Annotated in this window: 55 protein-coding genes and 6 pseudogenes (2 of these 61 only partly in view); 28 read left to right on the top strand and 33 right to left on the bottom strand. The window is 67.9% G+C overall.

What is annotated here, in order from left to right; genetic code table 11:
• Positions 1-526 carry the 5' portion of a hypothetical protein gene (locus tag C7T91_RS10175; RefSeq protein WP_108259131.1) on the bottom strand. It extends 8 nt beyond the left edge of the window, so 526 of the gene's 534 nt are visible here — the first part of the coding sequence; its start codon is at positions 524-526; the stop codon falls past the left edge of the window.
• Between the two features lie 223 nt (positions 527-749).
• On the opposite strand from C7T91_RS10175, the gene C7T91_RS31535 reads away from it, so the two are divergent.
• Complete coding sequence (locus tag C7T91_RS31535; RefSeq protein ID WP_145962836.1) at positions 750-1061, top strand: hypothetical protein; 312 nt, start codon at positions 750-752, stop codon at positions 1059-1061.
• A gap of 129 nt (positions 1062-1190) precedes the next feature.
• On the opposite strand, the gene C7T91_RS31530 is transcribed toward C7T91_RS31535, so the two are convergent.
• From C7T91_RS31530 to C7T91_RS10155, 4 genes are all read right to left on the bottom strand, one after another.
• Positions 1191-2039: a hypothetical protein gene (locus C7T91_RS31530; protein WP_161555837.1), complete on the bottom strand. Its 849-nt coding sequence runs from the start codon at positions 2037-2039 to the stop codon at positions 1191-1193.
• Between the two features lie 62 nt (positions 2040-2101).
• Positions 2102-3835, bottom strand: a complete 1734-nt coding sequence (locus C7T91_RS10165) for a phage terminase large subunit family protein (RefSeq protein WP_236638150.1) — start codon at positions 3833-3835, stop codon at positions 2102-2104.
• Positions 3832-4512, bottom strand: coding sequence for a terminase small subunit (locus C7T91_RS10160; RefSeq protein ID WP_108259129.1), 681 nt, complete (start codon positions 4510-4512; stop codon positions 3832-3834). Before C7T91_RS10160 ends, C7T91_RS10165 begins: the two co-directional genes overlap by 4 nt.
• Before the next feature lie 232 nt (positions 4513-4744).
• Positions 4745-7249: an AAA family ATPase gene (locus tag C7T91_RS10155; RefSeq protein ID WP_108259128.1), complete on the bottom strand. Its 2505-nt coding sequence runs from the start codon at positions 7247-7249 to the stop codon at positions 4745-4747.
• Between the two features lie 14 nt (positions 7250-7263).
• Here C7T91_RS10155 and C7T91_RS10150 point away from each other — a divergent pair, with 14 nt between their 5' ends.
• The 3 genes from C7T91_RS10150 to C7T91_RS37835 all read left to right on the top strand — a co-directional run bounded on the left by C7T91_RS10150 (position 7264) and on the right by C7T91_RS37835 (position 9635).
• On the top strand, positions 7264-8214 hold the full coding sequence (locus C7T91_RS10150) for a DUF3604 domain-containing protein (RefSeq protein WP_108259127.1): 951 nt from the start codon (positions 7264-7266) through the stop codon (positions 8212-8214).
• Between the two features lie 115 nt (positions 8215-8329).
• Complete coding sequence (locus C7T91_RS10145; protein ID WP_108259126.1) at positions 8330-8689, top strand: hypothetical protein; 360 nt, start codon at positions 8330-8332, stop codon at positions 8687-8689.
• An 814-nt stretch (positions 8690-9503) separates the two neighbouring features.
• A complete protein-coding gene (locus C7T91_RS37835) occupies positions 9504-9635 on the top strand; it encodes a hypothetical protein (protein ID WP_269100966.1) in 132 nt (43 codons plus the stop codon).
• Between the two features lie 63 nt (positions 9636-9698).
• On the opposite strand, the gene C7T91_RS10140 is transcribed toward C7T91_RS37835, so the two are convergent.
• From C7T91_RS10140 to C7T91_RS10125, 5 genes and pseudogenes are all read right to left on the bottom strand, one after another.
• A complete protein-coding gene (locus C7T91_RS10140) occupies positions 9699-12320 on the bottom strand; it encodes a phage tail protein (protein ID WP_108259125.1) in 2622 nt (873 codons plus the stop codon).
• A 91-nt stretch (positions 12321-12411) separates the two neighbouring features.
• Positions 12412-12507, bottom strand: a pseudogene (locus C7T91_RS39335) (hypothetical protein); the annotation flags it as partial.
• Positions 12507-12938 carry an amidase family protein gene (locus C7T91_RS10135; protein WP_108259124.1) on the bottom strand — a complete coding sequence of 144 codons (432 nt, stop codon included), beginning with the start codon at positions 12936-12938 and terminating at the stop codon, positions 12507-12509. The pseudogene C7T91_RS39335 and the gene C7T91_RS10135, both read right to left, overlap by 1 nt.
• A gap of 55 nt (positions 12939-12993) precedes the next feature.
• The gene (locus tag C7T91_RS10130) at positions 12994-13911 is read right to left on the bottom strand and encodes a branched-chain amino acid ABC transporter permease (protein WP_108259123.1); all 918 of its coding nucleotides are present in this window, start codon (positions 13909-13911) and stop codon (positions 12994-12996) included.
• Between the two features lie 36 nt (positions 13912-13947).
• Complete coding sequence (locus C7T91_RS10125) at positions 13948-15105, bottom strand: ABC transporter substrate-binding protein (protein ID WP_108259122.1); 1158 nt, start codon at positions 15103-15105, stop codon at positions 13948-13950.
• Positions 15106-15315: 210 nt separating this feature from the next.
• Here C7T91_RS10125 and C7T91_RS10120 point away from each other — a divergent pair, with 210 nt between their 5' ends.
• Positions 15316-15630, top strand: a complete 315-nt coding sequence (locus C7T91_RS10120) for a phosphonate C-P lyase system protein PhnH (RefSeq protein WP_108259121.1) — start codon at positions 15316-15318, stop codon at positions 15628-15630.
• Positions 15630-16127: pseudogene (locus C7T91_RS10115) on the top strand (carbon-phosphorus lyase complex subunit PhnI); the annotation flags it as partial. The gene C7T91_RS10120 and the pseudogene C7T91_RS10115, both read left to right, overlap by 1 nt.
• Positions 16128-16167: 40 nt before the next feature.
• On the opposite strand, the gene C7T91_RS10110 reads toward C7T91_RS10115, so the two are convergent.
• Entirely contained in the window at positions 16168-16698 is a 531-nt protein-coding gene (locus tag C7T91_RS10110) for a CYTH domain-containing protein (RefSeq protein ID WP_161555836.1), read from the bottom strand.
• A 373-nt stretch (positions 16699-17071) separates the two neighbouring features.
• Positions 17072-17707: a TetR/AcrR family transcriptional regulator gene (locus tag C7T91_RS10105; RefSeq protein ID WP_108259119.1), complete on the bottom strand. Its 636-nt coding sequence runs from the start codon at positions 17705-17707 to the stop codon at positions 17072-17074.
• A gap of 294 nt (positions 17708-18001) precedes the next feature.
• On the opposite strand from C7T91_RS10105, the pseudogene hpbA reads away from it, so the two are divergent.
• From hpbA to C7T91_RS10090, 3 genes and pseudogenes are all read left to right on the top strand, one after another.
• A pseudogene (gene hpbA / locus C7T91_RS10100) lies at positions 18002-19222 on the top strand (N-methyl-L-proline N-demethylase HpbA); the annotation flags it as partial.
• Complete coding sequence (locus C7T91_RS10095) at positions 19131-19547, top strand: type III PLP-dependent enzyme domain-containing protein (protein ID WP_108259118.1); 417 nt, start codon at positions 19131-19133, stop codon at positions 19545-19547. The pseudogene hpbA and the gene C7T91_RS10095, both read left to right, overlap by 92 nt.
• A 2-nt stretch (positions 19548-19549) precedes the next feature.
• A complete protein-coding gene (locus C7T91_RS10090; RefSeq protein WP_108259117.1) occupies positions 19550-20290 on the top strand; it encodes a GntR family transcriptional regulator in 741 nt (246 codons plus the stop codon).
• Here C7T91_RS10090 and C7T91_RS10085 read toward each other — a convergent pair.
• Genes C7T91_RS10085 through C7T91_RS10075 form a run of 3 tightly spaced genes read right to left on the bottom strand, consistent with a single transcriptional unit; the run spans position 20287 to position 24323 of the window.
• On the bottom strand, positions 20287-21375 hold the full coding sequence (locus tag C7T91_RS10085) for an ornithine cyclodeaminase (RefSeq protein ID WP_330848836.1): 1089 nt from the start codon (positions 21373-21375) through the stop codon (positions 20287-20289). The two genes, C7T91_RS10090 and C7T91_RS10085, sit on opposite strands and share 4 nt — an antisense overlap.
• Positions 21376-21379: 4 nt before the next feature.
• Positions 21380-23734, bottom strand: a complete 2355-nt coding sequence (locus C7T91_RS10080) for a TRAP transporter large permease subunit (protein ID WP_108259116.1) — start codon at positions 23732-23734, stop codon at positions 21380-21382.
• A complete protein-coding gene (locus C7T91_RS10075) occupies positions 23727-24323 on the bottom strand; it encodes a TRAP transporter small permease subunit (RefSeq protein WP_108259115.1) in 597 nt (198 codons plus the stop codon). The genes C7T91_RS10080 and C7T91_RS10075 overlap by 8 nt, the downstream gene beginning before the upstream one ends.
• Before the next feature lie 11 nt (positions 24324-24334).
• On the opposite strand from C7T91_RS10075, the gene C7T91_RS10070 reads away from it, so the two are divergent.
• Both C7T91_RS10070 and C7T91_RS10065 read left to right on the top strand, forming a co-directional pair.
• Positions 24335-24538 carry a hypothetical protein gene (locus C7T91_RS10070; protein ID WP_145962834.1) on the top strand — a complete coding sequence of 68 codons (204 nt, stop codon included), beginning with the start codon at positions 24335-24337 and terminating at the stop codon, positions 24536-24538.
• Between the two features lie 136 nt (positions 24539-24674).
• Positions 24675-25535, top strand: a complete 861-nt coding sequence (locus C7T91_RS10065) for an aldo/keto reductase (RefSeq protein WP_108259113.1) — start codon at positions 24675-24677, stop codon at positions 25533-25535.
• A 748-nt stretch (positions 25536-26283) separates the two neighbouring features.
• On the opposite strand, the gene C7T91_RS10060 is transcribed toward C7T91_RS10065, so the two are convergent.
• The 3 genes from C7T91_RS10060 to C7T91_RS10045 form a co-directional block, all read right to left on the bottom strand.
• The gene (locus C7T91_RS10060; protein ID WP_108259112.1) at positions 26284-26712 is read right to left on the bottom strand and encodes an organic hydroperoxide resistance protein; all 429 of its coding nucleotides are present in this window, start codon (positions 26710-26712) and stop codon (positions 26284-26286) included.
• Positions 26713-27295: 583 nt separating this feature from the next.
• Entirely contained in the window at positions 27296-27436 is a 141-nt protein-coding gene (locus tag C7T91_RS32440) for a hypothetical protein (protein ID WP_161555835.1), read from the bottom strand.
• The gene (locus C7T91_RS10045; RefSeq protein WP_145962833.1) at positions 27433-28446 is read right to left on the bottom strand and encodes a hypothetical protein; all 1014 of its coding nucleotides are present in this window, start codon (positions 28444-28446) and stop codon (positions 27433-27435) included. The genes C7T91_RS32440 and C7T91_RS10045 overlap by 4 nt, the downstream gene beginning before the upstream one ends.
• 212 nt (positions 28447-28658) lie before the next feature.
• Between C7T91_RS10045 and pheS the strand changes: the two genes are divergently transcribed.
• The 4 genes from pheS (at position 28659) to C7T91_RS10025 (ending at position 31893) form a co-directional block, all read left to right on the top strand.
• Positions 28659-29738 carry a phenylalanine--tRNA ligase subunit alpha gene (gene pheS / locus C7T91_RS10040; RefSeq protein ID WP_108259387.1) on the top strand — a complete coding sequence of 360 codons (1080 nt, stop codon included), beginning with the start codon at positions 28659-28661 and terminating at the stop codon, positions 29736-29738.
• The gene (locus C7T91_RS10035) at positions 29735-30016 is read left to right on the top strand and encodes a YrhK family protein (RefSeq protein WP_108259108.1); all 282 of its coding nucleotides are present in this window, start codon (positions 29735-29737) and stop codon (positions 30014-30016) included. Before pheS ends, C7T91_RS10035 begins: the two co-directional genes overlap by 4 nt.
• Positions 30017-30115: 99 nt before the next feature.
• A complete protein-coding gene (locus C7T91_RS10030; protein WP_108259107.1) occupies positions 30116-30436 on the top strand; it encodes a cupin domain-containing protein in 321 nt (106 codons plus the stop codon).
• A gap of 23 nt (positions 30437-30459) precedes the next feature.
• Entirely contained in the window at positions 30460-31893 is a 1434-nt protein-coding gene (locus C7T91_RS10025) for a cobyric acid synthase (RefSeq protein ID WP_108259386.1), read from the top strand.
• Between the two features lie 43 nt (positions 31894-31936).
• Here the strand turns inward: C7T91_RS10025 and hisH are convergent, their stop codons facing one another.
• Together hisH and hisB are read right to left on the bottom strand one after the other, a co-directional pair.
• Positions 31937-32575 (bottom strand): imidazole glycerol phosphate synthase subunit HisH, encoded by a 639-nt coding sequence (hisH, locus tag C7T91_RS10020; protein ID WP_108259106.1) that lies wholly within the window; start codon positions 32573-32575, stop codon positions 31937-31939.
• Complete coding sequence (gene hisB / locus C7T91_RS10015; protein WP_108259105.1) at positions 32575-33162, bottom strand: imidazoleglycerol-phosphate dehydratase HisB; 588 nt, start codon at positions 33160-33162, stop codon at positions 32575-32577. The genes hisH and hisB overlap by 1 nt, the downstream gene beginning before the upstream one ends.
• Positions 33163-33327: 165 nt before the next feature.
• On the opposite strand from hisB, the gene C7T91_RS10010 reads away from it, so the two are divergent.
• Positions 33328-34536 carry a DegT/DnrJ/EryC1/StrS family aminotransferase gene (locus C7T91_RS10010; protein WP_108259104.1) on the top strand — a complete coding sequence of 403 codons (1209 nt, stop codon included), beginning with the start codon at positions 33328-33330 and terminating at the stop codon, positions 34534-34536.
• 61 nt (positions 34537-34597) lie between these two features.
• Here C7T91_RS10010 and C7T91_RS32435 read toward each other — a convergent pair whose 3' ends face one another.
• From C7T91_RS32435 to C7T91_RS10000, 3 genes are all read right to left on the bottom strand, one after another.
• Complete coding sequence (locus tag C7T91_RS32435; protein WP_161555834.1) at positions 34598-34753, bottom strand: hypothetical protein; 156 nt, start codon at positions 34751-34753, stop codon at positions 34598-34600.
• Between the two features lie 202 nt (positions 34754-34955).
• The gene (locus tag C7T91_RS10005) at positions 34956-35660 is read right to left on the bottom strand and encodes a type 1 glutamine amidotransferase (protein ID WP_236638148.1); all 705 of its coding nucleotides are present in this window, start codon (positions 35658-35660) and stop codon (positions 34956-34958) included.
• Between the two features lie 16 nt (positions 35661-35676).
• A complete protein-coding gene (locus tag C7T91_RS10000) occupies positions 35677-36246 on the bottom strand; it encodes a type I glutamate--ammonia ligase (protein WP_269101182.1) in 570 nt (189 codons plus the stop codon).
• Between the two features lie 8 nt (positions 36247-36254).
• Here C7T91_RS10000 and C7T91_RS09995 point away from each other — a divergent pair, with 8 nt between their 5' ends.
• Positions 36255-38636, top strand: coding sequence for an Ig-like domain-containing protein (locus C7T91_RS09995; protein ID WP_108259102.1), 2382 nt, complete (start codon positions 36255-36257; stop codon positions 38634-38636).
• Positions 38633-39193 (top strand): hypothetical protein, encoded by a 561-nt coding sequence (locus tag C7T91_RS09990; RefSeq protein WP_108259101.1) that lies wholly within the window; start codon positions 38633-38635, stop codon positions 39191-39193. Before C7T91_RS09995 ends, C7T91_RS09990 begins: the two co-directional genes overlap by 4 nt.
• 67 nt (positions 39194-39260) lie before the next feature.
• Here the strand turns inward: C7T91_RS09990 and C7T91_RS35330 are convergent.
• Positions 39261-39678 (bottom strand): annotated as a pseudogene (locus C7T91_RS35330) (transposase); the annotation flags it as partial.
• 304 nt (positions 39679-39982) lie between these two features.
• Here C7T91_RS35330 and C7T91_RS39330 point away from each other — a divergent pair.
• A complete protein-coding gene (locus tag C7T91_RS39330) occupies positions 39983-40201 on the top strand; it encodes a hypothetical protein (protein WP_145962832.1) in 219 nt (72 codons plus the stop codon).
• A 610-nt stretch (positions 40202-40811) separates the two neighbouring features.
• Here C7T91_RS39330 and C7T91_RS09985 read toward each other — a convergent pair.
• A complete protein-coding gene (locus tag C7T91_RS09985; RefSeq protein ID WP_108259100.1) occupies positions 40812-41513 on the bottom strand; it encodes a response regulator in 702 nt (233 codons plus the stop codon).
• Entirely contained in the window at positions 41510-41917 is a 408-nt protein-coding gene (locus tag C7T91_RS39325) for a hypothetical protein (RefSeq protein ID WP_407943285.1), read from the bottom strand. The genes C7T91_RS09985 and C7T91_RS39325 overlap by 4 nt, the downstream gene beginning before the upstream one ends.
• Positions 41918-42483: 566 nt before the next feature.
• On the opposite strand from C7T91_RS39325, the gene C7T91_RS31520 reads away from it, so the two are divergent.
• Positions 42484-43410 carry a hypothetical protein gene (locus C7T91_RS31520; protein ID WP_145962831.1) on the top strand — a complete coding sequence of 309 codons (927 nt, stop codon included), beginning with the start codon at positions 42484-42486 and terminating at the stop codon, positions 43408-43410.
• Between the two features lie 23 nt (positions 43411-43433).
• Here the strand turns inward: C7T91_RS31520 and C7T91_RS09975 are convergent, their stop codons facing one another.
• Positions 43434-44063: an HAD family hydrolase gene (locus C7T91_RS09975; protein WP_108259099.1), complete on the bottom strand. Its 630-nt coding sequence runs from the start codon at positions 44061-44063 to the stop codon at positions 43434-43436.
• Positions 44064-44213: 150 nt separating this feature from the next.
• On the opposite strand from C7T91_RS09975, the pseudogene C7T91_RS35320 reads away from it, so the two are divergent.
• Together C7T91_RS35320 and C7T91_RS09965 are read left to right on the top strand one after the other, a co-directional pair.
• A pseudogene (locus C7T91_RS35320) lies at positions 44214-44387 on the top strand (DUF4147 domain-containing protein); the annotation flags it as partial.
• A gap of 191 nt (positions 44388-44578) precedes the next feature.
• Positions 44579-45598, top strand: a complete 1020-nt coding sequence (locus C7T91_RS09965; RefSeq protein WP_108259097.1) for an extracellular catalytic domain type 2 short-chain-length polyhydroxyalkanoate depolymerase — start codon at positions 44579-44581, stop codon at positions 45596-45598.
• A 39-nt stretch (positions 45599-45637) separates the two neighbouring features.
• Here the strand turns inward: C7T91_RS09965 and C7T91_RS09960 are convergent, their stop codons facing one another.
• The 3 genes and pseudogenes from C7T91_RS09960 to C7T91_RS39320 form a co-directional block, all read right to left on the bottom strand.
• The gene (locus tag C7T91_RS09960) at positions 45638-46741 is read right to left on the bottom strand and encodes a TRAP transporter substrate-binding protein (protein WP_108259096.1); all 1104 of its coding nucleotides are present in this window, start codon (positions 46739-46741) and stop codon (positions 45638-45640) included.
• Positions 46742-46907: 166 nt separating this feature from the next.
• On the bottom strand, positions 46908-48125 hold the full coding sequence (locus C7T91_RS09955; protein ID WP_236638147.1) for a hypothetical protein: 1218 nt from the start codon (positions 48123-48125) through the stop codon (positions 46908-46910).
• A gap of 152 nt (positions 48126-48277) precedes the next feature.
• Positions 48278-48373: pseudogene (locus tag C7T91_RS39320) on the bottom strand (hypothetical protein); the annotation flags it as partial.
• A gap of 325 nt (positions 48374-48698) precedes the next feature.
• Here C7T91_RS39320 and C7T91_RS09945 point away from each other — a divergent pair.
• The 6 genes from C7T91_RS09945 (at position 48699) to C7T91_RS33455 (ending at position 53437) form a co-directional block, all read left to right on the top strand.
• Positions 48699-50558, top strand: a complete 1860-nt coding sequence (locus tag C7T91_RS09945) for a sigma-54 interaction domain-containing protein (RefSeq protein WP_108259093.1) — start codon at positions 48699-48701, stop codon at positions 50556-50558.
• Positions 50559-50833: 275 nt separating this feature from the next.
• Positions 50834-52123: a lytic murein transglycosylase gene (locus C7T91_RS09940; protein ID WP_108259092.1), complete on the top strand. Its 1290-nt coding sequence runs from the start codon at positions 50834-50836 to the stop codon at positions 52121-52123.
• Between the two features lie 164 nt (positions 52124-52287).
• Positions 52288-52578 (top strand): 50S ribosomal protein L28, encoded by a 291-nt coding sequence (gene rpmB, locus C7T91_RS09935; protein ID WP_108259091.1) that lies wholly within the window; start codon positions 52288-52290, stop codon positions 52576-52578.
• Between the two features lie 197 nt (positions 52579-52775).
• On the top strand, positions 52776-53027 hold the full coding sequence (locus C7T91_RS33465) for a hypothetical protein (RefSeq protein WP_201742057.1): 252 nt from the start codon (positions 52776-52778) through the stop codon (positions 53025-53027).
• An 8-nt stretch (positions 53028-53035) separates the two neighbouring features.
• On the top strand, positions 53036-53230 hold the full coding sequence (locus C7T91_RS33460; protein WP_236638145.1) for a hypothetical protein: 195 nt from the start codon (positions 53036-53038) through the stop codon (positions 53228-53230).
• 21 nt (positions 53231-53251) lie between these two features.
• Positions 53252-53437: an aspartate/glutamate racemase family protein gene (locus C7T91_RS33455; RefSeq protein WP_201742055.1), complete on the top strand. Its 186-nt coding sequence runs from the start codon at positions 53252-53254 to the stop codon at positions 53435-53437.
• Positions 53438-53483: 46 nt separating this feature from the next.
• On the opposite strand, the gene C7T91_RS32430 is transcribed toward C7T91_RS33455, so the two are convergent.
• The 3 genes in view from C7T91_RS32430 to C7T91_RS09920 are tightly spaced (at most 4 nt apart) and all read right to left on the bottom strand, a layout consistent with a single transcriptional unit that may run on beyond the window.
• On the bottom strand, positions 53484-53648 hold the full coding sequence (locus C7T91_RS32430) for a hypothetical protein (protein WP_161555833.1): 165 nt from the start codon (positions 53646-53648) through the stop codon (positions 53484-53486).
• On the bottom strand, positions 53645-54568 hold the full coding sequence (locus C7T91_RS09925) for an allantoinase PuuE (RefSeq protein ID WP_108259090.1): 924 nt from the start codon (positions 54566-54568) through the stop codon (positions 53645-53647). The genes C7T91_RS32430 and C7T91_RS09925 overlap by 4 nt, the downstream gene beginning before the upstream one ends.
• A 4-nt stretch (positions 54569-54572) precedes the next feature.
• Positions 54573-54678, bottom strand: partial view of a polysaccharide deacetylase family protein gene (locus C7T91_RS09920; protein ID WP_108259089.1) — the final stretch only. The gene runs 395 nt beyond the window's last position; 106 of the gene's 501 nt are visible here — the last part of the coding sequence; the start codon falls outside the window, past its right edge; its stop codon occupies positions 54573-54575.

Here is a 54678-nt window from a genome sequence, read left to right as displayed (position 1 = left end):
CGATGACCGAAAGCACGGATGCGATGATCTCGGAAGCTGGCAGCGTCAGGCGTGCAATTTCGGGAGCGTGCGCCCGGCCTGCCGCTTGGATGGCTGCTTGCAGTTCGGGATCCTTGACCTTCTTCGGCCCCCAGTCAGCTTCGACGCGAAAACGCCAGTCCTGCCCGCAAATGACGGAGATTGCGAATTCCTCTCCCGCTTTCGTGCGCTCCACGGCTTCCCGCGCGTGGCTGACACCCAGCCAGCCGCCGGGGACCTTTGTGCGGCGTTCGCCGGTCTCGGCCAGCCAGTAGGCGAGATGCTGCAGCACGGGGCGCGAGACACCGAATTCATTGGCAATCTGGGCAAGCCGGATCGCGACTGCTGCCGACTGGTCATAGTGGAAGACGCGCCCACGCTGTTCTGTCGGCGGCAGGTTATTGCGCTGGCAAAGGTTGCGAAGGCTCTTCTCGTATTGAACGTGCTGGCCTTCTTCGATGCCGTCGAGCGCGGCGAATTTCCGGGTGATTTCGGTGAGGGTGTTCATGCATCGCTCCATCGCTTGTGGACTCGTCATCTCATAAATGAGTTGAAGAGTCCAGCCCCTCATGCTAGGCATGTCCTCACAGCTCGATAGTCAGAGAATTCGCCGGGCGGGGAATCGGCCGGCGGAAAACACGGGGAGGACACCCCGCCCATGCAAATGGGGAGCCCCGGCCTCGCGTCCTCCTTTCGCGGGCCGGGGTTTTGTTTGAAAAAGGAGCCTCCCCATGAAAGATTCCAAAGCCGATCCCGACCTGAAGTTTGCCGAGCGACACCCGAACCGGGCCTTCTGGGTGCGACGCTGCACGCCAGAAGAGCGCTTGGGCTGCCGGGAAAAAGATGAGCCCGGAAAATACCTGTGTGCTGCCGTGTTCCGCTATGGGCCTTTCTTCGTGCCCTTGCCCTTCTGGGCGAGCACGCCGGACGTGGCGGATCTTGGCGAAGCTCATAGCGAGCATATCCACAGGGCCGTTGCTGCTGCACGGAAGGCCGGTGACAACGTGCACTTTACCCTGCGGGAGGGTGGTCGGGCGCTCTAGTGTGGCAGTCAAGATTATATCATGAACAATAGACCCCGGCGGAGCGTCGTGTTCTTGCGCCGGGTGTGATATCAGTTGAAAGACGCCAGGTTATGGGGGCAAATGCTGGCTACTTTTAACGAATGGAATTTATCCATTAGCCATTAAAATAAGTTCTTCCGTTATTTCAAATGGTCGGTTTTTGTATAGGTCTGAAATCTCCTCAAGTTTTTTTACTGCCGACTGTGGGATTTCTATGTCCACTTCAAAGATCTCATGAAGGAGCTTTTCTGCTGTTTGCGCCCAGTCGAGCACTTCGTTGGCAAGATTTCCACTTTCGGCACGTTTTTCATACTCGGGAAAGGCATGCGAGATTCGTTCCAACTTTTTCTGTTTTATCTGGAATTCTGTTTCGTCAATTTCATTGCTTTTAAGGTGAAGATCGATTTTTCTTTCGGCGGCGGTTTTTCCTTTGGAGACAATTTGATTGATAGTGGTCGCGTAGGGGGCAACCATGTCGCGGATAAATAATCTATCCAGATATTCCCTAAGGTTACCGAAGTCTATGTCCTGCCCCAGATCATCATGCTTTTTTACTAGTGTGTCATAAAGTTCCCAAGTGCCTTTCCAGTCCAATCTGGAAATAAATCGTCCATGCTGGGCTTTGCGTGTAATAATTTCTCGCGTGTAGATGTACACAATGCTTTTCAAGCGTTCCAGAAGTTCTTCAGCCTCTTTCTTGGTCTCTTCCCAAAACTCGGCCTCAATCCCGAATCCTTTCCATTTTTTAAACTTTGAAATGTGATAAAAGAAAAACAAAACAATTGATGAGGTGAATGCTGCAGTGGAGCCTGTAAAACTTTCTCTTAGGATCAAGATGAACGAAAGAATTGTAAATGCCACTCCTGCCATGAAGAGGAAGGCGCGATCCCATTGAATTTTTCCCATACGTTTACCGAGTTTCCTAGTGCAGTCATGTTGTGATTTTTCACGGGGCAATCGCTTTGCGCAACTGAAAATTTTGCTTGCGTTGGATATTCAGCGGGATAGCCATTTGCTTTTCACCACTGTTGACGCCTTCCGGGGTGCCGCCGCTGAAGACAGCTCTGTCGCCCGCATGTCGTCGCGCTGCCCGATAAGTTGCCGCGCTGCCAGAGCGTAGATCGTAGCGTCGAGCGTCTCGGCCCGCTTTCCCTTGATCCTTTCGAATGAGCAACAGGCTTGCCGTGCGAGTAGCGGACAACGCGCTTCTCGGAAGCGAATTGCTCGAAGTAGATCGGCTGCAGGGATTCCGAGAAGCGTATCCCTTGATTCCGAGCAACCCGTGCGAAGAGCTGGGATTTGGCGGCATCGACACCGACAAGCCAAAGGTGCTGCCCTTTTGAGCCCGACTTCTGCAGCAGAGCGCGAGAGAAGCCCGGCACGCCCTTGATCGGCACGACGCGCTGCCCGAAGCGGGGGCGGGTGAAGCCCTGCACATGCTCGACGTGCCCGCCATCCCCGGAGTCCACCGCACAGGCCGAGATCCCGAGCGTGCCGCCATTGGGGTGCTTCCAAGTCTCACGCAGCGCCGAGTCCAGCTCCTGCCAGACGGCTTCCCCGTCGATTGGCCCCCAGAAGACGCGATGATCCAGCACAAGCCAGTCGGAGTCCGTGTGCCCCATCAATACCGTTTCGAGGCGGTCATCTTGGCAGTCCACTCCGGCAGTGATCCAGAGCACTTCCGGCGGCAGGCGGTCGAGGTCGAAGGGCTCGCGGCGGCGGTACAGCTCGTGTTCGTCCAAATCCTCGCCGTCCGTCTTCCACGGCTGGCCGAGAATTGTGTTCGTGAAGACTTGCAATGTCTCGGGCGAGCGCTTGGCGTTGAGGAATTCCGAGACCAGCTTGGACCAGCGGGCGTTGAAATGAGGCGAAACCAGGCAATTGATTGCGAACCCGGCATGGCCTTTCACCTCGGGAGCCGTTGCGCGCCAGCGGCCTGCCTGCACCATGGCGGGCTTATGCTTTTCGTCGACGCAGCAGCCGCTATTCGGGCAGACCCAATGCGCAGATTCCGGCTCGCCCTCGGCCCATCGGATATCGGCCCAGCGGATCTCCGAGAAGTCCCCGCAGCTCGGGCAGGGCACCTCGAAGACGCGCTTGTCCGATTCCTCGTATTTCCGGGTGATAGGCCCGTAGTCGAATACCGGCGTCGAGCCCATCAGGATCTTGCGGTCGCGGAAGGTGAGCGTGCGCATCTCGGCGAGGGTGATTGGGTCGCCCTCTTGGGTCACCTCGTATCCGTCGACCTCATCCATAGCCAGGAAGCGGGTCGTGTGGCGCCGCAGGTTGCGGGGTGACTTGGCGGCGAGGAATTTGAGGGAACCGCCTGGGAAGCGCCGGGCAAGCATGGTGGAGCGCTTGCCGTCCTCGCCATCGTCCGACAGCAGCCCGCGCAGGTCCGGGCTCGCTTCGAAGAGGGATTCGAGCTCCACCGAGAAGTCCCGCGCGTCGTCGGCTGTCGGCTGCAAGGCGATGATCGGTGCCGGCTGGTTCGCCACGAAATGCGCCAGCGTTGCGGAGAGCCATTGCGTGTACCCAATGCGCGCGCCTTTGAGCACGGTGATCCGCTCGATTTCTGGATCCTCGATAGCCTCGCACCAGCCCCGTTGGAACGGCCAGAGCTGCATTCTGCCGGGCAGCGCCGATGCACTTGCCGGAATGTGCACTGTGTTTTCGATCCAATCGGCCAGCGGCACGTTGGGCGGCGGCATGAGGGCGCGCAGGGCTTCGGCGCGAATGTTTTCGATATTCATTTTGCGAAGTCCTCAAGGGCGCGGCGCATCTCGGACTCGAGCGCGGCAATGTCGGTTGCGGTCAGATGCGGCAGCGCTGCTCCGACACGGGACGGAACGGCCAGGAGCGCGTTGCGCAGATCGCGAAGCAGGTTCGACCATTCGCGCGTGACGGCAGCAGCTTCGACCAGTTCGCCACGCTCGCGCGCCACGCGGGCTTCCTCCTTGTCCGCCTGTGCCTTCGTGAGCCGGAGCTTTTCGGCTTTCAGGTTGTCGCCATGCACGCCGCCGCTGCCTGCCCGGGAAGCGACTTCGCGCAGCTTGGACACGTAGCCCCGGACGCAGGCTTCCACGTCGTAATGTGCGGGCCGGGTTCGCACGAAAACACCCTCGGCGGCTTTGGATCTGACGGTCGAAAGGTTGATGCCGAACAGCTCTGCAAGCTCTCTTTCGTGCATTTCTGCAGGCAAGCCGGAGACCCCAGATTTTTGCCCGCTGAGTGCCGCTTCTGATTTCTGGGGCACGGGTAGCGGAGAGAGTCGCTTCCCCACCTCCTGCGCCCGCTCCGTGGCTCTGCTGGCTCGCTGACGGCTTTCCCTTTTGCCGCTTCCCTGCCTGGAGGGCGATTTCGGGCGTGGCGTGCCGTTGCTTGCGAGCAGATCTCCGAACACCTCGTCGGAAACTAAATCAGTGGTCATCGCAGTGCTCCTGTCCGGAAAAAATCGGGAAGTGGAAAAGCCCGGGGCTCAGAGGCCCCGCCGGCGGTCGGCCCGTGGAAGGACCCAAACGTTTTAGGTTCTGCTGGCGGATGCCCCGCAGCTTGGAAGCGCGGGATTTGCAGGAATGCACAGAAGCGCCGTGTTTTAGCTTTGCGCGCCGTGTGCTGCTGGGTTGCTGCTTGCTTGGCTTGTTTTAGCTTCCTGCTCATCCTCACAGTCCTTCCAGAACTCGGGGCATCGGACGGTCGGACAGGACGGACAGGGCTATAGACCCCCTGTCCTGTCCTGTCCGGCCATCCTCCGGTTTGCCGTGGCGGACAGTCCGGGATTTGTCCGGCTTTGTCCGTGATTGTCCGGCTTTGAAATGTTGTTCGTTTTCAGATGCTTGACCTTCTGTCCGAATTGTCCGCGCCTTGTCCGGCACATATTCCGCGCCGCATTCTTCGAGGTCATCGTAGTTTTCGAACTCATCGCCTCCGGACAGCTCGGACAAAGCGAATTGTCCGGCTTCGCAGCGCAGAATTCCCTTCCGCACCAGCCCGGACAAAGCCCGGACAGCAGCCCGGCGGCGATTGTCCGGCTTGTCCGAAGCAGAGACGCTGCGACCGTCGACGCACGCCCGCCGCAATTCATCCTCTTCGACTTGCTCCGCATCACCGCGCACTTCATGGAAGTGCTGTATCACCGCTTTCTCGGCGGGCGACAGGCGGACGGCACGCGAAGCCGTTTTAGTTTCTTCCTCGGTCAGCTCTTGGCAGTAAGGCAGGGTGATCGGGTCGCCGTCCTCATCGTGACCGGCGTGCTGCACGTCGATGCGGAAGGCCAGTTCGCGGTCACACGGCCCGTTCCGGTTCTTGGTCAGCTTGCCCCGGATGATCCCTTTGTCATCCCGCTTGATGTGAAGGGCGATATCCAGCGCGCCGTTAAGCAGCGAGTGGCCGCGCGGTAAGCCCTGCTGTCCGTCCTTCGTGTCATGGTGCACCAGCAGGACCGCAGCCCCCCAGCGGGTGAGCGCTCGGGCTACGGCCACGACACGCCCCATGCCCTCGGCGGAGTTTTCCTCAAGGCCGGGAAAAGCCATGGCGAGCGTGTCGATGACGATGAGCGCAGGGCGCTGTTCCTTCACCAGGGACTTCAGTTCCGCGAAGTCCGGGCTCTTGTCCGCCAGCAGGTCCGAGACGCCTTCGATCAGGGTGAAGGCGTCGGTGTCGCCGTACATTTCGCGCAGGGCGTTTGCCCGCCCGCGGAGTCCGTGCGGATCTTCGGCTGCAACATAGAATGTGCCGCCAGCTTTCGTGCGCATGCCGAAGGCTTCCCGGCCTTGGGCGACAGCATGGGCGAGGTAGGGGGCCAGAAGCGACTTGCCCGCGCCCGGCGCGCCGACGATGCAGCCGACGTCCCGGGCGGCGAGCAAGCCCTTGATCAGGTATTGCCGGTTCCCTTCGCTGGTGCAGTCCGACAGCTTGCGGAGCGTGAAGCGCCCCTTCTTCGGCTTCTCGGACTGGGCGGCATCCCCGGACTCCTCTTCTTCGCCGAAGTCCTCGAAATCGTCATCGTCGAGCGTTTCGATCCAGCCCCATGATGCAGCTTCCTTCAGGATCGTGCCGCCGCCGATGTTGCCGGGCTGGCCGGACTTGAGCCCGTTCCAGATCGCGCGGCATTCCCGCATGTCGAAGTTGGGGTTCTGGCGGCTCCACTGGACAAAAGCTCGGAAGCCGTCTTGGCTGCCGTTCGCCTCCTCGTGCAGCGCCATGCCGTAATCACAGAATCGCTGCCAGTCCGGTCGGCCATCGTTCGGAATGGCCATGAGCGCGGACTCGATGACCGAGAAGGGCTTGCCGGATTTGCCGTGTCCCTTCCGCTCGCTATGGGTGCTGAGCAGGTCGCCGAAGACGTCCTCTTCGCTCTGCTTCGTGCGGGCGTAGATCGGGCGCAGGCCGGACACTCGGTCAAGCGGCTTGCCTTCGATCAGCAGCGTCTCGCAGGGGTGAGCCCTTCCACCGCCTTTCTTGGAATCGCGCTTGGCCGCATGACCGAAGTAATAGGACTGGCTCGGCTTGAAGGACTCCTCGCCGAGGATGCCGCCAAGCGCGCCATTGAGCTTGGCGCAGAGGGCTTCCCGCTCGCCGCGGCTTACCTCTTTGTCGAGAGGGCAGATCACCCGCCAGCGAGGGGCGTCCGGGTCGTGGTGTGTCGAGGTATAGAAGAGCGCGGCGATTCCGGCATCCTGCAGAAGCTCGGCGGCGTCCTGCATGCTGACCTCGCCCGCGTCGTAATCCCCTTCGATGCCTGACACGCTGGTCAGGTTCTCATCCCATCGGAGGCATTTGCCGGGCTGCCCGTTCTTGCGCGGCTTGGGCTTGTCGCCGAAGCGCGCGAGCTTGAGAAGCGGCAGGTCGGATTTCGTCTCGGCGCTGGTGGCCGAGATGTGCTGCTCAAGCTGACGCAGGCTCATGCGCTCGCGGCGCAGCCTGGCCCCCTTCACATCCGCGAAGAGGGTAACGGGGACCTGCCGGTCGAGCTCCGAGGGGGCGGAGAGAAGATCGCCGAAGATTGCGTCGTCGTCTTCGCCGTGGTAGGTTTGGTATGCATAGAGATCTTTTTCACACGAAGACTCGAACTTTGAGCCGTTGCGGGTGCTGACCGCGACGGCTCTATTCGTTCTAGGGGGTCCCCAGATTTCTCCGAAAACTTCGTCTGCATGTTGAATGCCCATAGCGGCCTCCTTGAATGGAGCCCCGCAGAAGGGTTGCCGATAGCAGAAAAAAGCCTTGGTTGTCAGAGGGGGAGCGGAGGGGACCTTTACAGGCTAAGTGCTTGTTATCGCACTTCCAAATTGCTCCGTTCAAGTTCGGCATGATCGGCTCGACCGACTCCCATACCGGGCTCTCGACCGCCGAGGAGTCCAATTTCTTCGGCAAGGCGCCGATGGTGGAGCCGACCGCCGACCCGGTGCGCTTCGAGGAGGCGATCACCGGCCGGATGACGCCGGATGATCCGTCGGACGACCAGGTGCACGGCATGGGGCTGGCCTCCGGCATGACCGCCGTCTGGGCGCGGGAGAACACCCGCGAGGCGATCTGGGATGCGCTGAAGCGCAAGGAGGTCTATGCCACGACCGGGCCGCGCATCCGTGTCCGGGTGTTTGCCGGGACGGCGTTCGCGCCCGGGGATCTCGACCGCTCGGATTTCGCGGCCCATGGCTATGCGGCCGGTGTTCCGATGGGCGGCGACCTCTCCGGAGGACCGGAGAGCGGTCCGCCGCAGCTGCTGGTCAAGGTGCTGAGGGACCCGGATGGCGCCAATCTCGACCGGGTGCAGGTGGTGAAGGGCTGGCTTGACGCCGCCGGCGGGCTTCATGAGCGCATCCATGACATCGCCTGCTCGGACGCCCGGCCGATCGAGGCGGGCGCCTGCGCGGGCGATGCCGGCAGCACGGTGGACGTGGCGGCGGCGACTTATTCCAACAGCATCGGCGCGCCCTTCCTGCAGGCCTTCTGGCAGGATCCGGAGTTCGATCCGATGCAGCGCGCCTTCTACTACGTGCGGGTGCTGGAGATCCCGACGCCGCGCTGGACGACCCATGACGCGGCCTTCTTCGGCGTCGAGCGTCCGGATTACGTGCCGCCCGAGCAGCAGGAGCGCGCCTATACCTCGCCGGTCTGGTACACGCCCGGCTGAGGCTTGCGGCGGAGCCGGGGCGGGCGCGCCCCGGCAGGGGCAAACGCTCCGGATGTCCCGGGTCCGGCTGCAAGGCCGGAGGGAACGGACAGCGGAGCTTCGGAGGAGGACGATCATGAAGACCGATCATGCCGTGATGCTTGTCCTGGCCATGGCGCTGGCCCTGCCGGCGGCGGCGGATGACAAGAAGCCGAACAAGGCTTTGAAGCTGCCGCCCGGAGCGGCGGCGGGGACGCCGCCGGGGCTGGCAAAGAAGCCCGCCGGATTGCCGCCGGGCCAGCTCAGGAAGGTCTACCGCCATGGCGATGTCCTTCCCGGAGATCTCGTCTGGATCACCGATTACGACAAGTGGCGGCTTCCGCCGCTGCTGCCGGGGCAGGGCTATGCCCGCTATGACGGCGAGGTCTACAGGGTGGCCCGGGACACGGCGGTCGTGCTGGAGGCCATCGGCATCGTTTCCGACCTGATGCGGTGACGGCAGGCCTGCTTGGACGGGGCCAGCTTGCCTGCCGCTGCCTGCCGGACGTCCTGCCGGTCCTCGCGATGGCCGGGACGAGGCCCGGCATGAAGGCCCCATGCAGGGGCTCCCTGGCCCCGCAGAGGCGGAGGACACGGCCCCGATCCTCCGGAGCGCCGTGCATCGGTTGCAGCTTCCGCGAACTTGTCGAATAGGAGAACCGCTCTGCCGATATCCAACATGCGCCTGCCGGGACCGAAACGATCGCGGGCCGTGCTGCCCGCGTCTCCGGCGCCCATTCCTCCGACGGGCGCATGGTCGGCCAGTCCCGGTTTGGCCGGATGCCGAAACGGCGATTTGCAACATCGCGAACACGGAGTTCCGGATGGCGGCCGCGGGTGCGGGCGTCGGGGCCCGGCGCAGAAAGCCGCTGCATGCCGCGGGCGATCCTGACGACGGCTTCCGGGGAGGAACTGGCGGCCGCTGCCAGGGGGCGGGCCAAGGTCTCCGGCGTTCCGGCGAAGGTCCGGGCGGCCGTGCCAATCGCCGGANTCCGCTGAATGGCCGGCTGAGCGGAGCCCGGCACGGCTGCGGGTCAGCCAGAATGCCTGCCGCACCCTTTTCCGTCAAGCGGTTGCCGGTGACGGTCTTCCGGGCGTCTCGTTCCGCGGGAGCGGCCGGAGGGCATCGTCGGGCCCGCCAGCCGCACTTGTGGCCCGCCGTCCCCACCGGCCAGGCCGTCGCCGCAGCCGCGCTGGAGAACTCGACCGGAACGCCCGGCAGGTAGCCAGCCGCGTTCGGCGCCAGCGCGGCAACCAGGCTGTCCCATGCGGTGTTCGCAGCGTTCCGCAGCTTCAGGTGCCGGGTCGAGGTGTCGAGCCAGGCCATGTTCGCCAGCACCTCCGGCGGCACCGTGCCGCCCGCCGAGAGCGTGGCGAGCGCCTGCATCGCCGTCGTGAAATAGGCCAGCGCCTGCGCGGGGCTGTACCCGGAGTCTGGCAGGATCGGTCCCTGTGTCATGCTGCTCCTACTGGTAGGCGGTCACCGACAGGATCGAGGCGGTAACCTCGTCGTCGGCCGTTGCGGTGGTCATCTGCGCCTTGAAGCGGAACGCGCGGGCGTTCATGTCCGAGGCGTGGATCCGGGTGTAGGCCGACCAGGCCGGTGCCCCGGACGGGTCGTCATCGGTCTCGGACACCAGAACCTGGATGTCGCCGGAGGCCAGCTCCGTCGCCCAGAACTCGCCGTCCCCCGTCCAGAAACCGGCATCCCCGGTCCAGAACAGGTCGTCGCGCCCGGCCGCCGTCATGCCGACCTCGGTCACCAGGCGCACGTCCTGCACCGAGCCGAGGTCGATCTGCCCGGCATAGAGATATTCGGCCGCGGTCTCGCCCTCGGACAGCACCAGCGTGCCGCCGCTGATCTCGCAGCCGGACTTGGCGCCGGTGAAGGCCGTGGCCTCGGCGATGCTGGCCACGGCGGACTGCCCGAGCAGCGACGGCGCCCGGGTCGAGACCGCGGCGACCGGCCCGGCGATGCCGGTGGAATCGTAGGCCCGCGCGAGATACGTGCCCGGCAGCAGCGGCAGCGAGGTCTCGGTGGCCGTGCCCGGCACCGCGATGCCGATGCTCCGGCTGTTCGACCAGGTCGCGCCGCTCTGCAGGTTCGAGTGCCGGAACTCGATCCGCCCGCCCTGGATCACGTCGATGTCGGGATGCTGCAGCCATTTCAGGATGGCGACCTGCGAACTGGGCTGCATGTGCAGGCCGGAGATCGCCGAGGGCGTGGCGCTGAGCCCCTGCACCTGTGCCGCGGCAGCCCAGGACCAGTCCCCGACGATGCCGCCCTCGGTGATGGCGCGGGCGCCGAAGATCCAGACGCCGGGCGTGAAGTCCGGGATCCGCACGCCGGGCTCTTCGCTGTTCTGCGAATATTTCGCGTTCTCCGGCCCATCGGACGCCAGGTGCCAGGCGAATTGCCAGTACCGGATGAACGGATTGTCCGACGTGCTCGACAGGTCGACGTAAAGCCGCGCGCCGCCGGTGCGCCCGTCATAGAGCCCCTCGGCCACCTGCGGCGGCGTCACCACCGGCTCGTCCAGGCGGCTCGGGAAGTTCGAGGCCACGCTGATCAGACTGCCGGTCTCTTCGCTGGTCGTTTCGTCATAGACCGCCGCATCGGTCTCGATCAGCGACAGGATCACCGAGGCGCGCACCTCGCCGCCCTCGCCCGGCCCGACAGAGATTTCGCGGCCGACCACTTCGAAGGGCTTCGCCGCCCATCCGCGCCAGGGCGCGTCCAGCGTGACCGTGTCGCCGAGCCCGACGCCGACCGCCTCCAGGTTGCAGGGCACCACCGCGGATTTCTGGCGGCGGCCCTTGAGCAGCACCAGCTTCTGCAGCCGCTGGCCGCGCTCGATGTCCGTCTCTCCGGGCAGCTCGCCGATGTCCTGGACCAGCTCCTGCCCGGCATCCTCGGCCCGGAAGGCGGCCGAGGACATCACCGGCAGGTCGGTCAGCACGAACTCGGCATCGGCCGGGGCAAACACGCCCTTGATCACGTTCGCCTGGTCCTCGAACTGCCGCTTGGCCTGCGTGTCGATGGTCCCGACCATCATGTCCGGATCGACCGCGAAGCTCGGCGCCTCGTAGCCCGCGCCGCCGACCGAGAGCAGGCCGCGGTCATGCGTCCACCAGCCGCCCCAGGCGGTCGCCAGCCGGTCGAGGTTCTCGGACGGCGCAACCGCGGTGTCCAGGATCCCGTTGTACTCGTAGCGGTTCTGCGTCCCGCCCGCCTCCTGGGCGACCTGCTCGTCGGCGATGTTCGCCAACGCGGTCAGCGCGGCCATGTCCAGATCGGCATCCGTCCAGCCGATGCCGCCGAACCTCTCGGCCGTCACCGCATAGTCGCGGGCGATCAGCGCCGGATTGGCGCTCCAGGCGGTCTGGCCGCTGCGCCAGTCATGGACCTTCTTGCCGCGGATCCGCGCCCGCACGGTCGGCGTGCCCTGGCGGAAGTGCTTGCCGTATTCATAGGTGAAGTAGAGATAGGCGATCCCGCGGCCCCGGCTCTTCGTGGTCCAGTCCCCGGTCCGGGCATAATATTGGCCGACCGCCTGCTGGCCCGGCGTCCCGAGCCGGATGGCAATGCCGATGCTGGTCCGGTAGCGGCTGCCGATCAGACCCCGGTCCAGCTCGTCCTTCGTGCCGTCGGCCTCGTCCGCCTCCCATTGCTCCAGCGTCCAGACCAGCCGGTCGCCGACATAGATTTCGCGCACGCTGTCGATCTCGTGGCAGGCAAGCACGATGATGCTGTGATACCGGCCGTTGTCGGAGCCGTTGGCGCGGCTGGTCGAGCGCGCGACGATCGGCCCGCCGACCATGCGCTCGCCATAGACCATGATGCCTTCGCTCACCGCCTGGAGGCTGTTCAGGGTGATCTCGGATCCGGTCTTCGCGGGCTTGGCGCCCTTCGGCGTCTTGGCCGTCAGCGCGCCGATCCCGGCGATCGCGCCCTGCACCGCCGCCCCGGCCAGCACGGTGCCCCAGGACAGGGTCGCGCCGAGGGCGATGGTCGCCGCGCCGCCGGTGAAGGCGATGGCCGCGACCGTGACGGCGGCGGTGATCGCCTTGCCTACCTTGCCGCCCATGCGATCCAGTCCTGCGAGATGTTGATATGCGACAGCCCGCGCGGCGGCCCGCCACCACCCCGAGGCAGCCGGTCGTGCCGGCCGCATCGGCCATGATCCAGTCGCCGCGCTGCGCCAGGGTGACCGGGATCCGCTCCCAGACCGCATCCACCGCCCCGGCAAAGGTGGCGGCGCCGAGATGCTGCATCACCGCCACGGCCCCGGCCTCGTCGCCATACCGGCCTCCTGCCCGTCGATCACCGGCGGAAAGGCCTCGGCCGCGGGCCAGGGATGCGCCGCCGAGGCCGGGGTCAGGATGGCGTCCCAGCCCCAGAGCCCGCGCGCCGCCTCGCGCAGCGCAAAGACATGGCCGAGAATGTCATAGAGCAGCGTCGCCGGGGCCGCTGCGCCGCGTGCGGCCATCTCCCGGTATTTCTCGGCGGCAGCGGCACCGACGACCGGGTCTTCGGCAAAATACCGCGCCAGGCCGATCTCGCCGATCTTGCTCCATTGCGCGTTGAGCGGCGCGAGATCATGCGGCAGCGGCCCCTGCGCGATTTCGTGGCCCCGGGCGCGCAGGGCGTCGACCGTGGCCTCGAAGCCTGCGATGATCTCCGGGTCGCAGGGCGCATCCGGCATGCGGGCGACGGCGAGGATGCGGGACGGCCGCGCCTCAGCCTCGGCGCCGCGGCCCTCACGGCGCCCTCCCGAACAGGCCGTTCGGCCGCCAGCTGAGCACTGCCGCCATCAGCAGGTAGACGAGCATCGGCGCCAGCACCCGGCCGGCCTGCGCGGCGGCGGCGGGGTCCATGACGAGCTTCAGCCAGATCGGCCCGAAGATGCGGCCCACCGTGTCGACGATGCCGACGAGCAGCGCGCCGGCGAAGGCGCCCTTCACCGAGCCGACGCCGCCGATCACGATGACGACGAAGGTCAGGATCAGGATCTGCTCGCCCATGCCGGGATCGACCGACAGGACCGGCGAGACCAGCGCGCCGGCAAAGCCTGCCAGCATCGCGCCGAGGGCGAAGACCAGCATGAAGAGCCGCGAGATGTCGGTGCCGAGCGCGGCCACCATCGGCCGGTTCGAGGCGCCCGCGCGGAGCAGCATCCCGGTGCGGGTGCGGGTGATCAGCCACCAGAGGCCGAGCGCGGTGGCGAGCCCCGCGGCGATGATCGCGATCCGGTAGACCGGGTAGCGCAGCGGACCCGCGAGCGGCACGGAGCCCGAAAGGAGTTCCGGCATGGCGACGTTGAGCGGCGCGGAGCCCCAGAGGATCTTCACCCCCTCGGACAGGATCAGCATCAGTGCGAAGGTGGCCAGCACCTGGTCGAGATGCGGCCGGTCGTAGAGCCTTCGGAAGACCAGCCATTCCAGCACCAGTCCCACGGCCAGCGTGGTGCCGAGCGCCAGCAGGAGGCCAAGCCAGAAGCTGCCGGTCTCCAGCGCGAACATCGCCATCAGATAGGCGCCCAGCATGTAGAGCACGCCATGGGCGAGATTGATGAAATCCATGATCCCGAAGACCAGCGTCAGCCCGGCGGCGACGAGGAACAGCAGGATGCCGAATTGCGCCCCGTTCAGGAGCTGGAGCAGGAAGAGATTGGCCATGGGATCATGCGGCGGGCCGGGGCCCGCCTTCAGGGATCAGTTTGCGGTGCAGGCGCCGGCATAGGCGTCGACATAGTCGGCCACGACCAGCTCCTTGGCGGAGGTTGCGAAGGCGCCGTCTTCGCGCTGGACCACCTCGGTCAGGTAGAAATCCTGCACCGGGAACTGGTTGGCGCCGAAGGCGAACTTGCCGCGCAGGCTGGGGAAGTCGGCGGTCTTCAGCGCCTCGCGCAGCGCGTCGCGGTCTTCGGTCCCGGCCTCTGCGATGGCGGCGTCGAGCAGCATCACCGCGTCATAGGCATAGGCGGCGTAGCTCGCCGGAACCCGGCCGTATTCGGAAACGAAGGCCTCGACGAATTCGGCATTGCCCGGCATGTCCAGATCCGGCGCCCAGGAGCCCGAGGAGAACTTGCCGAGCGCGGCCTCCTGCATCGCCGGCAGCGTGGTCTCGTCGGTGGTGAAGCTCGACAGCATCGGGATGCCCGACAGCCCGGCCTGTTCGTACTGCTTGACGAAGTTCACCCCCATGCCGCCGGGCAGGAAGGCATAGACCGCATCCGGCTGGAAGGCCGCGATCTGCGCCAGCTCGGCGGAGTAGTCGAGCTGGCCGAGCTGGGTCAGCAGCTCGGTGGTGACGCTGCCTTCATAGGTGCGCTTGAAGCCGCCCAGATGGTCCATTCCGGCCTGGTAGTTCGGCGCGATCAGCACGACATTGCCGTAGCCCGCGCTGTTGGCATGGGAGCCCATCACCTGGTCGGGCTGGTCGTTCTGGTAAGAGACGACGAAGATGTCGGGATTGCAGCCCTCGCCCGCGAAGACCGACGGCCCGGCATTCGGCGACAGCAGGAACGCGCCGCCCTCGGTGACCGGACCGGCGATCGCCGCCATGATGTTGGAGAAGATCGGGCCGATTACGAAGTCCGCGCCGTCGCTTTCCACCAGCCGGCGGGCCTTCTGCGCGGCGATGTCGGGCTTGCCCTCGGCATCGGTCACCAGGAACTCGGCCTCCTGCCCGCCGAGCGTGCCGCCCAGATCCTTCAGCGCCAGCAGCGCGCCGTCGCGGGCATGTTCGCCGAGCACCGCGGGGGGGCCGGACAGCGTCAGCAGGACGCCGACCTTGACCGGTTCGGCGGAGGCGATGGCGGGCAGCGCGGCGGCGCCAAGGGCGAGAACGGAAAGAGTGGAGCGCAGCATGCGGAAATCCCTGTCGGTCGTGTGTCGCGGGCTCTGGGGGCCCTTCACGCGGAAGTGTTGCCCGCTGCGCGGCGAATGGCGACGTGCCAACGGGCCGCAGGGGGCGCGGGCGGTGCTTCCCCGGCGGCGGCTCCGGCGCTAAGCTCGGGGGCATGAAACTTGCCCTCCTGCAGATGCCCGCCGACCTCGCCACCACCGCGGACCGCCTCGATGCGCTCGCTGCTGCCATGGCGGCAGCGCGCCTTTGCCGTTGGCACTTGGGAGGCGCTGGCGCCGCACGGCCGCTTCCGTGCCGGTACGCCCGACTATCCCGACCGCTCCGCGACGCTGATCGCGGAACTGCCGCGGCTTGCCGCCAAAGGCGCGCGCCTGTCAGGCCCCGGGATCGCCGGCGAGGCCTGGCTGTCCCTGCCGGAAAAGGAGGCCTTCCGCGCGAATGCGGCGCGCTTCCCGCTCGGGCTGGATTTCCTGTTCACCAGCGGCATGCGTCTGGCGGCGCTGCCGCGCAGCACGCGGGTCGGCTGATGTATGTTGCAGTCAAGGGCGGCGAGCGCGCCATCGGGAATGCCCATGCCTGGCTGGAGGAGGAGCGCCGCGGAGATGCCGGCGTGGCGGAACTCTCGGTCGCGCAGATCCGCGAGCAGCTGGCGCTGTCGGTCAACCGGGTGATGGCCGAAGGCGCGCTGCACGACCCCGATCTGGCCGCGCTTGCGATCAAGCAGGCCCGCGGCGACCTGGTGGAGGCGGTGTTCCTGATCCGGGCCTACCGCACGACGCTGCCGCGCTTCGGCGCGACGCAGCCGGTGGAAACCGCGGAGATGGCCTGCGACCGGCGCATCTCGGCAACCTTCAAGGATCTGCCCGGCGGGCAGGTGCTGGGCCCGACCTTCGACTATGCCCACCGGCTGCTGGAATTCCGCCTCGCCGCCGAAGGCGGGACGCCCGAAGCGGCGCCGGAGCATCCCGCGGCGCCGGAGCCGGTGCCGCATGTGGCGGCGTTCCTCGGCCGCGAAGGGCTGATCGCGATCAGCGCGCGCCGCCTCTAGGGGGCGCAGGGTCCGGTCAGTTGCGGGCCTGCAGGGGCTGGTCCTGCGCCGCGGTCCGCGTCCGGCCCGGCTGGCGGTCGCGGCCGGCTTCGGGATGGCGCTTCACCATGTTGCCGGTGCGGTATTCGGGGCAATCGGTGATCTCGCGGCCCAGCCAGCCGGGCAGCGCAAAGGTCGTGTCCTCGGAAGGCAGCTCGACTTCCGCGATGATCACCCCGTCGAGCGATCCGTGATATTCGTCGACCGTCCATTCGAAGCCGCCGCAGGACAGGATGTGGCGGGTCTTGCACAGCTGGCCGAACGGGCAGTGCCGGTCGAGCAGCACCTGCGCATCCTCGAAGGGAATCTCGTATTCGAACTCGTCGCGGGTGAATCCGCTTTTCGGACCCTTCAGCGTCAGAACGGCGGTGTCGCCGATGCAGCGCACCCGGACCTTGCGGCCGTTGTCATAGGACATCAGCCCGTCGCGCAACTCGGTCACCTGGCGGGCGTCCCGCCGCCAGCTTTCGCCGCTTACAAGGAACTTGCGTTCGATTTCTTTCGCCATGGACGTCTCCGGAACTGGTACTGTGGTTCCCCGCATGGTTGCGGACATGCGGGACCCGGCGCGGGTTTGGCCTTGCAAGCCGCGAGAAACAAGGCATTTATCATGAATCTTTACCGGATTGATAATGTTTCACGCTCCGGTTGAAAAGGCGCGACGTCTCCTGCCCGGCGGAATTCCGGCGCTTTACGCGCCGCCACAGGGCGGACGGTCGGGCTGCATCCCCGAATATGAAGGCGATCCTTGCAGCTCGTCCATGGCATTGTCTTCCTCTCGGACCGGGCGGGAGGTGCTCCCGGCACTGGCTCCGGCGAGGTTCGGCCATCGTTGCCTCAAGGGCAATATCGACCAAAGGCGGACATATGCGCACGAATGATTATGTTCCGGGGCGGCGCCCGATCCGGGCGGTGGCCCGCTCCATCTCCGGCCCGGACGGGCGCTTGCCGGTATAGATCTCGACATAGCTGGGGAACCGCGCGAGCCGGTCGGCCAGCGGCTCCTCGACCCGCATCGAGATGTAGCCGACCTGCACGAGATAGATGGTGCGTGCCCGCACATCGGCGTCGAGCGCGTCATGGCCCCAGTATTCCAGGAGCGCCCGCAATGCCGCCAGGCGTTCGGCATCCGCCGCCTGCAGCCGCGCCAGCACCGCCGGATCCTGCTGCGCCCAGGCCCGCACCGCCAGTTCCAGCCGCGCGTCGAAGCCCGCATCCGGCAGGAAGGTGGAGATCACCGTCAGCATCGCCTCGGTCTCGGTCGCCGCATAGTCGCGCGCAGCCGCCACCAGCACCCGCGTGGTGGTTTCCTCCCAGCGGTTCAGCAGCATCGCCAGAAGCTGGCGGCGGTCCTTGAAGAACCAGTAGAAGCTGGTGCGCGACAGCTTCAGCGCGGTCGCCAGCGGCATGATCTTCACCGCATCGACGCCCTTCTCCACGAGCGCCTCATAGGCGGCCTCGAGCCAGACATCCTGGGATCCGCGCCAGCCGCGCTCGGGAAGGGGGTCACCGGTCATGGTTCCGGTTACGCCGCCGCGGCGTGGCGGGGCAAGCGGAAAGGCGGGGCTGCCCAGAAAATGTACGTTGGTGACCATTTTCAGGCGCTGGCCCCGTCGTCGCGGATTGCGTGTTCTTCGCTGCAGATCGGCGCCAACAGGTTGGAGTATCGATATTTCCTATCTGCTCTTCGGAAGTGTCTTCCGGAAGAGGCGCCGGGATGCGGTGCAGGGCAGTCAGTCGCGACTTGACAGGTATGTACATTTCTGGCGGGGTGGCGGCATCCAAGGACTTCCACCCCAGGACGCCACGCCATGTCGAACGACCCGCTTCTGCAGCCCTACCAGCTCAAGCACCTGACGCTGAAGAACCGCATCATGATCACCTCGCACGAGCCTGCCTATCCCGAGGACGGCATGCCGAAGGACCGCTACCGCGCCTATCATGTCGAGCGTGCCAAGGCGGGCGTGGCGCTGACCATGACCGCCGGCTCGGCGAGCGTGTCGCGCGACAGCCCGCCGGTCTTCAACAACATCCTTGCCTGGAAGGACGAGGTGACCGGCTGGATGAAGAAGCTCGCCGACGAGTGCCATGACGAGGGCTGCGCGGTGATGATCCAGCTGACCCATCTCGGCCGCCGCACCCGCTGGGACAAGGCCGACTGGCTGCCCGTCGTCTCGCCCGGGCATGAGCGCGAGGCGGCGCACCGGGCCTTCCCGAAGAAGATGGAGGACTGGGACATCGCGCGGATCATCGGCGACTATGTCGATGCCGCCGAGCGGATGAAGGCTGCCGGGCTCGACGGGATCGAGATCCAGGCCTACGGCCATCTCGCCGACCAGTTCTGGTCGCCCTTGACCAACGATCTCGACGGCCCCTATGGCGGCTCGCTCGACAACCGGCTGCGCTTCACCTTCGAGATCCTCGAGGGCATCCGCGCGCGCTGCGGCGGGGATTTCCTGCTGGGCGTGCGCTATACCGGAGACGAGGACCTGCCGGGCGGGCTGACCCGCGAGGACGGGCTGGCGATCTCGCGCAAGCTGAAGGACTCGGGGCTGGTCGACTTCCTCAACGTGGTGAAGGGCCATATCGACACCGATGCCGGGCTGACCGACGTGATCCCGGTGCAGGGGATGCGCAATGCGCCGCATCTGGATTTCGCCGGCGAGATCCGCGCCGCCACCGATTTCCCGACCTTCCATGCCGCGAAAATCCCCGATGTCGCCACCGCGCGGCATGCGATCGCCGCCGGAAAGCTCGACATGGTCGGCATGACCCGCGCGCATCTGGCGGACCCGCATCTGGTGCGCAAGGTGATCGAGGGCCGCGAGGACGAGATCAGGCCTTGCGTCGGCGCCAATTACTGTCTCGACCGCATCTACCAGGGCGGCATGGCGCTCTGCCTGCACAACCCCTCGACGGGGCGCGAGATCGAGCAGCCCCATGCCATCGCGAAGGCGCCGGCGCAGAAGCGCGTCACCGTCGTCGGCGCCGGTCCCGCGGGCATGGAGGCGGCGCGGGTCGCGGCCGAGCGGCTTCGGCCAGGCGCTTTTCGTGCTGGCCACGGTGATCTCGGTGCCCGCGCCGGGCCGCGCGGTCTGCGATGCCGGGCTGAAGGCGCTGGCCGTCGACAGCGGACCGCCGGTCGCCCATGGCGTGCCCGGCGTCACCGTCGGCAAGGTCTCGGACGAGCATTGCACGCTTGACGATCCAGACGGCGTGCTGAAGCTGGGCGACATGATCCGCCTGATCCCGGGCCATTGCGACCCGACCTGCAATCTCCATGACTGGTATGCCGGCCTGCGCGGCGGCCGCGTCGAGACGCTCTGGCCGGTCACGGCGCGCGGCAAGGTGTTCTGACCGTGGCGGAGGAGGAGCCCCGCGGGACGCCGTCGCAGGTGTCGCTTGCCGTGGAGCTCCTGCGGGACCGGATCATCGACCTGACGCTGCCGCCCGGCAGCCGTATCGACGAACGGCTCCTCATCGACCGCTTCGGGCTGGGCCGGACGCCCGCCCGCGAGGCGCTCAACCGGCTGGCGGCGGAGGGCTTCGTGCTGTTCCGCCCGAACCGCGGCGGGGCGGTGGTGCAGCCGCTCGATTTCCGGGAATTCGAGCAGCTGATCGAAGCGCACCAGTTCTGCGAGGGCATGCTGGCGCATCGCTGCCGGCCGGACGCGCCGGGGCTGCTCGGAGACCTGCGGGACATCCAGGACCGCTATGCCGCGACGGTGGCGGCGCGGGATTTCCTCGAGATCACGAGGCTGAACGCGGCTTTCCACATGCGCATGTACGCGACGATGGAGAACGCGCTGATCGAGGACTTCGCCCGGCAGGTCCATGCAAGGGTGATGCGGGTGCTGAACTACACCTACCAGAACGAACTGGCCGATCCGGCGCACCAGGATGCGCAATTCGAACTGAACCTCGCGCAGCACGAGGACATCCTCGACGCGATGGCGGCGGGCGACCGGGGCCGCTTCGCCGCGCTTCTGGTGGATCACGGCGGGTACGTCTCGCGTCGGCTGGTGCATCTTCTGGAGCGGCGCCGGGTCGCGCTGGTGCCGGACTGGATCACCCCCGGACCGGCGCGCCCCGGAGGCTAGCCCCGGCCCTTCGAGCGTTCCAGCATGCCGAAGAGATCGCGGGGATCGTCGGGATCGGCCAGCATGTCGAGCGTGATGTGCGGCGCGCCCGCACGGACCCGGCCGAGCACGTAGCGCAGCGCCGAGAAATCCTCGATCGCGAAGCCGACGCTGTCGAACAGCGTGATCTCGCGCGGGTCGCGGCGCCCCGGCGCCGTGCCTTGCAGCACTTCCCAGAACTCGGTCACCGGATGGTCGGGGGCAAGCTGCTGGATCTCGCCCTCGATCCGGGTCTGCTCTGGATATTCGACGAAGATCGACGCGCGGTGGAGGATGTCGCGGTGCAGCTCGGTCTTTCCGGGGCAGTCGCCGCCGATCGCGTTGATATGGACGCCCGCGCCGACCATGTTGTCGGTCAGGATCGTCGCCTTCTGCTTGTCGGCCGTGCAGGTGGTGATCACCTGAGCGCCTTCCACCACCTCATGGGCGCTGCGGAAGGTATCGACCTCGAAGCCCTGCGCGCGCAGGTTCGCCGCCGCCTTCGCCGTGGCTGCCGGGTCGATGTCATGGAGCCTGAGCCGGGTGATCCCGCAGAGCGCGCGGAACGCCGCCGCCTGGAACTCGCATTGCGCGCCGTTGCCGATCATCGCCATCGTGCCGGCGCCCTCAGGCATCAGCCGCCGCCCGACCATGGCCGAGGTCGCCGCGGTGCGCAGGGCGGTCAGCAGCGTCATTTCGGTCAGGAGCAGCGGATAGCCGTTGTCGACCGAGGAGAGCACGCCGAAGGCGGTCACGGTCTGGTGGCCGGTCCGGGTGTTCTTCGGATGGCCGTTGACGTATTTGAACCCGTAATGCTCGGCATCGGCGGTCGGCATCAGCTCGATCACCCCCTCGCGCGAATGGCTGGCCACGCGCGGGGTCTTGTCGAATTCGGGCCAGCGCCGGAAATCGGCCTCGATATGATCCGCGAGATCGCGCAGCACGGTATCGAGGCCTTCGCGATGCACCAGCCGCATCATGTCCTGCACCGAGACGAAGGGCACCATCGCCAGCTCCGAAGGCGCCAGCGCGGCAAGGGTGTCGGGGGAAAGGGTCATGTCGTTCATGGGATCAGCTTCCTGTCCTGAAAAGGGCGTCGGTGCGGGCGGCCATCGCGGCGGCAAGCCCGGCGAAGAGCCTGGCGGAGCGGCCCTCCGGGTCGAGGGACGGGTTCAGCTCGACGAGGTCGAGCGAGGTGACGAGCCCGCTGCCGCCGAGGAGCGCCGCGATGCTGCGGGCCTGGCCGAGCGAGGCGCCGCCCGGCACGGCCGTGCCGACGGCAGGGGCGAGGGCAGGGTCGAGGAAATCGATGTCGAAGCTGACATGCAGGTCGCCGCCTGCGGCCGCGACCCGGCCGAGGAAGGTTTCCAGAGGGGCCTCCACCCCGTTGCGGTGCAGCTCTGCCATCCGGTGGAGCGCGATGCCGCTCGTGCCGAGCCGCGCCTCTTCGGCCGGATCGACCGAGCGGATGCCCATCATGCAGACATTCTCCGGCAGCACGCGGGCGGGCAGGGGCGGATAGGCCGCGAAATCCTCGGCTCCGGTGAAATACGCGGCGGGCGTGCCGTGCAGGTTGCCGCTTCCGGTGCTGCCCAGCGTGTGCAGGTCGGGATGGGCGTCGAGCCAGAGCACGAAGAACGGACGGCCCGCCGTTGCGGCGCGTGCTGCCATCGCCGGGACGCTTGCCGCCGACAGCGAGTGGTCGCCGCCGAGGAAGACCGGCAGCGCGGCCCGCTCGCCCGGCGGCAGGCCCAGCCCGCCTCCGCTGTCCGATGCCCCGCCTCCGATCGGCGGCAGGCCGAGGCTTCCGCCCGCGGGCGGCGCGACCTGGATCTGCGCAGGCGGCGGCGTCACCGGCTCCTGCTTGTAATGCGTGACCAGGTAGGGGAAGGCGATCACCGCGAGGATCATCGCCACGTTGATGAAGATGAACGGGATCGCGCCCTTGTAGATGTCCGTCGTCCGGATCGAGGGCATCCGGCGCCCGCTCCGCTCGTCCAGCCATTCCTTCGCCGGCGCGACGGAGCGCAGGTAGAAGAGTGAGAAGCCGAAGGGCGGCGTCAGGAAGCTGGCCTGCAGGTTGATGCCGAGGATCACCCCGAACCACACCAGGTCGATCCCGAGCGTCTGCGCGACCGGCGCCAGAAGCGGCACCAGGATGAAGGCGATCTCGAAGAAGTCGAGGAAGCAGCCGAGGATGAAGACCACGACCGTGACGACCAGCAGGAAGCCGTATTCGCCGCCGGGCAGGCCGAGCAGCAGCTCCTCCAGCCAGACATTGCCGTTCACCCCGTAGAAGGTCAGGCCGAAGACCCGCGCGCCGATCAGGATGAACATCACGAAGGCCGAGAGCGTCGTCGTCGCCTGCACCGAGGATTTCAGGATGCCGAAGGTCAGCCGCTTCTTCATCAGCGCCAGCAGGAGCGCGCCGACCGCGCCCATCGCGCCGCCCTCGGTGGGGGTGGCGATGCCGAGGAAGATCGTGCCGAGCACCAGGAAGATCAGCGCCAGCGGCGGGATCAGGACGATGATGACCTGCTCCGCCAGATGCGAGATGATCCCGAGCTTCATGCCGCGGTTCGCGACCGCGAAGAGGAAGATCGCGCCGACGGCCAGGGCGGCGGCGGCGACGAACTGGTTGGCGTCCGACAGATGGGTGAAGAGCACATGCGTGCCGAGCATGTAGATCGCCACGGCTGCGGCGATCGAGACCACCAGCGACATCACCCCGCCGCCCAGCGTCCGCTCCGACGCGGGCAGCGCCGGCACCAGCGAGGGCCGGAAGATCGACAGCAGGAAGATGTAGAGGCAGTAGGAGCCGACGAGGATCAGCGACGGCCAGAGCGCGCCGATATACATGTCGCCGACCGACACGCCCAGCTGGTCGGCCATGACAATCAGCACCAGCGACGGCGGCACGATTTGCGCCAGCGTGCCGGAGGCCACGATCGTGCCGGTGGCGACCGAGGGCGCGTAGCTGAACCGTTGCATGATCGGCAGCGAGATCAGCCCCATCGCGATCACCGAGGCCGCGACGACGCCGGTGGTGGCCGCGAGCAGCGCGCCGACCAGGATCACCGCATAGGCCAGGCCGCCGCGGACCGGGCCGAAGAGCTGGCCGATCGTGTCGAGAAGGTCCTCGGCCATGCCGGAGCGTTCCAGGATCAGCCCCATGAAGGTGAAGAACGGGATCGCCAACAGCGTGTCGTTCGACATGATGCCGAAGACCCGTTCGGGCTGCGCGCCGAGCAGGGGCCAGAACAGGTTGATCTCGCCGGGCGCGATCTCGGAAAGGCCGACGCCGACCACGAAGAAGAACAGCCCGCCCGCGGCGAGCGTCAGCGCGACCGGATAGCCGATCAGCAGCATGCCCATCACGGTGATGAACATGATCGGGGCGAGGTTGTGGGCGATCAACTCAAGCATTGGGCCGGCCTTCCTCTTCCATCATGTGGGCATGTTCGCGCAGTTCGGGCGGCAGGTGGTCCTCCTCGCCGTCGGACGGCATCGGCAGGTCGCCCTTCAGCATCGCCACGGTCTTCACGATCTCGGAAATCCCCTGGAAGACCAGCACGACGAACCCCGCCAGAACCAGCGCCTTCGCGGGCCACAGGATCAGCCCGCCTGCGTTCATCGAGGCCTCGCCGCTGCGGATCGAGCGCAGGAAGAACGGCCAGCTGAGCCAGGTCATCAGTACCACGAAGGGCATCAGGAACAGGATGTGGCAGAAGAGGTCGATCCACAGCCGCACGCGCTGGGACAGATGGGCCGATACGACGTCGATGCGGACATGCTCGTTCTTCTGCAGCGCCCAGGCGGCGGCCAGCATGAAGACCGCGCCGAAGAGATACCATTGCAGTTCGAGCCAGGCGTTCGACGACAGGTCGAAGGCCTTGCGGATGATGGCGTTCGCGGCGCTGACCAGCACGGCGGCGAGGATCAGCCAGGCAACGCTCCTGCCGATCCAGGCGGTGACCCGGTCTATGCCCCGGCTGCACCGGATGAGGAAATTCAAGATGCTCTCCCTTGCGCTTGGCCGCCGGTCACGTCCGCCGCGGCGCCGCGGGTCCCCCGGCGGGAGCGCAGGCGGGCGCCGACGGCTCGGCCTGGCCGCTCGGCTGGGTGCTGGCGCTCTCGGGCCTCGGCAGCTTCGGCGGAGCGCTGGTCCTGCGCCGCGCCGCCCGCCGCAGGGACCCGGAGATTGCCGCCATTCATGCACCCAGCTCATGAGCAGGTTGCAGTCCGCCCCGATTATCACGGCGCCCGGGCCGGACTAGATAGGGTTCACACGACGCGGACCGGCCATGCGGGCCGGGACCGCAGGACAAACGCGGCTCTGCGGAGCCAAGCAGGAAAGGCAGATCAGATGATCCTGGAAGAAACCCTCACCCTGTCCAACGGCGTCGAAATGCCGAAACTGGCCCTCGGCACCTGGATGATCGACGACGACAAGGTCGCCGAGGCCGTCAAGGCCGCCGTGGAAATCGGCTACCGCCATATCGACACCGCCCAGGCTTATGGCAACGAGCGCGGCGTCGGGATCGGCATTCGCGCCTGCGGTGTGGCGCGTGGCGATCTCTTCGTGCAGACCAAGCTGGCTGCCGAGGTCAAGGACTACGACGGCGCCAAGGCCGCCATCGACGGCTCGCTGGAGACGCTCGGCCTCGACTATATCGACCTGATGGTGATCCACAGCCCGAAACCCTGGATGGAATTCTCCGGCGAGGAGCGGTTCTTCGAGGGCAACCTCGCCGCCTGGAAGGCGCTGGAAGACGCCATGGAGGCCGGCAAGATCCGCGCCATCGGCGTGTCGAACTTCGAAGAGGCCGACCTGGCCAACCTGATCGACAACGCCTCGGTCAAGCCGATGATCAACCAGGTCCTGGCGCATATCGCCAATACCCCCTTCGCGCTGATCGACTACTGCAAGGCCAACGGCATCGCGGTCGAAGCCTATTCGCCGATCGCCCACGGCAAGATCCTCGACCATGCCGAGATCGGCGAGATGGCCGCGAAATACGGCGTCTCGGTGCCGCAGCTCTGCATCCGCTACGTGCTGCAGCTGGGCCTCGCCGCCCTGCCGAAGACCGCGAACCCGGCGCACATGAAAACGAATGCCGATGTCGGGTTCGAGATCTCCGACGCCGACATGGACGTGCTGAAGTCGATCGAGACCATCAAGGACTACGGCGACGCGAGCGTCTTTCCGGTCTACCAGAAGGTCTGACCCTGCCGCGCCCGGCACCGGGCGCACCCGGTCCTGCCGGCATCAGCGCCCGGTGCAGCGATGCGCCGGGCGTTCGCGTGCCGGACCGGCCATGGCCTTGGCAAACGGCATCGCGCCGGGACTTGGCAGCGTGTCCGGATTTCGGCGACCGCCTCATAGCGCTTGCGAAGGAAAGGTTGCGCCGCTCCCGCATCACGACTGTGCCGAGGCGGGCCGGATGCCGCGAAAGCCCCGGCAAACTTCCCGACGGCTGATCGTCCCGCACGTTCCGCCCCGCGAAGCCGCCGCTCTCGTTCGCGGGGCGGGCCCTGATGCAGGTCCGCGGCAGCGCCATCGCTTGCTGGCCGGAACGTCCCGTCTGGCGTTCGCCGACCAGCTGGCCGCGCCGCTCTTCCTGACTTGCCGCGAGGGAGAGGCAGGCAGGACGTGCCGGGACCTCCCCGCGGTGAAATGCCGAGACCCGGCGCCGCCCCTTGCAGCTCGGGAACATGCAGGGCGGGTTTCCGGTGCGCTGCCTGCCGAAACGCTGATCGCACGGCGCGCTGCCCCGGCGGGAGAACTCTCGGCTGGCAGCGCGACCTGCGCCTGAAGGTCCCCGCGCGCCAGATCACCAAGACGGCACCCCCAGGGAAACGGCCGCCCCCGCCGGAAGAGGACGGCGCCACGATGCGGGACGTCGCCGCGCACGGACGTCCCCGCAGGACGCGTCCGCAGTTGCCCGGCGGATGAAGCCGTCCTGCGCCGGGCGTCAGGCCAGCACAATCTCCACGTCGATATTGCCGCGCACCGCGTTGGAATAGGGGCAGACCTCATGGGCGCGCTCGGCGATGGCCCGCGCGGCCTGCGCATCCACGCCAGGCATCGACACTTCGAGCCGCACCGCCAGGGCAAAGCCGCCTTCCGGTCGGCCGCCGATGCCGACATGCGCCGTCACGGCGGCCTCCTCGGGCACGGTGCCGAGCTGTTCCGACTGGGCCGCGAAGCGCAGCGCGCTGAGATAGCAGGCGCCGTAGCCAAGCGCGAAAAGCTCCTCGGGATTGCAGCCCCGGCCGGTGCCGCCCAGCTCCTCCGGCATCGCCATGTCGAGGGCAAGCGCGCCATTGGCCAGTTCGGCGCGGCCGCTGCGCCCGCCGCCGGTGGCCTTGCCTGCGGTCCAGTACTTGAAATCGAGGGACATGCGGGTCTCCGTTCGTCGCAGCCTGCATCCCAGCGCATCTAGCCCCGCCGTCCCGCGCCGTCGCGGGGCCGCGCGCCGATGGGTCCGCGGTCGCCGCGGCCACGCTGGCCCAGCCGGTTTCGGCGGCCAGCATCGGGGCATGGGCGGGCAGCATCCGCCAGGCCGCGGCCGCTGCGGGTGCCTCTGCGGGGATGGTGATGCTTAATCCGCCGGGGATCGGCTCCTGCTGCGGGGCCGGCATGGCGGCCAGCATGTCCATGTCCTGCAGGTGCCGCTGCAATGCACCGATATCGGCCTTGCTCCAGTCGGTGGACGGATCGGCCCGCAGCAGCGCCACGATCTCGGCAATGGCGGCGAAGGCGGCCTGCCCGGTCTCGGTGGGAATCGCCCCGTGGCCCGGCATGGCGTGGGGGCCCGGGGCGCCGGGAGCGGATTGCGCCTGGGCAGAGGCTGCGGCGGGCAGCAGGACAAGCAGGAGCGCGAAGCGGATCATGGCAGTCTCCGGAGAGTTGCCGCCCGAGGATGGCGCCGCCGCCGGGGCGCCGGCTTGACCGGGATCAGCCGGGACCGGGCGCCGGTTCCGTCACCTGGCATGGCTGATGCTGTCCTGGTGGCGCTGCAGCTCCGGGGGCCAGGAGCGGCGGATATGGGCGAGAATGTCGAGGATATCGGTCTCGGCGAGGGTGCCGCGGAAGCCCGGCATCCCGCTCGGCACGCCGGTCACCCCCATCGCCGCGAGCGTTTCGGCGCCGCCGTCCCGGACATAGGCGAGAAGCATGTCCGTGGCGTGGTGCCAGGTATGGCCCGAGGCGTCATGCGGCGGCGCCGGCTGGAGGCCGTCCGGACCCGCGCGCCGCCAGTCCGGCTGACCTTCGAGTCGGCGGCGGTGCCGGAGGCCTCGTCGGCCGCTGCCCGCGCCAGCACCACGTTGCGCCGCAGCGACAGCAGCCCTGCCGCAGGATCGGTCTCGGCCAGGATGGCGTCCAGCGCCTCGGACAGGCGCTCGTCATCGCTGAAGGTCGCCGCGGTGGCGCGGATGTTCGCGGCCATGGTTTCGGCATTGCGCTGCGCGTCGTCCACCCCGGCGGGATCGTCGGCCGAAGCCCCGGTGAGGATCACCGACAGCAGCGTCGTTGCCCGGCGTTCCAGCTGGACCGCCTCGCTCATCTTTTCCAGGGCGATGCTCCGGGCCAGGGCGCTGGTTCCGGGAACCGTCCCGCGGGCGATGGCCAGCTGCTCGCCCCAGATGCGCTGCAGCTCGCCCTGCGCGACGGCCACCTTTTCCACCAGCCCGTCGCTGCGCTCCAGCGTCGCCTCGTCGTCGCGCAGCTCGTCGCGGCGGGTCTTGGAAATGTCGGCGATGGCCCGGGTGATCCGGTCGTCCTGGGCGCTGAATTCCGCGCGTTGCGCCTCCGGCAGGCCCTCTGCGAATCCGTCGAGCTGCAGCAGCTGGTCCTGCAATCCGGCGGTCAGCTGGTCGATGTCCTGCGCCGTTCCGGCAATCAGCAGCGAGGACAGGTTCTTGGCGATCTCCGACACGGCTTCGGTCATCTTCGAACTCTGGCGCAGCGCGGGGACTTCGCGGGTCTCGAAGCGGTCGAGATTGCGGCTGAAATCTCCGAAAACGCTCAACGAGGTGGCGACGGCGAAGATGGTCAGCGCGGCGAGCAGGACGATAATCCCGCCGACCTTGACGCCGACGCTGCCTGCCATTCGGCGCAGGGATGCGAGCATGCCAAATCCTTTCCCGTGGCGGCAGGCGGCAGCCGATGGCGCCTGTCCGGGTCCCCTAAATGAACCCTCGGCGTTTCCGGCCTGTTAAGCTGCAACGCCAAACTGCATCAAATTTTGCCTATCCGGGCGCCGGGCGCTGCCGCCGCCTGCCGTGCTTGCATCTCGGCCCCCCTTTGGGTAGCGGAGGGCGGAGCTTGAAGAATGAGGCGGCCATGAGCGAGTTGCGCGGGAAATATCTGGAGCTGATCGCCGGAGCGGCGGACGAGGACACGCTCGAGGCGCTGCGTGTGCAGGCCGTCGGCAAGAAGGGCGAGATCAGCCTGAAGATGCGCGAGCTGGGCAAGATGAGCCCGGAAGAGCGCCAGGTCGCGGGCCCGGCGCTGAACGCGCTGAAGGACGAGATCAACTCGGCGCTGGCGGCGAAGAAGGCCGCGCTGGCCGATGCCGCGCTGGAGGAACGCCTGCGCGCCGAATGGCTCGACGTGACGCTTCCGGGCCGTCCGGCGGCGCGCCGCGGCGGCACCGTGCACCCGATCAGCCAGGTCACCGAGGAAGTCGCGGCGATTTTCGCCGACATGGGCTTCGCCGTGGCCGAAGGGCCGCAGATCGAGAGCGACTGGTACAATTTCGACGCGCTGAACATCCCCGGCCACCACCCGTCGCGCCAGGAGATGGACACGTTCTACATGCACCGCGCCGAGGGCGACGACCGCCCGCCGCATGTGCTGCGCACCCATACCTCGCCGGTGCAGATCCGCGCGATGCAGAAGACCGGCGCGCCGATCCGGGTGATCGCGCCGGGCCGCGTCTACCGCGCCGACTACGACCAGACCCACACGCCGATGTTCCACCAGGTCGAGGGCCTCGCCATCGACAAGGACATCTCGATGGCCAACCTCAAATGGGTGCTGGAGGAATTCTGCCGGTCGTTCTTCGAGGTGGACGATGTCGAGCTGCGTTTCCGCGCCTCGCACTTCCCCTTCACCGAACCCTCCGCCGAGGTCGATATCCGCTGCTCCTGGGAAGGCGGCAGCCTGAAGATCGGCGAGGGCGACGGCTGGCTGGAAATCCTCGGGTCCGGCATGGTGCATCCGCATGTGCTGCGCGCCGGCGGGATCGACCCTGACCAGTGGCAGGGCTTCGCCTTCGGCATGGGGATCGACCGGATCGCGATGCTGAAATACGGCATCCCGGACCTGCGTGCCTTCTTCGACAGCGACCTGCGCTGGCTGCGCCATTACGGCTTCGGCGCGCTTGACGTCCCGACGCTGCAGGGTGGCCTCAGCCGTTGAGGCTGTTCGAACGGGACCACCGCCAGGGCGGCGCCGAAAAGCGCCGTCTCTACGCCGCCTTCGAGATCGCCTACACGGCCGTCGATTTCCTGGCAGCGGTCCTGTTCGTGATCGGCTCGGTCTTCTTCTTCTTCGACAGCCTGATGACCGCGGGCACCTGGCTTTTCCTCGCCGGTTCGCTCTGTTTCGCGCTGAAGCCGCCAATCCGGCTCTGGCGGGAATTGCGACTCGCCCGGATGGGCGATACGGAACAGCTTGCCGAGCGGGCCGAGGGCTAGTCCCCGCGGGTCCCCGGCCAAGAGTTCCGAGTTTGTTCGAATTTTAAGAAATTCTGAACCGACCGGGCATAGGAAACCGGACCCAGGAGGGATGAGGGCATGAGCAACGTGAAGGCAGTCAATCTCGCGGAGAAACTGGTGCCGTTCTCGGAAGAGCGCCAGGTCGGCGAGTTCAACGGCCGTCCGCTGCGCCGCGTGCTGCTGCCCGCCGGGGCCTGCTGCGACACCGCCGAAGGCGCGGTGGACTTCTTCCATGTCATCTCCGGGGCGCTGGAAATCGAGCTGCCCGAGGAATTGGTCGAGCTCGGCCGCGGCGAGATGTATGTCGTGCCCGCCGGGACCGGCTGCCGCGCCGCCGCGCTGGAAGAAACCGAGGTCATGCTGATCGACCGGAGTGCCGGACCGGCGCGCCTGCACTGAGCCCGTCCGTGGCAAAGGCGATCATGATCCAGGGGGCGGGCTCCAATGTGGGCAAGTCCATGCTGGTGGCGGGGCTTGCGCGGGCGTTCCGCGCGCGCGGGCTTTCGGTCCGGCCGTTCAAGCCGCAGAACATGTCGAACAACGCGGCCGTCACCGTCGATGGCGGCGAGATCGGCCGCGCCCAGGCGCTGCAGGCGCTGGCCTGCGGGGTCGAGCCGCATACCGACATGAACCCGGTGCTGCTGAAGCCCGAGACCGAGACCGGCGCGCAGGTCGTGGTCCATGGCCGCCGCGTCGCGACGGTGAAGGCGCGCGACTATGCCAAGCTCAAGCCTTCGCTGATGGCGCCGGTGCTGGAGAGTTTCAACCGGCTGAAATCGCAGGCCGATCTGGTGATCGTCGAAGGTGCGGGCTCGCCTGCCGAGGTCAATCTGCGGTCGGGCGACATCGCCAATATGGGCTTCGCGCGCGCCGCAGGCGTGCCTGTCGTGCTGGTCGGCGACATCGACCGCGGCGGGGTGATCGCCCAGCTGGTCGGCACCCAGGCGGTTCTGGACCCGGAGGACGCCGCGATGATCCGCGGCTTTGCCGTCAACAAGTTCCGCGGCGACGTGCGGCTCTTCGACGGCGGCGTCTCGCTGATCGAGGCGCGCACCGGCTGGCCCTCGCTCGGGGTCGTCCCCTGGTTCGGCGAGGCGCACCGCCTGCCGGCCGAGGACGCGCTCGACATCGCCGCCGGGCCGAAGGGGGGCAGGGTGAAAATCGCCTGCCTGTGCCTGTCGCGCATCGCCAATTTCGACGATCTCGATCCGCTCTCGGCGGAACCCGAGGTCGAAATCGTCATGGTCCGTCCCGGCGAGCCGGTCCCCGGCGACTGCGCGGCAGTGATCCTGCCGGGCACGAAATCGACCCGCGGCGACCTCGATTTCCTGCGGGGGCAGGGCTGGGACATCGACCTTGCCGCCCATCTGCGCCGGGGCGGCCGCGTGCTGGGCATCTGCGGCGGCTACCAGATGCTGGGGCAGGCGATCCGCGATCCCGACGGGCTCGAAGGCCCGCCCGGAGAGATGCCGGGGCTGGGTCTCCTGGACGTCGTCACCACCATGCATCCCGAGAAGCGGCTGACCCGGGTGACCGCGCGCCATGCCGGGTCGGGGCGCGAGCTTCAGGGCTACGAGATACACATCGGCGCGACCGAAGGCGCGGATCGGGCGCGGCCCTTCGCCCATGTCGGCGGGGCGCCGGAGGGGGCCATGTCGGGCGACGGCCGGGTCGAGGGGACCTATCTGCACGGGCTCTTCGCCGATGACGGCTTCCGCGCGGCCTGGCTCGCCGGTCTCGGCGCGGCGCCCTCGGGGCTCGGCTATGCCGCCGGGGTGGAGGAGGTGCTCGGCCGCCTGGCGGAGCACATGGAGGCGCATCTCGATCTCGACCGCCTGCTGTCGCTGGCAGGCTAGGACGGTCCGGCAGACGGGGCCGCCCGCCCCGCGCCGCACCCTGTCAGGGTTTCCAGCCGAGGAAGTTGGCGATCATCCGCAGGCCGGGTGCCTGGCTCTTCTCCGGGTGGAACTGCAGGCCGATGACATTGTCCTTCGCCACGATCGCCGTCACCTCGCCGCCATACTCGACATGTGCCAGCCGGTCCGCCGGGGTCTCGACATGGAACTGGTAGGAATGGACGAAATAGGCGTGGTCGCCGGTCTTCACGCCGTCGAGCACCGGATGCGCGCCGTCGATCACCAGATCGTTCCAGCCCATGTGCGGCACCTTCAGCGCCGGGTCCGAGGGCGTGATCTTCACCACCTCGCCCGCGATCCAGCCGAGCCCGCGCGTGTCCTCGTATTCGCGGCCCCAGGTGGCCAGCATCTGCATGCCGACGCAGATGCCCATGAAGGGCACGCCGCGCGACCGCACCGCCTCGACCATCGCCTCGTAGACCTGCGCATAGCTCTGCAGCCCGTGCAGGCAGGAGGGAAACGCGCCGTCGCCCGGAAGCACCAGCCGGTCGGCCCGCGCCACGTCCTCGGGCTTCGACGAGACGATCACCTCGCCCGCGCCGCTTTCCCGCGCCATGCGCTGGAACGCCTTCTCGGCCGAATGCAGGTTGCCGGATTCGTAGTCGATCAGCACCGTGACCATCAGAGCATGCCCTTGGTCGAGGGGATCGCGTCGGATTTGCGCGGATCGGTTTCCAGCGCGTCGCGCAGCGCGCGCGCCACCGCCTTGAAGGCAGCCTCGGCGATATGGTGGCTGTTCACCCCGTGCAGGCAGTCGACATGCAGCGTGATGCCGCCATGGGTGGCGATCGCCTGGAAGAACTCGCGCACCAGCTCGGTGTCGAAATTGCCGATCTTCTGGGTCGGGAAGTCGACGTTCCACACCAGGAAGGGCCGCCCCGACAGGTCGAGCGCCGCGCGCACCAGCGCGTCATCCATCGGCAGCAGGCACGAGCCGTAGCGCAGGATGCCCTTCTTGTTGCCGGCCGCCTTGGCCAGCGCCTGGCCGATCGCGATGCCGCAATCCTCGACGGTGTGGTGGTCGTCGATATGCAGGTCGCCTTCCGCGCGCAGCGTCAGGTCGACCAGGCTGTGCCGCGCGAGCTGGTCCAGCATGTGGTCGAAGAAGCCGACGCCGGTCTTCACGTCGTAGCTTCCGGTGCCGTCGAGATCGACGGTCAGCGTGATGTCGGTTTCCGCGGTCTTGCGGGTGATCGTGGCTTGGCGCATCGGAACGTCCTCCTGCGGGCTCCGTCTAGCGGTCCCGTGCGGGGAGGGAAAGGGGGCAGGGCTGTGTCCGGGGCGCATCATTCCCGCCTGCGGCCATGGCGTCATGGATCTGTCGCCGAATCCGGTTTACGGTTTTCCCGAAACAGACTTTCAGGAAACCCGAAGATGCCCGAAGATCTCGTCCCGCCGCTTGCTGCCGCTCCTGCCCTGGCGCCGAATGTCTATGACGCCGAGCCGATCCCCGAGGCAGCACGGCAGGAGGTCGAGCGCCTGCTCGCCTCGGGCGACCTGTTCCGCTACACCGCCGCCGCCGATGCGCCGGTCGCGCTGCTGGAGCGCGACTTCGCCGAGATGATGGGCGCGAAATACGCGCTGGCCGTGGCGTCGTGCTCGGCGGCGCTGTTCCTGTCGATGAAGGCGCTCGGCCTGCCGAAGGGCGCCAAGGTGCTGATCCCGGCCTTCACCTTCGCCGCCGTGCCCTCCGCCGTCGTCCATGCGGATTGCGAGCCGGTGCTGGTCGAGGTCGGCGCCAACTACCGGATCGACATGGCGGATTTCGCAGAGAAATTCACCGATGACGTCGCCTGCGTGCTGATCTCGCACATGCGCGGCCACACCTCCGACATGGACGCGATCCTCGCGCTCGCCGAGGCGAAAGGCGTGCCGGTGATCGAGGATGCGGCGCATTCCCTCGGCACGCTCTGGCACGGAAAGAAGATCGGCACGCTGGGCCGCGTCGGCTGCTTCTCCTTCCAGTCCTACAAGCTCTTGAACGCGGGCGAGGGCGGCATGCTGGTCACCGACGATCCGCAGGTGATCGCCCGCGCCGTCATCATGTCGGGCGCCTACGAACACAACTGGGCCAAGCACGGGCTGGTCGCCGAGATCGTGTCCGAGTGGCAGAACAAGCTGCCGCTCTACAATACCCGGCTGTCGAACCTCTCGGCGGCGATCGTGCGGCCGCAGCTCGCCGAGCTGCCGCGCCGGGTGCGCGACGGGCTGAGGAACCACGACTACGTGGCCGAGCGCCTGAACCGCTCGCCCTGGCTCGAGGTGCCGCCCTGCCTGGAGCCCGAGACCCGCGCGCCGGATTCGCTGCAATTCACGCTGACGGGCATGTCCGAAGACCAGGCCCGCGCCTTCATGGCGGCCGCCAAGGCGCGCGGCGCCTCGGTGCAGGTCTTCGGCCTCTCCGAGGACAATGCCCGCGCCTTCTGGAACTGGCAGTTCCTCGGGCCGGTCCCGGAACTGCCGAAGACCCGCGCGATGCTGATGACCGCCTGCGACACGCGGCTGCCCGCGCGGCTGACGCTGCCCGAGCTCGACATCATCGCCGAGGCGCTGATCGCGGCCGCCGAAGAAGTCATGGGCTGACGTCCCGCGCCGTCCTCCCCCGGCCCTGAGCCGGGGGCTCTCCTGCCTCCTGCCTCCGGCCTCAGAGGCTGATCAGCTTGTTCCGGCGCAGCTTTTCCAGCGTTTCCGTGTGGCTTTGCCAACGGCGATTCGCCTCCGCCCGGAGCAAATTCATGAGCCAGTCTGTCAGCACGGAAGTGACCAAGCCCAGGATGGTCTGTGCGGGGCTGTCCTTCATCCTCACATGCATCGCGACCATCACGGCGAAGGGCGCAAGCTCGCAGATAAATAGCGGAGGATCGAGGCCGTGGCGTTGCGTCAGAGCCGCGTCGCCTCGATCCGCGGTCGCAGGGCCGCGAGAATGTGGAAAACGGAGAACATATTAGCCTCCTCCCCTGCATCGGTACCGGCTTGGTCCGCAGGCGGCCGGGCCGGGGCGGTCATCCGGCCAGGGCCTGACGATAGAAATCGCCGATCCACTCCGCCGCGCGGGTGCTGTCGACCGGCATTTCCGCGTCCTTCTCGGCGGTCTCCACCTGTCCCGGGGCGAAGATGCCGGTGTCGCGGCGCAGATCGACGAGACCCAGAAGGCAGCCATTGGTCATCTCGGGATGGGTCTGCAGCGTCAGGATGCGCTCGCCGATCCGCATCGCGCCGACCGGGACATCCTCGCCGGTGGCGATCACCCGCGCGCCCTCGGGCAGCTCGACCACCTGGTCGCCATGCCAGGCATTCAGCGCCAGCGGTCCCAGCCCCTCGACTTCGTAGCTCTGCCGCCCGATCTTGATGCCGCCCGGATGCTTGGCGACCTTGCCGCCGAAGGCCTGGGCGATGATCTGGTGGCCGAAGCAGATGCCCACGAGCGGTTTCCCGGCCGCGCGGATCTCGCGCAGGAAGGCCTCGAGCTTCGGGATGAAGGCGTGGTCCTCATAGGCGCCCAGCGGCGAGCCGGTCACCAGCCAGCCGTCGCAGTCGTCGGGGCTGCCGGGGAACTCGCCGTCGACCACGGCCCAGACCGGCATCTCGAAGCCCTGCGGCCCGAGGAAGTTGCGGAACCACTCGGTATAGGTGCCGTGGGCGGTCTCGATGCTCTCGGCCACATGGCCGCATTTGAGGATCCCGATGCGCGGGAGGGGGGCAGTCATGGAAGGTCTCCGGAATTCAGACGGCGTCCATCAGGGCCATCACCGTGCCGGCCGCCGAGAGCTTGGCCAGCTGGTGCTGTTCCTGACGTTTCACCGCCGACATAGTCTCGATCAGCTCGGCAGGGAAGATCCGGGCCATGCGCGGCGAGCCGGAAAACCGCTCGATCGCGCCGTCCCAGTCCATCGGGAATTGCAGCACCCGCTGGCCATAGGCCGATCCGATCACCGGCTCGGGCGGGGCGAGCCCGTCCTCGATCCCGGCAATGCCGCCGCCCAGGATCGCCGCCATCACCAGATAGGGATTGGTGTCGGCCCCGGCGGCGCGGTGCTCGATCCGCCGCTCGGCCGGATCGCCCGCCGGGATGCGGATCGCGCAGGAGCGGTTCTCGTAGCCCCAGCTGGCCGAGGTCGGCGCCAGGCTGTCGGGGGCGAAGCGGGCATAGCTGCCCTCATGCGGCGCGAAGAGGAGCGTCGCGCCCGGCAGGCAGGACAGGCCGCCCGCCACCGCCTGGCGCATGATCGCGGAACCCGCCTGCAGCCCGTTGTCGAAGACATTGCCCTGCGGCCCGTCCGCCCAGTAGGAGATGTGCAGNGGTGGCGGGCGCGGCCTTCTCCGGGCCCGAGGACCAGGCGCAGGTGCTGGGGCTCGCCGCCTTCGACGCGGGCTTCGACGATCCCGACGGCCAGGCGCTGGCCGAGATCCGCATCGCCTCGCTGCCGAGCTTCGGCGCGCTCACGCTGGATGGCGCGGCCGTCGCGGCAAACCAGGTGATCACCCGCAGCCAGCTCGATTCCGGGCTGCTGGTCTACACGCCGCAGGCGGATTTCGACGGCGAGGATGCCTTCCTGTTCTTCGCCTCCGACGGGATCAGCTATTCCGGCCAGGCCACGGCGACGATCGACCTGACGCCGGTCAACGATGCGCCGGGGATGGCGGCGCTCAACGACACCACGGTGACCGAGGGGACCGCGGTGCGCCCGGTGATCGTGCTCGCCGATCCCGACAGCGACCTCTACAGCTATGCGGTGGACTGGGGCGACGGCTCGCCGGCGGCGAGCTACAGCTCGTTCTCGAAGACGCCCTCCCTGCCGACGCATGCCTATGCCGCCGAAGGCCGCTACACCGTCACGGTGACGGTGAACGACAATGCCGGCCAGCCGAACTCGGTCGAGACCGGCAGCTACGAGGTGACCGTCGAAAACGCGGCGCCGGTGCCGCGGCGCGACAACCTGGCGGTCTCCGAGGACGGCACCGCGGCCGGCGATCTTTTCGCCAATAACGGCTACGGCGCGGACAGCGATCCGGGCGGCGACGCTTTCGCGGTGACGGCGGTGAACGGTGTCGCGGCGAATGTCGGCCAGGAGATCGCGATCGGCGACGGGCTGAGGATCACGGTGCAGTCCGACGGCTCGATCGCCATGGATGCCGCCGGGGCCTATGAGGGGCTGGCCGACTGGCAGAGCGCGACCGAGAGCTTCACCTACACGGTGACCGACAGCGACGGCGGCAGCGCCTCGGTGACCTCCTATGTCCGCATCGACGGGCAGAACGACCGGCCGGAGCCGCAGGATGACCTCCTGGAGGTCCAAGCGGACAGCCAGGCCAGCGGCAATGTCATCGCGGGCGTGCCGGATGCCGGCGGGGCCGACACCGATCCCGATGACGGCAATACGCTTTCGGTGGTTTCGGTCGAGGGCCAGACGGTGAATGCGGCGACCGGCTCGCTGATCACGCTGGCTTCGGGCGCCACGGTCTTCATGACTGCCGACGGCACCTTCACCTACGACACCAACGGCGCCTTCGCCGGCGATGGCAGCGACAGCTTCGGCTACGTCGTTTCCGACGGGCGCGGCGGCACGGCAGGCGCGACGGTCAGCGTCACGGTGGGCGGGAGCAATGCCGCGCCGGTGGCAGAGGATGACGCGGCCACGACCGCAGCTTCGGCGCTGCTGTCGGGCAATCTCTTCCTCGACAACGGCGCGGGGCCGGACAGCGATCCCGATGGTGACCCGATCTCGGTGACCCGCGTCGAGGGCCTGGCCGCCAATGTCGGGCAATGGGTGGCGCTCGCCTCCGGCGCGCGGGTCCGGGTGCAAGCGAACGGCGACTACGAATTCGACCCGGACGGCGCCTTCGAGGCGCTGCCCGGCGGCGGCAGCCGGGACGTTGCCTTCGGCTACCGGATCGAGGACGGGCAGGGCGGCTTCGACGAAGCGGTGGCGACCGTCACCGTGACCGGCGAGAACGGCGCGCCTGCGGCCCGGCGCAACGACTATTCGGGCAACGAGGATGCCGCCATCTCGGGCAACGTGATCGCCGACGATACCGGCAACGGCCGCGACAGCGATCCCGATGATGGCGACATCCTGCAGGTGGCGCGGGTCAACGGCTCGGCCGCGGCGGTGGGCAGCACGATCCAGCTGGCCTCGGGCGCCTCTCTGACCGTCAATGCCGACGGCACCTTCTCGTATGATCCGACCGATGGCTGGAACGCGCTGCGCCTCGGCACCGCCCGCACCGACAGCTTCACCTACCGGATCGAAGACGGCGGCGGGCTGGGCGCGACCGCGACGGTCTATCTCCAGATCGCGGGGCGCAACGATGCGCCCGAGGCGCGCGACGATGCGTTCGGCGTGACCGAGACCGGCAGCGTCTCGGGCTCGGTGCTGGTCGACAACGGCAGCGGCGCGGACAGCGACCCGGACGTGATCGGCGGGGCGGACACGCTGGCGGTCGTGGCGGTGGACTCGATGCGGCGCGGAACGCCGCGGCGGCGCCGGGCCCCGTTCCCGTTCCGGGACCGCTGCCAGCCGATCTGCCGCCGGCGGCGCCGGACGGTCCGGAAAACGGCTGGAGCGACAGCCTCCGCCACAGCGTCGAGAATTCGAGCCGGACCCTGCTCCAGGAGAGCATCGACCAGCTTCTGGCCGAGCTGGGCGCCTTCAATGCCGGGCTTGCGGACGAGAACCGCGTGATCCGGGTGACCGGCGGCCTCGTCGTGCCGCTTTTCGTGGTCGTCCTGTCGCTGCTCGGCGGCTCGATCAGCATGACGCGCAAGCTGCCCGAAATCCAGAAGCGTGCCGCCCCGGCCTACGAGATGGAATACCGGCAGCACCTCGGACGGGACGGCAAGAACGAGGAGGGCTGGCTCCGCCCGATCACCCCGGTCGAGGGGCGCGACATGCTGATCTTCCAGATCCTGCAGGTGATCACCGCGCCGCTGCTGGCCATTGTCGCCTATTCCTCGATCGAGCCGGAATCTGTCACGGCGGCGGTCCTGATCGGTTTCGGCTCCGGCTTCGCCTCGGAGCCGCTGCTGCTCTACCTGCGCGAGAAGATCGACGCGGTGATCCAGAAGCGGGCGAAGGAAGCCAAGATTCCGAAGAAGTTTGCCGATGCGGCGCCGGACCCGGCTGCCGCGGCCGAGACCGGGCAGGATACGGAGGCCAAGCCCGCGGAGCAGGCGTCCGGGGCCCCGGACCCGGAGGCGCCAAAGCCGCAGACGCCGGAGAAGACATCCGGCAACGCCTGAGCCCGGCCGGGCACGGTGCCGGCGTATGGCAGCCGAGCCCGATGGGCGACGGCGCATCCGCTGGCAAGTCGCCCGTTGCGATGCCGATCTTCTCATCCTGCGGGGGCTGGTCGGGGAACTCGGGACGGGCGGGGCTGTCGCCGTCGCGGCTGGAGGCGACTTCCACCGCCCGGATGTCGCCGGTGGCCGTGTCCACCGCCAGATGGGCTTTGCGTTGCTGGTGTCGGCGGCGGGGGCCATGCGTCCTGGACAGCCTCGCCGCCGCCCGAGAACTTGATGCCGGTGCTGTCCGCCGCCCGAGAGGGGACCAGAAGGCCCAGGAGGGGCCCCGGGCCCGACGGCACGAAAGCGCGACGGTGATCGTTCGACAGGCTTGCGCGACGCCGCTCGCGCCACGGTTCCGTCTCGCTTCGGCGCCGGCCGAGCGTGGAAAAGCCGGGGACCGGCCAGCCCAGCCCTGCCATCTCGGGCATGCCGGAGACCATGTCGCCTCGCCAAGGTCACTCGGATCCGTGGCGTTCCCATGGCTCGATCTGCCTGAGTGGCAGGCCGAACAGGACCTTCATCATCAGGCAGACTTGAAGGGCATTCGTCGGGAAAGGCTCCGCCCGTCCGGCGCTCAGGGGCTCCGCCCGTTCCCTCCTCGAACTGTCTGCCGGGACGGTTCGCCTCCTGCGAAGGACCGGAGCGCCCCCCGCCGGAGGATTTGCCGCTTGCGCGGATCGGACCGGACGCCCCCGGACCGTCTGAGGATCCTCCTCAGTCGGAGAACGCAGGCGGACGCCCGGCTTGCCGACCTTCGGCGCGAGCCAGGTCATGTCCTTGTCCGGCCAGACCGGCAGCGAGGCGCACCACTTCAACGTGTTCGCCGTCGCCAGCGGCGCTCGGACCGGTGGCGCTTGCCGCTGGCAACTGCTCGAACCAATGGCGCATCAATGGCTCACTGCAGGATTTCCGGTTGGCCGTGCGGTAGCGGGCGGGGGCTGGCTTGCTCATGGCAGGCTCTGAACCTACCGGAGTCACGCCGTGAATCCCGGAAGCCGACGAGTTCTGCAACAATACCTCGGGAATCCCGCAAGCCGATCAGTTCTGCAACAACGCCCCATGAAGGCGAAGATGGACCGTCTCGGGTTCACATCGTCCTTCAGCCGACCGCGGGTGAGCAATGACAATGCCTTCTGCGAGGCGCTGTTCCAGACCTGCAAGTACCGCCACGCGGCTTCGCCAGCATCGGGGACGCGTGCGTCCGGGGCCAGACCTGCGTCTCCCGGTGCAACCGCGGGCGTCGCCACGGCATGATCCGCTTGGTAACGCCCGAACAGCGCCATCGCGGCGAGGAATGGGGTCCTCCGGAGATGCGCCGCCAAGTCTGCGAGCTGGCGTGCTCGGCGCGGCCCGAGTGCTGGTCAGACGGCACGCGCTGCCGGACGCCGATCGGGTCCGTCTGGCTCGAACCGGTACGGCCCCATGGCCGGAACGGGAGAGTGCGCAGCCTGAAAGCAGTCACCGGTGACAACAACCTTGAAAGCCACTGCGGCCCGGTGCAGCGCTTGCTGGCGGCGGACGCCCATGCCGGGCGTTCCGGCGCCGCGGCACGGAGCTGCGGAGGGGGCCGCCCTCAGCGGGGGTCGTAGATGTAGCCGACGCCGCGCACGGTGCGGATCACCTCGGGCTTCGAGGGATTCGCCTCGATTTTCTTGCGCAGCCGCGAGATGCGGATGTCGATCGAGCGGTCGAACGGATCCCAGGACCGGTCATGTGCGCCCTCGAGGATCTGGTCGCGGTTCAGCACCCGCCCGCGGTTGCGCGCGAAGAGCTTCAGCAGGTCGAATTCCATCGAGGTCAGCGGCATCTCGGCCCCGTCCTCGCCGATCAGCTTGGCGGCGTCGAGGTCCAGCCAGGCCTTGCCGAAGCGGAACCGGGTGCGCTCGGGGGCTTCGCCCTCCGCGGCCGGCGCGATCCGGCGGCGCAGCACCGCCTTGATCCGCGAGGCCAGTTCCCGCAGGTCGACCGGCTTCGACAGGTAGTCGTCGGCGCCCATTTCCAGGCCGACCACCTTGTCGACGGTCTCGCCCGCGGCGGTCAGCATGATCACCATCGGCGCCTCGGGGCCCTGCAGGCTGCGCAGCACCGACAGCCCGTCCTCGCCCGGCATGTTGATGTCGAGCAGGATCAGGTCGGGCCTCCCGGCGGCCAGCGCGTCGCGCAGGCTGGGGGCGTCGCAGGCCATCGTGGTGCGGAAGCCGCGCTTGCCCAGGTATTCGGCCAGCATCTCGCGCAGGTCCGGTTCGTCGTCGCAGATCAGCACATGGTCGCTCATGTCGCCTGTCCCCCCTTCTCCAGCATGGCGCGGGCGAGCCGCCGCAGCTCCGCGGGCGCGACCGGTTTCTCGAGGCAGGGCCGTCCCGCGCCGTCGAGGAAGCCGCGCGCCTGCGGGCTCATCGTGTCGCCGGTGACGAAGCCCAGCTTCCGCGCCATTTCCGCCAGCGCCAGCTGCGGCAGCAGCGCGCCCGCCTCGCGCACCGGCACCAGCGCGCCGGTCAGGTAGCCCGGCACGCCCGAGGCCGAGAACAGCCAGGCCAGCACCAGTTTCGGGTCGATCAGCCCGTCGGCGATCTTGGTCGCCGAGAGGCTGAGGAATTCGGTGCCGAAGCGGCGCGCCGCTTTCGGGTCCTTGCCGGGATCGCGGTCCGCGGTCAGTCGGTACAGGGTCTGGCTGAGCATGTCTTTGCCTTGCTTGGTCCTGCCGCGGAGCTAGCGCGGCAGCGGCGGCTGTCCCGTGCGGCGCAGTGTCCGCGGCCGCCGCCGCGATGGATTGTTCAAAATTTATGCAATCCGCGGATTGCATCCGCGACGCAGGGGAAGGCGCGGGCGCCGTCGGCGGGGACGGGGCTTGATGCAGGCGGACAGTGCGGCAATGCTGGAGTCCGGAACTTCCGTTGCGGGGACATGGCCCATGACCGAGACGAAGCATGCAAGGCGGACGGACCGCTCCTGCGGCGCCGGGGCGCGGACGGGGCTGTGCCTCGCGGCGGCCCTCGGTCTCGCGGCGCTGCTCAGCCCGGCCTGGGCGGCTCGCAGTGGCGATGGCGGGCTGAGGCTGGGCGGCGCGGCGCGCCCGCCCGGAAACGGGCCGTCCGCCGGCATCGCCGCTCCCATTGCAGTCCCCGGAAGGCAAGCCAATCAGCGCGTTCCTGGCCGCCCCCACGACGGCAGCATCGCTTGCCGGGATCCAGGTTGTTCCGGTCCTGTTCGGCCTCGGCCTCGGCGCCCGGCAGGACATCATGGCCATGACGGGATATCTTGTCATCCTGTCGGCACTGTGGCTGTCGAGGGCGGCACGCGTGGCGCGGCAGCTGGACGCGGACCGCATCCTGATCAGCGATGACGGGTTCAACGCCGCGGGCTTTCTCCGGACGCGCATGCGCCGCTGGCAGCGGGCCGGTGCGCTGGGGGTCGGCCTAGTCGTCACCGCCGGGTTCGTCTTCTTCTACTACATCAGCTGGATGGTGCAGGAACCGGCGATCTGCGCGGACCATGCCGTGCCGCGGGACCGCTGCAATGCGGCCATGCTGGACCATGCGCAGTCGAGGACGCCGTTCATCCTGGTCTCCGCCTGTTTCGCCTTCGTGACGGGGCACAGGCTGGGCACGCTGGCGGCCTCCTCCACGCTGGCGGTCCGGCTGTCGAAGCCCGATATCGGGCTTCGCGTCGTTCCCGGACATCCCGGCGGGGCGGGCGGCTTCCGGCAGCTGGGCGACATGGTGGGGATGAACGGTGGCCTGGCCCTGCGCGTGGCTTCTGATCCTGCATTTTTCGTTCCTGCCGCGGCGCTGGCACGGGCCGTTCCTCGCCCAGCTGGCCGTCGCAAGCCTGTTCCAGGCAGTCAATTTCCTGATGCCCTTCCTCCGCTTCACGCGGTGCTTCCGCACGGCACGGGACGGGGAAGTTGCGGCGGCCGAGGCGGAACACGCGGCGCGCCCGGCCGAGGCGCTGACGGACCAGCACAGCTACGAGCGGCTGGAGGCCGCCCGGGCGCGGCCGGACTTTCCCGTCGGGACGTTGATCGGCAGCCTGTTTTCCTTCGCCATGATCGTGCCGTTCCTGAATCTCGCGGTGGCGCGGGCCATGCCGCTCATCGAGACCGATCCGGACTCCAGCCGCATGGTCCCCGGCTCGGCTGGATCGCCGAACAGATCGCCGCCGCGATGTCCTGAACGGCCCGGGCCGGGCAGACAGATCAGGCAGCGGCGATCAGCGCTTCGAGCTCCGCCATCGAGCCCAGCTTGCGCGCGCCTTCAGGGGCCTCGATGTCGGTATGGGGCACCACCAGCACCTGCATGCCCGCGGCCAGCCCGGCACGGGCGCCGGTTCCGGAATCTTCCAGAACCACCGCATCTTCCGGCGCCACGCCGAGGAGATGCGCGGCGCGCAGGTAGATCTCGGGGTCGGGCTTGCCCTTGAGCACGTCGTTGCGGCTGACCGTGACCATGCCGGGCGAGATCAGGCCCATATGGCCCAGATTGGCCTCGACGATGATCCGGTCGGAATTCGACGCCACCGCCTGTTTCAGCCCGGCCGCCTCCGCCGCCTTCCACGCCTCGAGCGCGCCCGGCATCGGCTTCAGCATCTCCACGCCCTGCATGTAATGGCCGTATTTGATGCGGATCCACTCGCCGAAGGGCAGCGACAGGCCGGATTCGGCGCAGAGCCAGTCATAGACCGCATCTGCCGCCATCCCCAGCACCTTGTCGTGCAGCTGCGGGTCCGGCTCGATCCCCAGCGATCTCAGCGCTTCGGACAGCACGTGTTCATGCAGGGGCTCGCTGTCGATCAGCGTGCCGTCCATGTCCCAGAGAAGCGCCTTCATGGCCGAAAACTCCCGATACTATTCACTCTGCCTAGCAAACACGGGGACGCCGCGGAAGGGAATGCGGCCATTGATGCGCGTCGGTTTGCCGGTGGACGCCGCGGATGGCGGCGCTAACATCCGCCGGACCCAGAGCAAGGACCCCTGACGATGACCGATGCCGCCGCCGACCGTGCCTTCCTGACCCGCCTGTTCGAGGCCGCCGTGGCCGCTGCCGACCCGGTGCAGGTCCTGCCGCGCCACCTGCCGCCGAAGCCCGCCGGAAAGACGGTGGTGATCGGCGCGGGCAAGGGCGCGGCGCAGCTCCCTGCCGCCGCTCGAAGGGCTGGGCGCGCCTGCGCCCGCTCCGGCTCCGGCTCCGGCCACGGATCTGTCTCAGCCGCCGAGCTTCAACTGACCGGGATCCGCGCCGGGCCCGGCCCCGGCGCGGAAACCTGCTGCACCGCGGAAAACCGCCATTCGCCGGGGCGCGCGGCTGTGGCATCGTCGGGCAACAGCCAGACAAGGTGATTCCCATGCGTGCCATCCTCCTGCCCGCCGCACTCTGTGCCCTGCCCGCGCTTGCCGATCCGCTGCCGCAGCTCAATCTGGTCCAGCGCGAGGTGACGGTCTCGGGGCTGTCCAGCGGCGCCGCGATGGCGGTGCAGCTCCAGACCGCGTTTTCCAGCCACGTCACCGGCGCGGGCATCGTCGCCGGCGCGCCCTTCGGCTGTGCCGAGGGCAATGTCTTCGCCGCGCTCAGCGCCTGCATGCAGCAGGGCGTGATGGCCGTCGTCTTCGAGGACACCACCGAGCGGCTGGCCGGGGTCGTCGAAAAGGTCGCCGACGGAATCGACCCGATCGAGGGGCTGGCCGATGACCGGATCTACCTGTTCCACGGCACGGCGGACGACACCGTCTCGGCCCGGGCGATGGACCTGCTGCAGGAAAGCTACGGGGTCTACGGCGTGCCGGCCGGGAACATCGAGGACGAGGACACGTTCGAGGCGCCGCATGCCTTCCTGACCGAAGAGACCGGCGACTGCCTCGCCGAGACCCCGAGCTTCATCAATGCCTGCGGCGTCGACATGGCAGGGGACATCCTCGGCCAGCTCGGGCTGCTCGGCCAACCCGAAGCCGACGCGGTCCCCGGGCACCTGATCGAATTCGAACAGGACCTCTATGCCGACGATGCACCCGGCATGGGCGACATGGCGCTGGCCTACATTCCCGCCGCCTGCACGGCGGGCGAGGAGTGCCGACTGCACATTGCGCTGCATGGCTGCCGGCAGGGGCTCTCGGGCGAGAACGGCGACGCCTTCGCCACCCGCACCGGCTACAACGGCTGGGCCGAGGCCAACAACATCGTGGTGCTCTACCCGCAGGCGGAGCCGACGGCGACCGGCAACAACCCGAAGGGCTGCTGGGACTGGTGGGGCTATTCGGTGAATGTCTTCCCGATGGGCCAGAGCCTGGCCTATCTGGAGAAGGACGCGCCGCAGATGGCGGCGATCGCCGCGATGGCCGCGGCGCTCGGGGCGCCGCTGACCGACTGACGGCGGGGTCCGGGCGGTTCCGCCGCCCGGACCGGAAGATCAGAGCGCGCCTTCGCGCTGCTTGACCATCATGAAGGTGTCGAAGGTGTATTCCGCCACCTGCTGCCACAGATAGGTCTCGCCGCGGAACGCCATCTGGCTGTCGAAGATCTTCTTCCAGGCCGGGTTCGAGGCGTTCAGCTCGTCATAAAGCTCGTTCGCTGCGGCGAAGCAGGCCTGCATCACGTCCTGCGGGAAGGGCCGCAGCTGGGTGCCGTTCTGCGCGAGCGTCTTGATCGCGGTCGGGTTCTTGTAGTCGTACTCTGCCAGCATCTCGATGGTGGCCGCCTTGCCCGCGGTCTGCAGCAGGCTCTTGTAGGCGTCCGGCAGCTCGGCCCATTTCTCGTTGTTGACGAAGAGGTTGAGGATCAGGTTCCCCTCCCACCAGCCGGGATAGTAGTAATAGGGCGCGACCTTGTAGAAGCCGAGCTTCTCGTCGTCATAGGGGCCGATCCACTCAGCCGCGTCGATCGTGCCGCGCTCGAGCGAGGGGTAGATGTCGCCGCCGGCGATCTGCTGCGGCACGGCGCCGAGCTTCTCGATCACGCGGCCGGCCAGGCCGCCGATGCGCATCTTGAGGCCGGAGAGATCGGCGACCGAGTTGATTTCCTTGCGGAACCAGCCGCCCATCTGCGCACCGGTATTGCCCGCGGGGATGTAGTGCAGGCCCTCCGAATTGTAGAACTCGTTCACGAGGTCCATGCCGCCGCCATACATCAGCCAGGCATGCATGCCGCGCGCGTTCAGGCCGAAGGGAATGGTCGCGCCGAGCGCATAGGCCGGGTTCTTGCCGACATAGTAGTACGGCGCGGTGTGGCACATCTCGACGGTGCCCGAGGACACGGCATCGGCGGCCTGCAGGCCGGGAACGATCTCGCCCGCGGCATAGACCTGGATGGTGAAATTGCCGTCGGTGGCCTCGCTCACGTATTTCGCGACATCCTCGGCCCCGCCATAGATCGTGTCGAGCGACTTGGGGAAGGACGAGGTGCAGCGCCACTGGATCTTCGGCATCGACTGCGCGATGGCGGGGCTCGCCAGGGCGGCGCCGGCTGCCCCGACGGTGCCAAGGGCCGAGCCCTTGATGAAGTTGCGGCGATCCATGTTAGTCTCCCTTAACATTGGCGGAGGGACGACTCCCCAGCCCCTCCCGCGCGCGACTTTGGCCCCATTCCAAGGACTTGGCAACGGATGCCGCAGGGTTTTGCGCGCTGCGCGCTCCACGTTTCCGTTAACCTTGCGGCAGACCACCGGTACACGGAACACCTGCTCAGATCCGCGGCACCGAGAGCAGCGCGAGGCCGAGCCAGGTATAGAGGACCATCAGCACCGCCAGCGGCAGCCCGGCGCGCATCGCCCTGCGTCCGGTGCCGAAACAGCGCAGCGCCGCCCCATGCGCCGTCAGCACCGCGACCGCGTGGCCGGCCGTGATCGCCGCGACCTGCGCGCTCCAGATCAGATGGACCCCGGCGGCGGTGTTGAACAGCGACTGGCTCGGGAAATAGCTTGCGGTGCCGAACAGGTCCCAGCCGCGGCCCAGCGGGTCCGAGGCGGTCTTCCACAGGTATTGCAGGTCCATGACGATCCGCGCCGCGAAATGCGACAGCAGATAGGCGGCATAGATCGGCAGCAGCGACGAGGCCGCCCGGCCCGCAAAGGCGGCCATAGGCACGGCCTGCCCCGCAAGCCGCCGTCCCAGGGCCAGCGCGCCGAGAAAGGCACCAGCCAGGATCAGCACAGCGGCGGCAAGGCCGAGCGTGTTCGGCAGCATCACTGCCGAGCGGCCCGGAAATTCCAGCGGGTTGATCCCGATTGCCGCCAGCCAGCGGAAGGTCGAGGCGACGCCGTCGAACGTGCCCGCCGCCAGCAGGAGCAGGATGAAGGCAACCTCGCCCGGCCGAAGCGGCGGCCGTCCGAGCGCCCGGGCGCCCGGCAGGCAGAGCCGCAGCTGTCCCCTGCGGAGACAGAACGGCGAGAGCGCCGAGAGCAGGCGGAAGAGCACCGAAAGGGGCTCGGCCCGGCGCATCCAGTCCCCGGTGCCGAACAGCGCCATGCCCGCGCCGTTGACGAGCAGATAGCCCGCCAGATGCCGGGCAAGGCGCTCGGGATCGGTGGCATGGAGCGAAATCAGGTCGATCCAGACGAGATAGCCGAGCTGCAGGACCGCGATGGAATGGCCGAGCGTGCCCGGCAGGCGGAACGGCGGCGCATGTCCGAGCCGCAGGATCCGCAGAAGCCCGCTCCAGGGGTTCAGCCAGGGCCAGGGATCGCAGAAGACGGCTGCTGCCGGGGTCATCAGGATCCAGCCGAGCAGCCAGACCGAGAGCGGCAGCGGGTTGGCCAGCGGATCGTCCGGCCCGGCCAGCCCGGCGAAGAGCAGGGCAGCCGTGACCGCGCAGGACAGCAGCGAAACTGCATCGGCTGTCCGCCGGGACCGCGCATCTGCGGGCGGCGGCGGCCCGAAGAGCCGGTCCGGCAGGCAGGCCATCGCAAGGAAGGTCGCCGCCTCCCGGCCGTGCTGCGCACGCCGCCCTCGGCGGGCAGCGGCCGGGTGCGGGCCTCGCCGCCGGTGCTGCTGCCCGAGATCTCCACCAGCGGGTTGCGTTCCGCCTGGTCGCGCAGGAAGTCGTCGAGTTCGCCCGCGCCGAGCTGCAGCAGCCGGATCGACTGGATCACCTGCGTGGTGATCGCCGTCGTCTGGCGGGCAAACGTACCGATATCGTGACGAAGATGCATGGCGTCCTCCCCCTGGCAACGGCGTTGCGCTGCCGAAATCTAAATGTGCTTACATTCGGCCAGCCTCCCAACCAGCCGAAGATCCCTCTCGACGGAGCGGGCTGCCCAAAGCTGCCCTCCGCTTCCCTGTCAGACGCTGCAATCCGGTGGGATGAGCGTCTTTCCCGGATGTTTTGTCGGGATTCCTAACGCAATGCAAGAGAAAATGGCAAAAAAATGCCCTTCTGAAGAACACAACGGCGCGTTTTGTGTGTCCGCAGTGAACACAAACCGGTTGTCATGCCCAATTCCTGCTTGTAGCTTCCCGGCGACGGGAGAGGAACGAATGACTAAAAAAGATAAGACAATTGGGATTCAGGGGATCGCGATCCTGGATCACGAGGGCGACATGCTGGCCGGGCTCGGCGTTGCCGAGGATCCGCGCGTGGAGGAGATGATCAGCGACACCGATTGGCTGGAGGAATCGGTGGCGCAGCGGATCCGGCCGCTGCTGCTGAACGACCGGAAGCTGCTGTCGCTGACCACGCGGGTGGAGGGCGGCTACTGCACGCTGATGTCCGACAGCCCCAGCGACATCGTGCTGAGCTTCTTCCTCAACGTTCCCTTCGCCTATGACATCGTCAACCACATGCTAACCGATCCCTATGACGCGATGGCAGTGGTCGATGCCGACGAGAAGGTCGCCTTCATCTCGCCGATCCACGAGAAATCGCTGGGCGTGCAGAAGGGCGAGGGCATCGGCAAGCCAGTGCGCGACGTGATCAAGCACACCCGCCTGCACCAGGTGGTGCGGACGGGCGTCGCCGAGGTCGGCCAGATCTTCCACACCAAATCGGGCGACCGCGTCGTGTCGCGCCATCCGATCCGCCACGAGGGCGAGGTGGTCGGCGCGATCGGCCGGGTGATGTTCAAGGGCCCGCAGCAGCTCGAGGCGATGACCAAGCGGATCCGCGACCTGGAAACCGAGATCGCCACCTACAAGCAGGAAACCCGCCAGAAGGTGCAGGGCGAGGAATTCCTCGACATGATCATCGGCCAGAGCCTGGCCATCCAGTCGGTGCGCGAGCAGATCCGCAAGATCGCGCCCCTCGACATCCCCGTGCTGATCCAGGGCGACAGCGGCACCGGCAAGGAGCTGGTGGCGCAGGCCCTGCACATGCTCAGCGCGCGCCAGAGCGGCCGGCTGGTGACGATCAACGCCGCCGCCCTCCCCGAGTCGCTGGTCGAAAGCGAGCTCTTCGGCTACGAGGCCGGATCGTTCACCGGTGCCGACCGCAAGGGCCGGGTCGGCAAGTTCGAACAGGCCGACAAGGGCACGATCTTCCTCGACGAGATCGGCGACATGGCGCTGGAAACCCAGACGAAACTCCTGCGCGTGCTGCAGGACAGGATGGTCGAGCGGGTCGGCGGCGACAAGCCGAAACATGTCGATTTCCGGCTCTGCTCGGCCACCAACCGCGACCTGGAGACCTTCGTCGAGGAAGGCCGGTTCCGGCTCGACCTGTTCTACCGGATCAGCCCGGTGGTGATCTCGCTGCCGAGCCTCGAGGACCGGCTGGAGGACATTCCGCTCCTGATCAACCATTTCGCGCAGGAGCTGGCGCGCCAGTACAGCCGCCCCGTCCCGGAAATCTCGCACGACGTGCATGCCTATCTGATGGAGCAGGACTGGCCCGGCAACATCCGCCAGCTGCGCCACGTGATGGAGCGCGCCTTCGTCTTCTCCGAACAGGGCCGCATGACGGTGGAGGATTTCCGCTCGCAGGAGAAGCAGGCCAAGCCCGGCCGCGCCGCGCCCGCCCCGGCCTCCGCCGCGGCCGCCCAGGCTCGCTCGGGCCGTCGTCAGCGGCCGGGTCGCTATGGCCGGGCGTCCTGTCTTGGGCAGGCCAGGTCACAGGGCGGGCCCCGGGGCCGCGTTGCGCGTCTGCCCGGGGGACGTCCATGTCCGGACGGACAGGGCGGGCGGCGCGGAACTGGCCCGAAGGGAGGGCGGCGGGGTGTCCGTTCCGGCAGCGGCCAAAATCTCCGCCGGAACGGACACGCTCCGGTCTTCGAACGCCCCTCGGCCCATCTCCCCGCCAAGCGGGAGCGGCCCGGACATCTCCGCAGCGCTGCCTTGGGAAGGGACAGGCCGTGCGGCGCCCGGGGCCGGGCGAAAGGGATTCATGAAATAACTTCGTCATGAAAGCGGGAAATCCGCTTCGGCTGCTGCCCGCCCCGGGGCTGCCCTTCCGGGCCGCCGCCGGGGCGAGCCGCGACTGTCCGGACTTGGTGCCATGGCCGCAGTTAAGACAAAGTTTCCACGGCAAAAATAGTTTGCCGCGATCCGCCGTCCTGCCGGGCCGGTGGCCGCGGAGGCTATGAGCGGGCCGCATTTTGAGGTAGTCTCGGCGGGGAAAAACAAGACCGAAACACAGAAAAGCACCACGGGCAGAGCAGTCCCAGAGCAGGAGCAAGACCATGGCAACCAAGATCATGGCGTTCGCCTATGCAGGCATAGTCTCGATTTTTCCGGTGTTCTCCGCCGCCCATGCCGCCGAGGGACCTTCGGTCACCCGCGCCATGAGCGCGTCGCCGCGTCCGCTGGCGCGGCCCGGCGATGCCGCGGTGCCGGTCGTGCCGGCCGTGGCCAATACCGGATTCGCCCGCTGGATCAGCGGTTTCCGCAGCCGCGCGCTGGCACAGGGCATCTCGGCGCGGACCTTTGACCGCGCCTTCCTCGGCGTCGAATACGATACTGACGTGATCTCGCGCGACCGCAACCAGGCGGAATTCGCCCGCACGCTGTGGGATTATCTCGACAGCGCCGTCTCCGAGACCCGGATCCGCAACGGCCGGGCCGCGCTGGCGCAATACGGGCCGGTGCTCGACCGGATCGAGGCGAAATACGGCGTCGACAAGGAGGTCGTCGCCGCGGTCTGGGGGCTGGAAAGCGCCTATGGCAGCTATCGCGGCTCGACGCCGATTGTCCCGGCGCTGGCGACGCTGGCCTATGACGGCCGCCGCGGCGCCTTCTTCGAGGAGCAGCTGGTCGCCGCGCTGAAGATCCTGCAGGCTGGCGACACCGACCCGCGCCACATGACCGGCAGCTGGGCGGGGGCGATGGGCCATACCCAGTTCATGCCGACCTCCTTCCTGGAATACGCGGTGGATTTCACCGGCGACGGGCGGCGCGACATCTGGTCGGAGGACCCCAGCGACGCGCTGGCCTCGACCGCTGCCTACCTGGCGCGGTTCGGCTGGGTCCGGGGCCAGCCCTGGGGCGTCGAGGTGCAGCTGCCGCAGGGATTCGACTATGTCCATTCCGGCCATGGCACCAAGCGGCCGGTCTCCGACTGGACGCGGATGGGCGTGCGCGGCACGGACGGCCGCCCGGTCGCCGATCACGGCAAGGCAGCGATTCTGGTGCCAGCGGGCGCGAACGGCCCGGCCTTCATGGTGTTCCGCAACTTCAACGTCATCGAGCGCTACAATGCGGCCGATTCCTACGTGATCGGCGTCGGCCATCTGAGCGACCGGCTGAAGGGCAAGGGCGGATTCGTCCGCGACTGGCCGCGCGGCGACCGGGCGCTGCTCTCGGCCGAGAAAAAGGAGCTGCAGAGCAGGCTGACCGCGGCGGGCTATTCCACCCAGGGCGTCGACGGGCGCATCGGGCCGAACACCATCGACGCGATCCGGGCCTACCAGATGGCGCGCGGGCTGGTTCCGGACGGCTATCCCAGCGCGGCTCTGCTCGAGCACCTGCGCTGACGCAGGGGCGGGCACGGAGTTTCCGCCTTTGTGCTTGACCTTCGCCGGGACTCCCCATATGACACCGCAACTCAGGCGGCGCGGACATTTCCGCGCTCCTTTACGTTATGAACCCAATGCCATGCCTCTTGTTGTATGGCTGACACCAGACGAGGATTACCCCCATGTCGCGCCGTTGCGAACTGACCGGTAAGGGCCCGATGGTTGGCAACAATGTCAGCCACGCCAACAACAAGACCAAGCGTCGCTTCCTGCCGAACCTGAACGACGTCACCCTGATCTCGGACGTGCTGGGCCGCTCGTTCAAGCTGCGGATCTCCGCATCCGCGCTGCGCTCGGTCGACCACCGCGGCGGTCTGGACGCGTTCCTGGCGAAAGCCAAGGACACGGACCTGTCCGACAACGCGCTGAAGATCAAGAAGGACATCGCCAAGGCACAGGCCGCCACGGCCTGATCCGGCGGACGGCCCGGGCAACCGGGCGAAAAGCTGACAAGTTTGACGCGCGACAGGGCCCTGTCGCGCGTTTTCCGTTTCCGGGGCTGCGTTCCGCCGGGATGCCGGCGCGCATGGCTTGCCAATCGCTGCCGGCTGCACAGTCTGCGCGGCATGCCGGGACAGAGGTGTCCGGAGGGAGCGGCATCCCCGGCGGCATGTCTGCCGGATCGGCCCAGACCTGCTTCCGCGAGCTGTGCGATCTTGTGCGGGCACGGCTCGGCGGGCTGCATTCTCCCGAACTGCTGATCCGCTCGCTGGATTTCGCCCGGATCGAACCGCTTCAGGGGCGGGGCGGCTGGGCGGCAACCGGGGCGGTGCCGAACCGCGAAGCAAGGGCGCTGGAACGCGGCGGCGCCGAGCTGATCGGCTTGGCGGCAACACGATGCACAAGCTGGCAGGCCCGATGATGGCGTGCGTGGGCATTCCGCTGCTGCATGTTGCCGACGCGACGGCGCAGGCGATCTCGGCAGCGGGGCTGCAGCGGCCCGGGCTGATGGCCACCGCCTTCTCGATGGAGCAGGATTTCCATGCCGGGCGGCTGGCTGCGGCCGGGCTGGAGCCTCTCGTGCCGGAGGCGGCCGAGCGGGCGGAGAACCACCGGATCATCTAAGGGGCACTCTGCAGGGATGTGGTGGCGCCCGGCAGCGAAGCGGCCTTCCGCGCCATTGCCGGGCGGCTGGCAGAGGATGGCGCCGATTGCCTGATCCTCGGCTGCACCGAGATCGGCATGGTGCTGCATCAGGGCAATGTCGCGCTGCCGGCCTTCGACACGACCCTGATCCATTGCGCGGCGGCATTGGCCGCGGCGCTGGCCTGACGGCCGGCATGGCCGGGCAGGGGCATCCCCGCCCCGCAGGGGCGGCTCAGGCCGGGGCCGCCTCCGCCGCCGCGCAGAGCCAGCCCTGCGCCTTGTGCTCGGCAAAGGACAGCTCGACCTCGGCATGCATCCGGCGGCTGACGCCGATCAGCGTGTCCGCCGCCGCGTCGATCGCGGCCAGCGCGCGGCGGCGGGCCTCGTCCGGGCTCATGCCGGATGATGCGCCATCCAGTGGCGCGCAATGTCGATCCGGCGCGCGAACCAGACCCCCGGAAAGGATTTCGCGTAGGCGATGAAGTCATGCAGCGCCTGGGCCCGCGCGGGCTGGCCGACCACCCGCATGTGCAGCCCGACATTCATCATCCTGGGCTGCGTCGCGCCCTCTTCGTAGAGCTGGTCGAAGGTGTAGCGCAGATGCTCGGCAAAGCTTTCCGGCGATCCGAAGGCGCCGTTGCCGAAACCGCCGTCATTGTTGACCAGCGAGTAGGGCACGACCAGATGCGGCTTGCCGTGCACCTCGGTCCAGTAGGGCAGATCGTCGTTATAGGCGTCGGAATCGTAGAGGAACCCGCCCTCCTCCGCGACCAGTTCGCGGGTATGCACGCTGGGCCGGGCGCGGCAGTACCAGCCGAGCGGGCGCGCGCCGGTGGTCTCGGTCAGCGACGCCACCGCCAGGCGGATGTGCTCGCGCTCCTCCTCGCGGCTGAGCAGCGCCACGTCCTCCCAGCGCCAGCCATGGCACATCATGTCATGGCCGCGTTCGCCGATCAGCCGCGCCGCCTTGCGGTTGCGCTCCAGCGCCACGGCGCAGGCATAGAAGGTCGCCTTGACGTCGAGCTCGTCGAAGATATCCATCAGCCGCCAGAACCCGGCGCGCGCGCCGTATTCGTACATCGACTCCATCGCCAGGTCGCGCCGGCCCGCGGGCCAGTGGGTATAGGGCACTTCCGACAGGGCGCGCTCGGGCTCGGGATCGCCGTCGCCGACCGCGGGCTCCGAGCCCTCCTCGTAATTCACGACGAGCGAGATCGCGATGCGCGCACCGCCGGGCCAGGTGACGTCGGGCGGCGTGCCGCCATAGCCCCTCAGGTCGCGGGGCGGTCCGGCGATGGCGGTTGCGGGGCTGTCCATGGGCTCACTCCGTCTCGGCCCGGGCCGCGGCCGGATGGCGCGCGGTCCAGTGATTGGCGATGTCGATGCGGCGGGCGAACCACACATCGGGGAAGGATTTCGCGTAGCGG

It is taken from the genome of Mangrovicoccus ximenensis (assembly GCF_003056725.1).
Lineage (GTDB): Bacteria > Pseudomonadota > Alphaproteobacteria > Rhodobacterales > Rhodobacteraceae > Mangrovicoccus > Mangrovicoccus ximenensis.
Note: the sequence above shows the minus strand (reverse complement) of the source record. Positions and strands in the feature narration are given on the sequence as shown.

What these genes read in the sequence shown, in the direction of transcription:
- C7T91_RS31535 (WP_145962836.1), top strand. Translation starts at nt 750, where the DNA reads ATGAAAGATTCCAAAGCCGATCCCGACCTGAAGTTTGCCGAGCGACAC.
- C7T91_RS10165 (WP_236638150.1), bottom strand. Translation starts at nt 3,835, where the DNA reads ATGAATATCGAAAACATTCGCGCCGAAGCCCTGCGCGCCCTCATGCCG.
- C7T91_RS10160 (WP_108259129.1), bottom strand. Translation starts at nt 4,512, where the DNA reads ATGACCACTGATTTAGTTTCCGACGAGGTGTTCGGAGATCTGCTCGCA.
- C7T91_RS10155 (WP_108259128.1), bottom strand. Translation starts at nt 7,249, where the DNA reads ATGGGCATTCAACATGCAGACGAAGTTTTCGGAGAAATCTGGGGACCC.
- C7T91_RS10150 (WP_108259127.1), top strand. Translation starts at nt 7,264, where the DNA reads ATGGAGCCCCGCAGAAGGGTTGCCGATAGCAGAAAAAAGCCTTGGTTG.
- C7T91_RS10145 (WP_108259126.1), top strand. Translation starts at nt 8,330, where the DNA reads ATGAAGACCGATCATGCCGTGATGCTTGTCCTGGCCATGGCGCTGGCC.
- C7T91_RS10140 (WP_108259125.1), bottom strand. Translation starts at nt 12,320, where the DNA reads ATGGGCGGCAAGGTAGGCAAGGCGATCACCGCCGCCGTCACGGTCGCG.
- C7T91_RS10135 (WP_108259124.1), bottom strand. Translation starts at nt 12,938, where the DNA reads ATGCCGGATGCGCCCTGCGACCCGGAGATCATCGCAGGCTTCGAGGCC.
- C7T91_RS10130 (WP_108259123.1), bottom strand. Translation starts at nt 13,911, where the DNA reads ATGGCCAATCTCTTCCTGCTCCAGCTCCTGAACGGGGCGCAATTCGGC.
- C7T91_RS10125 (WP_108259122.1), bottom strand. Translation starts at nt 15,105, where the DNA reads ATGCTGCGCTCCACTCTTTCCGTTCTCGCCCTTGGCGCCGCCGCGCTG.
- C7T91_RS10120 (WP_108259121.1), top strand. Translation starts at nt 15,316, where the DNA reads ATGCGCTCGCTGCTGCCATGGCGGCAGCGCGCCTTTGCCGTTGGCACT.
- C7T91_RS10110 (WP_161555836.1), bottom strand. Translation starts at nt 16,698, where the DNA reads ATGGCGAAAGAAATCGAACGCAAGTTCCTTGTAAGCGGCGAAAGCTGG.
- C7T91_RS10105 (WP_108259119.1), bottom strand. Translation starts at nt 17,707, where the DNA reads ATGACCGGTGACCCCCTTCCCGAGCGCGGCTGGCGCGGATCCCAGGAT.
- C7T91_RS10095 (WP_108259118.1), top strand. Translation starts at nt 19,131, where the DNA reads ATGCCATCGCGAAGGCGCCGGCGCAGAAGCGCGTCACCGTCGTCGGCG.
- C7T91_RS10085 (WP_330848836.1), bottom strand. Translation starts at nt 21,375, where the DNA reads ATGAACGACATGACCCTTTCCCCCGACACCCTTGCCGCGCTGGCGCCT.
- C7T91_RS10080 (WP_108259116.1), bottom strand. Translation starts at nt 23,734, where the DNA reads ATGCTTGAGTTGATCGCCCACAACCTCGCCCCGATCATGTTCATCACC.
- C7T91_RS10065 (WP_108259113.1), top strand. Translation starts at nt 24,675, where the DNA reads ATGATCCTGGAAGAAACCCTCACCCTGTCCAACGGCGTCGAAATGCCG.
- C7T91_RS10060 (WP_108259112.1), bottom strand. Translation starts at nt 26,712, where the DNA reads ATGTCCCTCGATTTCAAGTACTGGACCGCAGGCAAGGCCACCGGCGGC.
- C7T91_RS10045 (WP_145962833.1), bottom strand. Translation starts at nt 28,446, where the DNA reads ATGCTCGCATCCCTGCGCCGAATGGCAGGCAGCGTCGGCGTCAAGGTC.
- pheS (WP_108259387.1), top strand. Translation starts at nt 28,659, where the DNA reads ATGAGCGAGTTGCGCGGGAAATATCTGGAGCTGATCGCCGGAGCGGCG.
- C7T91_RS10030 (WP_108259107.1), top strand. Translation starts at nt 30,116, where the DNA reads ATGAGCAACGTGAAGGCAGTCAATCTCGCGGAGAAACTGGTGCCGTTC.
- C7T91_RS10025 (WP_108259386.1), top strand. Translation starts at nt 30,460, where the DNA reads ATGATCCAGGGGGCGGGCTCCAATGTGGGCAAGTCCATGCTGGTGGCG.
- hisH (WP_108259106.1), bottom strand. Translation starts at nt 32,575, where the DNA reads ATGGTCACGGTGCTGATCGACTACGAATCCGGCAACCTGCATTCGGCC.
- hisB (WP_108259105.1), bottom strand. Translation starts at nt 33,162, where the DNA reads ATGCGCCAAGCCACGATCACCCGCAAGACCGCGGAAACCGACATCACG.
- C7T91_RS10010 (WP_108259104.1), top strand. Translation starts at nt 33,328, where the DNA reads ATGCCCGAAGATCTCGTCCCGCCGCTTGCTGCCGCTCCTGCCCTGGCG.
- C7T91_RS32435 (WP_161555834.1), bottom strand. Translation starts at nt 34,753, where the DNA reads ATGAAGGACAGCCCCGCACAGACCATCCTGGGCTTGGTCACTTCCGTG.
- C7T91_RS10005 (WP_236638148.1), bottom strand. Translation starts at nt 35,660, where the DNA reads ATGACTGCCCCCCTCCCGCGCATCGGGATCCTCAAATGCGGCCATGTG.
- C7T91_RS09985 (WP_108259100.1), bottom strand. Translation starts at nt 41,513, where the DNA reads ATGAGCGACCATGTGCTGATCTGCGACGACGAACCGGACCTGCGCGAG.
- C7T91_RS39325 (WP_407943285.1), bottom strand. Translation starts at nt 41,917, where the DNA reads ATGCTCAGCCAGACCCTGTACCGACTGACCGCGGACCGCGATCCCGGC.
- C7T91_RS31520 (WP_145962831.1), top strand. Translation starts at nt 42,484, where the DNA reads ATGACGGGATATCTTGTCATCCTGTCGGCACTGTGGCTGTCGAGGGCG.
- C7T91_RS09975 (WP_108259099.1), bottom strand. Translation starts at nt 44,063, where the DNA reads ATGAAGGCGCTTCTCTGGGACATGGACGGCACGCTGATCGACAGCGAG.
- C7T91_RS09965 (WP_108259097.1), top strand. Translation starts at nt 44,579, where the DNA reads ATGCGTGCCATCCTCCTGCCCGCCGCACTCTGTGCCCTGCCCGCGCTT.
- C7T91_RS09960 (WP_108259096.1), bottom strand. Translation starts at nt 46,741, where the DNA reads ATGGATCGCCGCAACTTCATCAAGGGCTCGGCCCTTGGCACCGTCGGG.
- C7T91_RS09955 (WP_236638147.1), bottom strand. Translation starts at nt 48,125, where the DNA reads ATGGCCTGCCTGCCGGACCGGCTCTTCGGGCCGCCGCCGCCCGCAGAT.
- C7T91_RS09945 (WP_108259093.1), top strand. Translation starts at nt 48,699, where the DNA reads ATGACTAAAAAAGATAAGACAATTGGGATTCAGGGGATCGCGATCCTG.
- C7T91_RS09940 (WP_108259092.1), top strand. Translation starts at nt 50,834, where the DNA reads ATGGCAACCAAGATCATGGCGTTCGCCTATGCAGGCATAGTCTCGATT.
- rpmB (WP_108259091.1), top strand. Translation starts at nt 52,288, where the DNA reads ATGTCGCGCCGTTGCGAACTGACCGGTAAGGGCCCGATGGTTGGCAAC.
- C7T91_RS33465 (WP_201742057.1), top strand. Translation starts at nt 52,776, where the DNA reads ATGTCTGCCGGATCGGCCCAGACCTGCTTCCGCGAGCTGTGCGATCTT.
- C7T91_RS32430 (WP_161555833.1), bottom strand. Translation starts at nt 53,648, where the DNA reads ATGAGCCCGGACGAGGCCCGCCGCCGCGCGCTGGCCGCGATCGACGCG.
- C7T91_RS09925 (WP_108259090.1), bottom strand. Translation starts at nt 54,568, where the DNA reads ATGGACAGCCCCGCAACCGCCATCGCCGGACCGCCCCGCGACCTGAGG.